General features: G+C 57.3%; 55 protein-coding genes, 1 tRNA gene and 6 pseudogenes (1 of these 62 cut by a window edge). 34 read left to right on the top strand and 28 right to left on the bottom strand.

All coding sequences use genetic code 11. The features are described 5' to 3' along the window. The 6 genes and pseudogenes from rph to trmB all read left to right on the top strand — a co-directional run. On the top strand, positions 1-135 hold a 135-nt coding region (rph, locus tag IPM59_00005), incomplete at its 5' end, for a ribonuclease PH (protein ID MBK9213982.1). A 37-nt stretch (positions 136-172) separates the two neighbouring features. Then, positions 173-406, top strand: a complete 234-nt coding sequence (locus IPM59_00010; GenBank protein MBK9213983.1) for a DUF2281 domain-containing protein — start codon at positions 173-175, stop codon at positions 404-406. A gap of 124 nt (positions 407-530) precedes the next feature. Further along, positions 531-809, top strand: a complete 279-nt coding sequence (locus IPM59_00015; GenBank protein MBK9213984.1) for a type II toxin-antitoxin system VapC family toxin — start codon at positions 531-533, stop codon at positions 807-809. 4 nt (positions 810-813) lie between these two features. Next, a pseudogene (gene fabG / locus IPM59_00020) lies at positions 814-1,565 on the top strand (3-oxoacyl-[acyl-carrier-protein] reductase). 13 nt (positions 1,566-1,578) lie between these two features. Further along, complete coding sequence (locus IPM59_00025; GenBank protein MBK9213985.1) at positions 1,579-2,319, top strand: rhomboid family intramembrane serine protease; 741 nt, start codon at positions 1,579-1,581, stop codon at positions 2,317-2,319. Positions 2,320-2,323: 4 nt separating this feature from the next. After that, positions 2,324-2,950: a tRNA (guanosine(46)-N7)-methyltransferase TrmB gene (gene trmB / locus IPM59_00030; protein ID MBK9213986.1), complete on the top strand. Its 627-nt coding sequence runs from the start codon at positions 2,324-2,326 to the stop codon at positions 2,948-2,950. Positions 2,951-2,981: 31 nt separating this feature from the next. On the opposite strand, the gene IPM59_00035 is transcribed toward trmB, so the two are convergent. The 6 genes from IPM59_00035 to IPM59_00060 all read right to left on the bottom strand — a co-directional run bounded on the left by IPM59_00035 (position 2,982) and on the right by IPM59_00060 (position 6,394). Beyond that, positions 2,982-3,206 carry a hypothetical protein gene (locus IPM59_00035; protein ID MBK9213987.1) on the bottom strand — a complete coding sequence of 75 codons (225 nt, stop codon included), beginning with the start codon at positions 3,204-3,206 and terminating at the stop codon, positions 2,982-2,984. Beyond that, positions 3,157-4,083, bottom strand: a complete 927-nt coding sequence (locus IPM59_00040) for a hypothetical protein (protein MBK9213988.1) — start codon at positions 4,081-4,083, stop codon at positions 3,157-3,159. Before IPM59_00040 ends, IPM59_00035 begins: the two co-directional genes overlap by 50 nt. Before the next feature lie 161 nt (positions 4,084-4,244). After that, positions 4,245-4,679 (bottom strand): peptide deformylase, encoded by a 435-nt coding sequence (locus IPM59_00045; GenBank protein MBK9213989.1) that lies wholly within the window; start codon positions 4,677-4,679, stop codon positions 4,245-4,247. Further along, a complete protein-coding gene (locus IPM59_00050) occupies positions 4,680-4,880 on the bottom strand; it encodes a hypothetical protein (GenBank protein ID MBK9213990.1) in 201 nt (66 codons plus the stop codon). Beyond that, positions 4,877-5,365: a hypothetical protein gene (locus IPM59_00055; GenBank protein MBK9213991.1), complete on the bottom strand. Its 489-nt coding sequence runs from the start codon at positions 5,363-5,365 to the stop codon at positions 4,877-4,879. The genes IPM59_00050 and IPM59_00055 overlap by 4 nt, the downstream gene beginning before the upstream one ends. A 75-nt stretch (positions 5,366-5,440) precedes the next feature. Beyond that, positions 5,441-6,394 carry a glycosyltransferase family 39 protein gene (locus IPM59_00060; protein MBK9213992.1) on the bottom strand — a complete coding sequence of 318 codons (954 nt, stop codon included), beginning with the start codon at positions 6,392-6,394 and terminating at the stop codon, positions 5,441-5,443. Between the two features lie 115 nt (positions 6,395-6,509). On the opposite strand from IPM59_00060, the gene IPM59_00065 reads away from it, so the two are divergent. From IPM59_00065 to IPM59_00075, 3 genes are read left to right on the top strand one after another with little or no spacing between them, the layout of a single operon-like run. Then, the gene (locus tag IPM59_00065) at positions 6,510-6,752 is read left to right on the top strand and encodes a hypothetical protein (GenBank protein ID MBK9213993.1); all 243 of its coding nucleotides are present in this window, start codon (positions 6,510-6,512) and stop codon (positions 6,750-6,752) included. After that, complete coding sequence (locus tag IPM59_00070; protein ID MBK9213994.1) at positions 6,715-7,227, top strand: hypothetical protein; 513 nt, start codon at positions 6,715-6,717, stop codon at positions 7,225-7,227. The genes IPM59_00065 and IPM59_00070 overlap by 38 nt, the downstream gene beginning before the upstream one ends. Positions 7,228-7,260: 33 nt before the next feature. Beyond that, complete coding sequence (locus IPM59_00075; protein ID MBK9213995.1) at positions 7,261-7,878, top strand: hypothetical protein; 618 nt, start codon at positions 7,261-7,263, stop codon at positions 7,876-7,878. On the opposite strand, the gene IPM59_00080 is transcribed toward IPM59_00075, so the two are convergent. The 10 genes and pseudogenes from IPM59_00080 to IPM59_00125 all read right to left on the bottom strand — a co-directional run bounded on the left by IPM59_00080 (position 7,869) and on the right by IPM59_00125 (position 15,211). After that, on the bottom strand, positions 7,869-8,105 hold the full coding sequence (locus IPM59_00080) for a hypothetical protein (GenBank protein ID MBK9213996.1): 237 nt from the start codon (positions 8,103-8,105) through the stop codon (positions 7,869-7,871). The genes IPM59_00075 and IPM59_00080 overlap by 10 nt on opposite strands. Next, the gene (locus tag IPM59_00085; protein MBK9213997.1) at positions 8,072-8,968 is read right to left on the bottom strand and encodes a hypothetical protein; all 897 of its coding nucleotides are present in this window, start codon (positions 8,966-8,968) and stop codon (positions 8,072-8,074) included. Before IPM59_00085 ends, IPM59_00080 begins: the two co-directional genes overlap by 34 nt. Next, positions 8,952-9,374 (bottom strand): hypothetical protein, encoded by a 423-nt coding sequence (locus IPM59_00090; GenBank protein ID MBK9213998.1) that lies wholly within the window; start codon positions 9,372-9,374, stop codon positions 8,952-8,954. The genes IPM59_00085 and IPM59_00090 overlap by 17 nt, the downstream gene beginning before the upstream one ends. An 18-nt stretch (positions 9,375-9,392) precedes the next feature. Next, positions 9,393-9,764 (bottom strand): hypothetical protein, encoded by a 372-nt coding sequence (locus IPM59_00095; GenBank protein ID MBK9213999.1) that lies wholly within the window; start codon positions 9,762-9,764, stop codon positions 9,393-9,395. Positions 9,765-10,314: 550 nt separating this feature from the next. Beyond that, entirely contained in the window at positions 10,315-11,115 is an 801-nt protein-coding gene (locus IPM59_00100; GenBank protein ID MBK9214000.1) for an FAD-dependent oxidoreductase, read from the bottom strand. A gap of 210 nt (positions 11,116-11,325) precedes the next feature. Continuing rightward, positions 11,326-11,601 carry an FAD-dependent oxidoreductase gene (locus tag IPM59_00105; protein ID MBK9214001.1) on the bottom strand — a complete coding sequence of 92 codons (276 nt, stop codon included), beginning with the start codon at positions 11,599-11,601 and terminating at the stop codon, positions 11,326-11,328. A gap of 154 nt (positions 11,602-11,755) precedes the next feature. Next, positions 11,756-13,099 (bottom strand): glycosyltransferase, encoded by a 1,344-nt coding sequence (locus IPM59_00110; protein ID MBK9214002.1) that lies wholly within the window; start codon positions 13,097-13,099, stop codon positions 11,756-11,758. After that, on the bottom strand, positions 13,077-13,460 hold the full coding sequence (locus IPM59_00115; GenBank protein MBK9214003.1) for a polysaccharide deacetylase family protein: 384 nt from the start codon (positions 13,458-13,460) through the stop codon (positions 13,077-13,079). The genes IPM59_00110 and IPM59_00115 overlap by 23 nt, the downstream gene beginning before the upstream one ends. 90 nt (positions 13,461-13,550) lie before the next feature. Further along, a pseudogene (wecB, locus tag IPM59_00120) lies at positions 13,551-14,651 on the bottom strand (UDP-N-acetylglucosamine 2-epimerase (non-hydrolyzing)). Between the two features lie 263 nt (positions 14,652-14,914). Next, complete coding sequence (locus tag IPM59_00125) at positions 14,915-15,211, bottom strand: ferredoxin family protein (GenBank protein MBK9214004.1); 297 nt, start codon at positions 15,209-15,211, stop codon at positions 14,915-14,917. A 219-nt stretch (positions 15,212-15,430) separates the two neighbouring features. Here IPM59_00125 and glpX point away from each other — a divergent pair. The 3 genes and pseudogenes from glpX to ppsA all read left to right on the top strand — a co-directional run bounded on the left by glpX (position 15,431) and on the right by ppsA (position 20,603). After that, positions 15,431-16,473, top strand: a pseudogene (glpX, locus tag IPM59_00130) (class II fructose-bisphosphatase). A gap of 18 nt (positions 16,474-16,491) precedes the next feature. Beyond that, positions 16,492-18,306, top strand: a complete 1,815-nt coding sequence (locus IPM59_00135; GenBank protein ID MBK9214005.1) for a radical SAM protein — start codon at positions 16,492-16,494, stop codon at positions 18,304-18,306. A 4-nt stretch (positions 18,307-18,310) separates the two neighbouring features. Beyond that, positions 18,311-20,603 (top strand): annotated as a pseudogene (gene ppsA, locus IPM59_00140) (phosphoenolpyruvate synthase). Between the two features lie 17 nt (positions 20,604-20,620). Here ppsA and IPM59_00145 read toward each other — a convergent pair. Continuing rightward, positions 20,621-20,770 carry a hypothetical protein gene (locus IPM59_00145; protein ID MBK9214006.1) on the bottom strand — a complete coding sequence of 50 codons (150 nt, stop codon included), beginning with the start codon at positions 20,768-20,770 and terminating at the stop codon, positions 20,621-20,623. Between the two features lie 77 nt (positions 20,771-20,847). On the opposite strand from IPM59_00145, the gene IPM59_00150 reads away from it, so the two are divergent. The 5 genes and pseudogenes from IPM59_00150 (at position 20,848) to rsmI (ending at position 24,896) form a co-directional block, all read left to right on the top strand. Then, complete coding sequence (locus IPM59_00150) at positions 20,848-21,387, top strand: DUF2085 domain-containing protein (protein MBK9214007.1); 540 nt, start codon at positions 20,848-20,850, stop codon at positions 21,385-21,387. A gap of 19 nt (positions 21,388-21,406) precedes the next feature. After that, positions 21,407-21,685: a hypothetical protein gene (locus tag IPM59_00155; protein MBK9214008.1), complete on the top strand. Its 279-nt coding sequence runs from the start codon at positions 21,407-21,409 to the stop codon at positions 21,683-21,685. 31 nt (positions 21,686-21,716) lie between these two features. Beyond that, positions 21,717-23,144: a S8 family serine peptidase gene (locus tag IPM59_00160; GenBank protein MBK9214009.1), complete on the top strand. Its 1,428-nt coding sequence runs from the start codon at positions 21,717-21,719 to the stop codon at positions 23,142-23,144. Positions 23,145-23,341: 197 nt separating this feature from the next. Continuing rightward, entirely contained in the window at positions 23,342-23,938 is a 597-nt protein-coding gene (locus IPM59_00165) for a hypothetical protein (protein MBK9214010.1), read from the top strand. 113 nt (positions 23,939-24,051) lie between these two features. Continuing rightward, a pseudogene (rsmI, locus tag IPM59_00170) lies at positions 24,052-24,896 on the top strand (16S rRNA (cytidine(1402)-2'-O)-methyltransferase). A gap of 51 nt (positions 24,897-24,947) precedes the next feature. On the opposite strand, the gene IPM59_00175 reads toward rsmI, so the two are convergent. Genes IPM59_00175 through IPM59_00195 form a run of 5 tightly spaced genes read right to left on the bottom strand, consistent with a single transcriptional unit; the run spans position 24,948 to position 28,926 of the window. Next, complete coding sequence (locus IPM59_00175; GenBank protein ID MBK9214011.1) at positions 24,948-26,579, bottom strand: M28 family peptidase; 1,632 nt, start codon at positions 26,577-26,579, stop codon at positions 24,948-24,950. Between the two features lie 50 nt (positions 26,580-26,629). Further along, entirely contained in the window at positions 26,630-27,433 is an 804-nt protein-coding gene (gene lpxI, locus IPM59_00180) for a UDP-2,3-diacylglucosamine diphosphatase LpxI (GenBank protein MBK9214012.1), read from the bottom strand. 26 nt (positions 27,434-27,459) lie between these two features. Then, positions 27,460-27,975 (bottom strand): GNAT family N-acetyltransferase, encoded by a 516-nt coding sequence (locus tag IPM59_00185; GenBank protein MBK9214013.1) that lies wholly within the window; start codon positions 27,973-27,975, stop codon positions 27,460-27,462. After that, the gene (locus IPM59_00190; protein ID MBK9214014.1) at positions 27,968-28,423 is read right to left on the bottom strand and encodes a bacterioferritin; all 456 of its coding nucleotides are present in this window, start codon (positions 28,421-28,423) and stop codon (positions 27,968-27,970) included. Before IPM59_00190 ends, IPM59_00185 begins: the two co-directional genes overlap by 8 nt. 29 nt (positions 28,424-28,452) lie before the next feature. Next, entirely contained in the window at positions 28,453-28,926 is a 474-nt protein-coding gene (locus IPM59_00195) for an NfeD family protein (GenBank protein MBK9214015.1), read from the bottom strand. 98 nt (positions 28,927-29,024) lie between these two features. On the opposite strand from IPM59_00195, the gene IPM59_00200 reads away from it, so the two are divergent. The 3 genes from IPM59_00200 to mdh all read left to right on the top strand — a co-directional run bounded on the left by IPM59_00200 (position 29,025) and on the right by mdh (position 31,329). Continuing rightward, positions 29,025-29,111 (top strand) — tRNA-Leu (locus IPM59_00200). Positions 29,112-29,155: 44 nt separating this feature from the next. Next, positions 29,156-29,743, top strand: coding sequence for a hypothetical protein (locus tag IPM59_00205; protein ID MBK9214016.1), 588 nt, complete (start codon positions 29,156-29,158; stop codon positions 29,741-29,743). Between the two features lie 650 nt (positions 29,744-30,393). Next, positions 30,394-31,329 carry a malate dehydrogenase gene (mdh, locus tag IPM59_00210; protein MBK9214017.1) on the top strand — a complete coding sequence of 312 codons (936 nt, stop codon included), beginning with the start codon at positions 30,394-30,396 and terminating at the stop codon, positions 31,327-31,329. Positions 31,330-31,465: 136 nt separating this feature from the next. On the opposite strand, the gene IPM59_00215 is transcribed toward mdh, so the two are convergent. Then, on the bottom strand, positions 31,466-31,849 hold the full coding sequence (locus tag IPM59_00215) for a hypothetical protein (protein ID MBK9214018.1): 384 nt from the start codon (positions 31,847-31,849) through the stop codon (positions 31,466-31,468). A gap of 175 nt (positions 31,850-32,024) precedes the next feature. Here IPM59_00215 and IPM59_00220 point away from each other — a divergent pair, with 175 nt between their 5' ends. Continuing rightward, a complete protein-coding gene (locus IPM59_00220; GenBank protein MBK9214019.1) occupies positions 32,025-32,285 on the top strand; it encodes a hypothetical protein in 261 nt (86 codons plus the stop codon). A 361-nt stretch (positions 32,286-32,646) separates the two neighbouring features. Here IPM59_00220 and IPM59_00225 read toward each other — a convergent pair whose 3' ends face one another. From IPM59_00225 to IPM59_00235, 3 genes are read right to left on the bottom strand one after another with little or no spacing between them, the layout of a single operon-like run. Continuing rightward, positions 32,647-32,952: a type II toxin-antitoxin system RelE/ParE family toxin gene (locus IPM59_00225; GenBank protein MBK9214020.1), complete on the bottom strand. Its 306-nt coding sequence runs from the start codon at positions 32,950-32,952 to the stop codon at positions 32,647-32,649. Continuing rightward, positions 32,949-33,188, bottom strand: a complete 240-nt coding sequence (locus tag IPM59_00230; protein MBK9214021.1) for an addiction module protein — start codon at positions 33,186-33,188, stop codon at positions 32,949-32,951. The genes IPM59_00225 and IPM59_00230 overlap by 4 nt, the downstream gene beginning before the upstream one ends. A gap of 59 nt (positions 33,189-33,247) precedes the next feature. Then, positions 33,248-36,322, bottom strand: a complete 3,075-nt coding sequence (locus IPM59_00235) for a VCBS repeat-containing protein (GenBank protein MBK9214022.1) — start codon at positions 36,320-36,322, stop codon at positions 33,248-33,250. 246 nt (positions 36,323-36,568) lie between these two features. Here IPM59_00235 and IPM59_00240 point away from each other — a divergent pair, with 246 nt between their 5' ends. The 7 genes from IPM59_00240 (at position 36,569) to IPM59_00270 (ending at position 45,927) form a co-directional block, all read left to right on the top strand. Then, positions 36,569-36,712, top strand: a complete 144-nt coding sequence (locus IPM59_00240; protein MBK9214023.1) for a hypothetical protein — start codon at positions 36,569-36,571, stop codon at positions 36,710-36,712. An 860-nt stretch (positions 36,713-37,572) separates the two neighbouring features. Continuing rightward, positions 37,573-40,143, top strand: a complete 2,571-nt coding sequence (locus IPM59_00245) for a S8 family serine peptidase (GenBank protein ID MBK9214024.1) — start codon at positions 37,573-37,575, stop codon at positions 40,141-40,143. A gap of 44 nt (positions 40,144-40,187) precedes the next feature. Further along, the gene (locus IPM59_00250; protein ID MBK9214025.1) at positions 40,188-41,093 is read left to right on the top strand and encodes a GNAT family N-acetyltransferase; all 906 of its coding nucleotides are present in this window, start codon (positions 40,188-40,190) and stop codon (positions 41,091-41,093) included. 134 nt (positions 41,094-41,227) lie between these two features. Next, complete coding sequence (locus tag IPM59_00255) at positions 41,228-43,726, top strand: EAL domain-containing protein (protein MBK9214026.1); 2,499 nt, start codon at positions 41,228-41,230, stop codon at positions 43,724-43,726. Positions 43,727-43,776: 50 nt separating this feature from the next. Then, positions 43,777-43,998 carry a hypothetical protein gene (locus tag IPM59_00260; GenBank protein MBK9214027.1) on the top strand — a complete coding sequence of 74 codons (222 nt, stop codon included), beginning with the start codon at positions 43,777-43,779 and terminating at the stop codon, positions 43,996-43,998. Positions 43,999-44,000: 2 nt separating this feature from the next. Further along, positions 44,001-44,558: a transglycosylase SLT domain-containing protein gene (locus IPM59_00265; protein ID MBK9214028.1), complete on the top strand. Its 558-nt coding sequence runs from the start codon at positions 44,001-44,003 to the stop codon at positions 44,556-44,558. A gap of 58 nt (positions 44,559-44,616) precedes the next feature. Further along, on the top strand, positions 44,617-45,927 hold the full coding sequence (locus IPM59_00270) for an amidohydrolase family protein (GenBank protein ID MBK9214029.1): 1,311 nt from the start codon (positions 44,617-44,619) through the stop codon (positions 45,925-45,927). Here the strand turns inward: IPM59_00270 and IPM59_00275 are convergent. Together IPM59_00275 and IPM59_00280 are read right to left on the bottom strand one after the other, a co-directional pair. Further along, entirely contained in the window at positions 45,899-46,780 is an 882-nt protein-coding gene (locus IPM59_00275) for an SCO family protein (GenBank protein MBK9214030.1), read from the bottom strand. The two genes, IPM59_00270 and IPM59_00275, sit on opposite strands and share 29 nt — an antisense overlap. A gap of 4 nt (positions 46,781-46,784) precedes the next feature. Beyond that, positions 46,785-49,130, bottom strand: a complete 2,346-nt coding sequence (locus IPM59_00280; GenBank protein MBK9214031.1) for a transglycosylase SLT domain-containing protein — start codon at positions 49,128-49,130, stop codon at positions 46,785-46,787. Positions 49,131-49,187: 57 nt separating this feature from the next. Here IPM59_00280 and folD point away from each other — a divergent pair. From folD to IPM59_00310, 6 genes and pseudogenes are all read left to right on the top strand, one after another. After that, positions 49,188-50,124, top strand: a pseudogene (folD, locus tag IPM59_00285) (bifunctional methylenetetrahydrofolate dehydrogenase/methenyltetrahydrofolate cyclohydrolase FolD). Beyond that, positions 50,121-50,426, top strand: coding sequence for a nucleoside triphosphate pyrophosphohydrolase family protein (locus tag IPM59_00290; GenBank protein ID MBK9214032.1), 306 nt, complete (start codon positions 50,121-50,123; stop codon positions 50,424-50,426). The pseudogene folD and the gene IPM59_00290 overlap by 4 nt, the downstream one beginning before the upstream one ends. Continuing rightward, entirely contained in the window at positions 50,427-51,050 is a 624-nt protein-coding gene (locus IPM59_00295; GenBank protein ID MBK9214033.1) for a dephospho-CoA kinase, read from the top strand. It begins immediately after the preceding gene. Then, positions 51,037-52,854, top strand: coding sequence for a peptide ABC transporter substrate-binding protein (locus tag IPM59_00300; GenBank protein MBK9214034.1), 1,818 nt, complete (start codon positions 51,037-51,039; stop codon positions 52,852-52,854). The genes IPM59_00295 and IPM59_00300 overlap by 14 nt, the downstream gene beginning before the upstream one ends. A gap of 126 nt (positions 52,855-52,980) precedes the next feature. Further along, positions 52,981-55,089 carry a diguanylate cyclase gene (locus IPM59_00305; GenBank protein ID MBK9214035.1) on the top strand — a complete coding sequence of 703 codons (2,109 nt, stop codon included), beginning with the start codon at positions 52,981-52,983 and terminating at the stop codon, positions 55,087-55,089. Continuing rightward, positions 55,086-57,142 carry the 5' portion of an ATP-binding protein gene (locus tag IPM59_00310; GenBank protein ID MBK9214036.1) on the top strand. It continues 217 nt past the right edge of the window, so 2,057 of the gene's 2,274 nt are visible here — the first part of the coding sequence; it begins with the start codon at positions 55,086-55,088; its stop codon lies beyond the right edge, outside the window. Before IPM59_00305 ends, IPM59_00310 begins: the two co-directional genes overlap by 4 nt.

Consider the following 57,142-nt stretch of genomic DNA (forward strand, 5'->3'; position numbering starts at 1 on the left):
GGTAAATTCATCGAGCTGCAAGGAACGGCCGAACGCGAGCCTTTCTCACGCGAGCAGATGGACGCGATGCTGGTGTTGGCCGAGAAGGGAATTCATGAGCTGTTCGCGATACAGCGCTATGCGCTGAACGCATAGGAATTATCTTTGGTGTAAAATCGACCTGAGGTTTTATATGCTGACAGCTATTGAACGTACGGGAACCACTAATGCTAACTCTCAGATCGTCTTGGATGAAGATCTTCCTGAAAATGCGCCCGCTCGCGTTCGTGTCATTGTTCTATACGATGAGAATGGTAAGAACGGACCTTCAACGCTACGCCGAAAGGCTGGAAGCGCCGAAGGTCAATTGACGATTCCGGCCGATTTCGACGAGCCACTGGAAGACCTTGAGGAATACCAACCGTGACGGGGGACGCCGACATCAATTGTGTCCTCACCGACACAAACGCCTTTCTATATTTTATTAACAACGATTTGGTGCTGACCGCTGCCGCTGCGCGTGAAGTTTTGAATCGGCCGCCCGTATTCAAATGAGTTCGGTGAGCATTTGGGAGATCGCGATCAAGGTCAGCATTGGAAAGCGCCCTTTACCCGATTCATTTGGCAACTTTGTTCCGTATCACGTCGAGCAAAACGATATTCAGATCGTATCGCCCCGTCTTGAGGATTACAAGCAGGTAGCAAGTTTACCCTTCCATCACAAAGACCCCTTTGATCGCTTGATAATCGCTCAAGCCCTGATCGCCAAACTACCGGTGGTGAGTGCGGATAAGAACTTTGATCTCTACGGGATCAAGCGCATATGGTGAAACTATGAGCGAAAATCAGTTTGACGGAAAGGCCGCGATCGTTACCGGCGGCACGCGCGGGATCGGAAAGGCGATCGTGCTGGAACTAGCGCGGCGTGGGGCGAACGTCGCGTTCAACTATTCAAAGAGCGCGGATGAGGCTGAGGTCTTGAGGGCTGAGGTCGAGAAGCTCGGTGTGAAGGCTATCGCGGCCAAGTGTGATGTCGCGAATACCGAGGCGGCGGCGGAATTTGTCGGGCAGGTGGAAGAAGAGTTTGGGACGGTCGATTATCTCGTCAATAACGCGGGAATCACGCGACACGTTGATCCTGCGAATGAAAGAGGAAGATTGGGACGCCGTTATCGATACAAATCTCAAGGGCGCGTGGAATTTCTAAAGCCGTCCTGAGGCCGATGATGCGGAATGAGGGCGGCGGATCGATATTGAATATCACTTCGATCTCCGGCGTCGTCGGTATGCTCGGGCAATCGAATTACTCCGCGTCAAAGGCCGGCATGATCGGCCTGACAAAATCGCTTGCCAAAGAGGTCGCCAGCCGAAAGATAACCGTCAACGCCCTCGCTCTCGGCCTCATCGAGACCGACATGGCAGCCGAGATGAACGAGGAATACCGCGAAAAATACCTGACGATGATCCCGCTCGGGCGGCTCGGTAATGTGGAGGAAGTGGCTGCGATCGCCTGCTTTCTTTTGTCGCCTTCGGCGTCGTATATCACTGGCCAGGTAATTCAGGCCGACGGCGGCTTGGCAATGTGACGCCCCGCACGCGATGGCATTCACATATCAGCAAGAGGAACAGCCTCGCCCGGACGAGCCGGCCGATGAGGAATTTGTGGAGGCGTACCAGCCGACGCCGATCTACACGACGGTGCTGATCGTCGCGATCCTGGGCGTGGCAGCTGTTCAGTTCATTGCGGGCCTTGAGCCGTCGATCATGGCGGCGGGCTTTGATAAGCCGGCGTTTCTGATCGGCCATGAATACTGGCGGATCCTCACCGGCGCTACGGTCCACGGCGGCGTAATGCACGTCGCGATGAACTGTTACGCGTTCTATAGCTTTGGCAAGATCGTCGAGATGCTCTCGAATCGCGCCCACCTCGCCATCGTCTTCCTTTTGTCGGCTATCGGCGGCGGTATCCTGAGCCTCATTTTTGTTCCCGACGGACTATCGGTCGGCGCTTCGGGCGGCATTGTCGGGCTGGTCAGCTATCTGCTAGTCTATGCATTTCGCCGCCGGAGGTTCATCTCGGCGGAATTTCGAAAGAGCCTGCTTATTAATATCGGTTTTATCGTCATTTTCGGCCTTGTCCTATTTCAGGTGATCGACAATTTTGGACACATTGGCGGCCTTATCACGGGTGCCGCATATGGCATTGTGCAGATACCGTCCGACGAATACACTGACCCTCGGGAGGCCGGAGCATTGGTTTCGATGGCCGGGATTGTGGCTATGGGCATTTACCTCGCCGGGTGCTTGATGAGCGTGCTGCTGATCCTGAGGGTTGTCTAGTCCAATGGGCCGAGTCCGAGTTCATCAACACGTCAATCCTCTCGCGCCGTATTTTCGACGTTGTCCGGAGCCGATCGAGCTTGCGTCGGTTTTTGGCGATCCGATGAGGCCGATCTTTCTTGACCTCGGATGTGCGCGGGGCCGTTTTTTGCTTCAAATGGCTCAGGCCGAGCCGAGCTGGAACTATTTGGGCATCGAGATCCGTGAAGCACTGGTCACGGAAGCCAACAGGCTTGCCGCTGAGGCCGGACTGACAAATCTCCATTACGTCTTTTGCAACGCGATGCTTTGGCTCGATAAGTTACTGCAAGAGATACCGGCCGGCCTGCTTCGGACCGTGGCGATCCAGTTTCCTGATCCATGGTTCAAAAAGAAACACGCAAAACGGCGGATGGTGAATGCCGAAATGACAGGAGCGATTGTCCGCCGTCTGGCCCCGGGCGGAACTGTTTTTGTCCAAACGGATATCGAGTTCCTGGCCGATGAGATCTTCGACCTGTTTCGGGCAAGCGGTTGTCTTGCGGAGACAGGGATAGACGTGAATCCCTTTCCGATACAGACAGAGCGTGAGCGAGCCGTGCTCGAAAAGGGGCTTGCGGTGTATCGCAGGTCATTTGAGAAGGGAAAGTGAGGGCCGGGGTGAGACCGGCCCCTTGAGGTAATTACCAGTTGATATCCACGTCGTAGTCGTCAGCTCCGCCATTCGGATCAAAGATCTGGACGATCGCCGTGAAATCATTCTCCCACGACGGCTGCTGGAGAATATTTACTGTTCCTCGACCATCACGCCGGCGAACGGTGACCGAGCCGGGCCGTCGGGCAAGGTAACCGTTGATATCAAACCTGACATTCGAGAGGCCCGTGCCGGCCGTGTCCTGCGACTGCACATCGTTGCCAGAGATGATGATGTTCACGCTCTGGTCCACCCGGCCGCGCCATCGGACGCTTCCTGAGCGGTAGGGCCTCGACGTTTTGGGCTGTGCCGGACCAACTGATCTCGACACCGTACGTATCAGAGCCGCCATTGCGGTCATATATTTGCACGATCGCCGTGTAGTCGTTGCCCCGATTCGGCTGCTGAATAACCGAGACCGTGCCTCGCCCGTCACGCCTGATCGCAGAGACCGTCGTCGCCCTGCGCGGCAGCACGCCGTTCATATTCTGAGAGTGCACGCTAGCTGGATTGCCGCTGATCGTCTGCGTTCTGAGCGTTGCTCCCTGAATGACCAGATTCACGCGATCATCTACGCGGCCACGCCATGATGCGGTCCCCGTCGATCCGCCCGGCGTCGGATAGCCCGGATTGTTATCGATCGGGACATCATATTGGCGAGGACGATTATTGAAGCCGTCGTCATAGCCTTTCTGATAGTAGAGACCGATGCTTGCATCGTATCGTCCGCTGACACCGCTCTCGCCGCCCCGCGAATAACGGCGGTCATTCTGTCCCTGTTCGTAGCCGGCGTCGTAGGCGTTGCGCTGGGCACCGGTCCATCTTACCCTCGGCCTTACGCTGTCGTAGCCGGCAGAATAGCCTCGGCGATAGAAGTCTTCGTATTGGTTTGCGCTTGAATACTTATTTCGATACCGGCGATAATCGTCGCTGCGATTGGCCCGGCCGTCGTCAACGCCGTCCTGATATCCTTCGTCATAGAATCCGCATCTGATCGGCGACGCCGTATTCCGGTCGCATTGGGCCGCGGCCGTAATACCGCCAAACGCCACAAGGCAGCCCATCACTGCCATAAAAAATATGTTCTTCATTTTGATTCCTCCATTTCTAATATGTCTAAACGACCGGACGCACCATTCGGTGGGCGATCCACCCGCTAAGATGAAGAGTATGTCGGTGGCCGATGCCATCGATTATTCCCATCGCTTCTCTTTCTTGAATCTCTTTATCACCATATCGCGCCGCAGCTTGGCTAGATGATCGATGAACAATCGCCCGTCACAATGGTCGGTCTCGTGCATAAAGGCCCGTGCTGCATAGCCCTCGGCTTCGCGTTCAAACCAATTGCCGCTCGCGTCTTGGGCCTTGAGAGTTGCCCGCAGCGGCCTGACGACAACGGCCGGCACTTTCCTGACCGACAGGCAGCCTTCCTGGCCGGACTGCTCTCCGTCCACTGCAATGATCTCTCCGGATTTGCGGCGATCAGTTTCACACCCTCGCAATCCATTACGAACAACCTCAGCCCCAAACCGATCTGCGGTGCCGCGAGGCCGACGCCTTCGGCGTCGTACATCGTGTCAAACATATCGCGGCACAACTCTGCCAACTCCGGGCCAAATTCGGTCACGGGCTCGCCGCGGCTGGCCAGAACGTCTGCCGGGTATTCAGTGATCGGTCGGATGGCCATCTATCTGGGAATAACGCCCCAACGTGAGTCCCGACGGAAGTCAGGTTTCGCAAAGAATCCTTTTTCCTCGCGGGCGAGGCAGCGCCAGCAAACGATGTACGGCCTATTCGAGGCTGAGAGAAATGTGTTGTAATACTCGACCTCGGTGTCGCATTCCGAGCATCGCGCAAGAGGTTTCTTCGTGGTTTTGGGATCGATCATGGCGTTCTTCTACGCAAGAGAAAGAGTTTCTCGAGATAAAATTCCTTTTCGATAACAATAGTGTAATTTGCCATTACGAAATTATCCAATGGGACGCAGGCCTGCGTCGTCTGACAGGCCTCGCCGGTCGCGAGCCATACATCAGCGGCGTCGTCCGGTATTTGCGAGATGACATGATCGATCTCTTTCACGGCGCTTGCCGCCGAGCCTATTGATGCTCCAGTGGCAAATTCGAAGAAATTCTCGGCCGGCAGTATCTGATTCTGGCCGCGATAGTGGTATGGCAGGGCCATTGCGGCAAATATCGGAAAGACCACTATCGGCTGGCCCGGACGTTCGTTTTCCTGGATGAAGCGCCGATTCGGGCCCAATCGCCCTGTTTGACACCGGCGGGATGCAGGATTCAACAGCGAGTATGAGAATGACGCCAGCACGAGGAGGCCCGCAGCGAGGGACACGAGCCTCGTAGTTCGCTCGGTGGTCATCTTGAATAAGTCGGTCAGGAGTGATGCGAAAAGAAGAGCACCGGGACAAACAGGAACGCGACCTCGCTCGGTGTCCTAAACGGCCCAAGGGCGAAGTGCATCGCTAGTAATATGGCCGCCGAGACGCCCGTGACGGAGCCAAGGGCGGCCGTTAGGCGAGAGATCGAATCCCAACAACGAACTGCGCCAAGAATGACCGCGCCGAAGCAGGCCACGACTATCCATGCACGTGCGGCCGAGACCGTCGTGATCGCAACCGACGAAAACAGCCCGGCGGGCAGAATGAATGTTAACAGCCCTTGCCAGAGGACCTGTACGCCGTCGATCAGAGAGCCGGCCGATCGGGAATTGCCGCCGCCGACCTTCGTCTTCACGATGAATATCAGAGGAATGCACGCAATGGCCGCGACTGCCGTGAACTAGCAGGTACCGCTTCGCCTGCTCCCATTTGCCGGCAATGAAAAAGGCGGCAAGGAAGCCGGCAAACAGGTAAAGCAGATGGTAGCTAGTGTAGGCCGCCACGACCGCCGTGAATGCAAGCCATAGCCAGCGTGCGTTTCGCCGGCCATTACTTTCCAGGAATATGTCGAGGAAGAGCCTGACCGAGATCACCGACAGCAGCACCACAAGCGAATAGGAGCGTATCTCAGTGCTCGCCCAGACGAGCACCGGATGAAGGGCAAAGAAGGCCGTCGCGAGAAGCGTTGCTTCGCGTGTGAACACGCGCCGGGCCGTGCCGGCAAACACGCGGATCGCCACTATGCTGCAAATGATTGAAAATAGGCGTGCAAAGAATATCGATCCGTCGATCGACCTCCACAGGCTCATGACCCAGAAGTATAGCGGCGGCTGACGCTCGTCTATTGCCGCGTGACGGATGGCTGAGAGCAATCCATGCTGTGTTGAAAAGAGTGTTGACGCCTCCTCTGCCCAGATATTGAGCGAAAAAGCGAGTGGAAGAGCAATCAGCAAATGGAGCAGTATGAGAAGAAATGCACCCGTGCCTGCTCTAGCGGTTCTGTCCGGCATTTTAGGTCAATGATAATCCAATCAGGGACGAGCGGTCAGGTGCGATAAGATGAATTCGCCCGGCTTTTTGCAAACCGCGAGACGTGTTTCACTATATACTGCAACGAAGCCTCTAATGATAAGCCTCTCCTCGAAACTGTTTACATGGCGGCAGGTCGCCGGTATCGGCGCCATTTTTTTGGCAATCACTGTCGCCATTCAGCGGTCGCTGCGTTATGTTTGCACCGATCTGATCGCCTTTGATTGCTCGTACTACTGGCCGATCAGCATCATGAACATCCGCATGCCGACGATGCGCGATGTCGTCGTAGCCGCGGCGGTTGCGGCTGTCTTTTTTCATAGTCCTGCGACTACTTGAGGCCCGTCGCTACGAACTGCGGATCGTTATCGCATCCGCCGTCCTGTTGATCGCGGGGCTGAGTTTTATTCACGGTGTTGCGGTCGGGTTCTATGCACCCATTGCGGGTGATGCGCAGACGGGCGTCCTGGTGCCGTATTCGCTCGAAGGACAGGAATACTATCACGACGCGATCAAGCTCACCGGAGTGATGGACTTTCTCGCACGCTTTAATGACCTGCAGCCGACGCTCCATCGGCATAGCCACACACATCCGCCGGGAGCGGTGCTCACTTTTTACGCGTTAGACAGTATCCTCGGCGATCCCGCTCTTATCGCGATCACAATAATGCTGATCGCCCTTCCCGTGAGCCTGTATTTTGTCCACCGCTTGATGGCCGCCGCGGTCGATGACGATACGGCCCGCTATGTCGCGGCGCTTTTTGCATTTCTTCCTGTCATACAGATCTATTATCTTGCGACGCTGACGCCCTGATCGCGTCGATATTGATCGCGGCGCTGTATTTCTTTGCTTTGCCGATCGCGCGGCTCGATAGCTGCAGCAACGGCGTTGGTATCGACCTCGTTCTTTATGACGTTTGTCAGCCTGTTCATTCTTCCGGTATTGGTTGGTTTTGAACTGCTCGTAAAACGCAGCCTGAAGCGTTCAGCCGTTCTGGTCTGCGGCGTTATTGCATTCCACGTTTTGTTGTCTTGGTTCACCGGCTATGACGCAGTGCGGGCATTTAGGACGGCGTCGGCCTTTGAGAATCCGCGTGGGTTCATGCTCCTTGTCGAGCCTGTGAACTATCTCTTCACTCGGATCGAGGACATAGCCGAGATAGTCTTTTTCCTCGGGCCGCTTCTTCTGATCCTATTCTTTCGAGGTCTTACAAACTTGCGCGAACGGCCTCACCTCATCCTCACACTTCTAGGATGCGGGACGTTTGGGGCAATGCTCGCGTCGGGGGCGTTTCGGACGGGCGAGACGGCCCGGGCGTGCATGTTCCTATATCCTTTTTTGCTGTTCCCGGTCGCTTATTATCTTCAGGACTCGGATGCAGGTGCGCAGGAGCGCAGGCAGCTCGCAACGCTCATTTTTGCTCAGGCCCTCGGCATGCAGTTATTTGGGAACTATCACTGGTGAGCTTGCGGCAGCTGATAGACCTTGTAGGTGTCGGTCCGAAATGCGACCGGGAAGGAATAGTCCGTAGTGCTAACGAGATACGCCGTCGCATACTTTTGCTGCAATTCCTCGATCTGCGCGGCCGATAGATTGGCAAATGCCGTTTCGATCTCCTTGCTCGAACTCGCCCGGTCGGTGATCGGTGCGTTTGCGATCAGGTCAGCGATCCGTGCCCGCCATTCTGACAAGCGGTCATACCTTGGGTACATGTACGAGACGGGCTGCGAGCGTTGTGAAAGATACCAGAATTCCGGCCCAGCGGAGCCGCGAGAATGACCGTATCGGGCGGCGTGTTGGCTGCGATCCACTTCAATGAGACATCGAGGTCGGTGGGTTTGGCGATCCAACTCGCCTTTAACTCGCGTAGTCGTCCGATTCCCTCATCAAACGGCTCGAGAAGGCCGAGAATGACGAGGACACAAGCGAGGGCGACGGCTTTCTTCGCCAGGCCATTCAGCTTCCGAACAAAATAGACCGCCGAGAAGATAAAGAATAGCGGCGTCAGTATCGGGAACAGCCGCATCGGCATGAGACTCAGCAATGGGTAGAATTCGAATGCCCTCAATAGGATCCCAAGGAAAAAGAAGCCTGCAATTGCGATCTGAAAACTGCGCAGGAAACGCAATTCGAACCTTTCAGAACCTCGCAGCGCAATAATGTTGAAGATCAGCATTAGCCCCAAAACGGCCATTCCTAGCGTCGAGAAATAGAACGGGTCGAAATGAAAGGGCATGTGCTTGAGGACGATGAACTGCCAATCTGCGTAGCTCGCAGGCTGCGCTTCCAGTCGGTCACCGATCAGTGGGATGATGCCGGGCAATGCGAAGAGCAGCGTGAGGCCGGCCACCTTGGCTGCGTCGCGCAATGCCACACGTTCGGCAAGCAGAGCGATGCCGACCGCCGGAATGACCCAGAGGCCGACTGCGGGATGGAAACTGAATGAGAGTCCAAGCAGTATCGATCCGCGCGTCAGCTTTCTACCTGCAATATCGTTCAGGGCGAACAGCAGGCATGCGTAAGCGACCGTCTTAGCTTCAAAGCTGCCGATCATCCACTCCGCATTGACGACGGCCTGGCCTATGGCCAACCAAAACGAGACCGCAAAGGCGATCGACCAATATGGGACCTTCCCAGTTCTGACCGAGCCGGATCAGTCCTGTGAGGCAGAGTATCCAGACGAGAGATCCGTCCGGCCCAGCCCATGACTTCGAGCGGGACGAGCTTTGCGGGATACTGAAAATGAAGTTAAAGAGCCAATGTTCGTCCGCGGCGTGGGCAAATGACCAGTCGTTCGCCGGCGCGTAGGGCGCCAGCCGCATTAGATAAATGAACTCGTTGCCAAATGGAACGGGCCGCGCGTGAAACGAGGCGGTTACAAGAAAGAGAAAGCCGAGGCAGAGGAGGAAACCGGTCGTCGAGTACCGGTCGGCGCGAAGGAGGTTTGAAAGGCGTTCCATTTCAAACACAACCGAACCTTACAGCACAACCTCGGTCTGCGGAACCGCGGCGAGAGCGTTCTTGCGAAAGCAGTCGGCGTGCTCGCGCATATTGACAATTTCGAACTTCGCTGCGTAAGACGCGATCACGCTATCCATGAGTTCGAGTTTTCGGTTCGTTGGCACGTTCATTCCGGGAAAGAACTTGAGTTCCGGAACGTCATCGCCGCTCAGAAAATCGAGCGGGTGCAGCAGCATCGATGGCTGAACGTCGGTCAGATTGCATGCGGCAAGAGCCGATCTCCAATATGCTTTCGCTAGCGGACCGGAGAACGCGGAAAGGTAGTGTAGATACGTCGCGTGGACGGGCGTTTTAACTACGGGAAATGTGGTGACCGGTATCTCGACCATGTTTCGTCCTGCTGCCCCGACAAGGTGCGGCTTCAGCGTCTGAAAGCCGTCTGAGAACTTGCCAAACAGTTTCTTGAGCTTTTCGCGTTCGTCGGCGCTTCATCGACGGAGACCTCAGAAAGTAAATGGGCACGAGCGACCGGAGCAAAATAGGTCGGCAGAGTCGAGCAGTCATACTCATATCCGCGAGTTCCGAGAACGTCAATGACAGTTGGAGACAGGCTAAAGCCTGGCCCGCGAAATCCCACCGGCCGCATCGCAAACACTCTCCAAGGCCGCCTCTAAGACCGCGTTCTTTCAGGAACGCGAGAATTCGCGGCACCGCAATATCGAGATATGATGGGAACGATTCCCAGCCCGCATCACCGTGCGTCTTCATATAAGACCACTGATTATCGAGGTCGAGTGATAGGCTCGCGATCTGCTTCATTGGTTCAGGTTAGTGTCGTCGCGGAAAAAACGCTCGGCGAGTTGCACTGTCTCATTGATATTCAGCGTTCCATTGACGATATGCGACGAATTCACGATGTGCACGCCGTCCACCGATGACTCATTTCAGCCAACCGTGTCGAATAATCAACGACCGGGATCGGGAAGACCTGACGAACACGAGAGATCTTGAAGGCAACGACGTCCGAACGGTCAAAGTGCGGATACATCTGCCCAAGCGCGTCGAGGAAATACTCCTCGATCTCGTCGTCGGTCCTGTCAAACAACTCGTGGTCAGGCGCGATATACCTCGGCAGGTAGACGAGCGCGTTACGGTTGAATTCTTCTTTATCGACGATCGCGACATCTCGATAATGCCCGTGAACGGCGTGTCGTCGGTAATATTGGTAACATAATAGTCCGATAGCGAACGCTTCAGCATTACCGAAGCGCAGACGATGCCCTGATATCGGATGCTGCGAAGTTTGCGCCTTTCCACAGGGTCGAGGCCCTCGAGCACCTTTTCGGCGGTGTTTGACGGGCAGGTCATGATGACGCGGTCATATTCCGTGACCGAACGATCATCGGGAAAGCGCACGACCGCGCCGATGTTCATCTGCGGTTCCGCGATAAACGCCCCTGAGAATCCGGGAGCGACAGCCGCTGCGGCCTGGAAATTTGCATATTTTGTCGGCTGCCGGACGATATTGGGCTTTACGTCGCCATTACGCCGGGCGGCTTTTGTTGAAATGCGAACCTTGCCGCTTGCGAGCCGTTCTATCGATTCGACGCGCGAGTTAAGCCGTATCTCGACACCCTTATCGAGCAGGACTTCGCCAAAGCGCTCGAGCACGCGGGCATAGCCGCCGCGAACGTAACCGAACATTTCGCGCTTCATGCCCGAGTTGCGGGCTGAGTACATTCGCTGGATCGATGCCCAGATGAATGATGCGGCTGTTTCCTTGTAAGCGTCGCCGAGCTTGGCTTTGAGGAGCGGCTTCCAGATCTTTTCGAACGTCTTACGGCCCGACCAGCGTGTCAGCCACTTCTCGACCGATAGTCTCTCAAGCCGTCGCCAATTCTTTACTTTCGACGCATAAAAGATCGTTGCCCCCGAGGCGCAGCCTGTCGATCAGGCCGATAGCGGGAAATGTGAGAAACCTTCCGTGTTCGACATTGACAGCAGTTCGCCGTCGGTATAGAAACCCGTTTTCGTCTCGATCCATCGCAGTTCATCGCCGAGCCCGATCTCTTCGATAAGGTTTCGCGTGTGCCGGTCAGACGCAAGGATTACATGATAATGCTTGTCCCAGACGATGCCGCCGATCTCCCAGACCGAGGCGAGGCCGCCGATCTCGGGCGCGGATTCAAAGAGAGTTACGTCCGCCCCCGCGTCTGCGTAACGCATTGCCAGCGTCATGCCGAGAAAACCCGAGCCGACGATTGCGATCCTTTTTGCATTTTTGAGTAAGCCGGATCTGATGGAGGCCGTCGCGGTGTGGACCGCATATCAAAACGATATGCCGGCTTACCCCGTTCGATCGGCACATCTGCCGGAGTTTTTATTTGCGGAGCTTGTCCGAGGCCGGGCTTAGCTCTGCTGGGGTTAAAGAAGGTTCAATCGGAGCGGATTTCCCAAAGATGCGGAGCATTGCAAGCCGAGAAAGCAGCTTGACGGTGCCGACGATCGTTTTGAGCGTGTTCATTTTCGAGGCACCAAAGAGCCGAACGGCCAGAACGGTGGGAAATTCAACGATCTTGCCGCCTTCCAGATCGAGCAGCCCGAGCATCTCGGGAACGCCGTGAAAGCCCGGGGCCGTTGGATTTACGTTGACCATCGCACTGCGGCGATATACGCGGAAACAGGCTGTGTAGGAGGCGATCTTGGTGCGCAGTACGCGGCGGTAGAGAACGGATGCACCCTTTGAGAGCAGAAGCCGCCAGCCGGGCACGTTCTGTACGCCGCCGTCCTTGTGATACGGCGAGGCCGTCACCATATCGACGTCATCCGTCATCAGCGGAATCATCCGGGCGAGTTCGTGCGGGTCAAATGTGCAATCGCAGTCGATCGCGCAGACGAACTCGGTCTTGGCCGCGCGGATGCCGGTCATGATGCCGCCGGCGACGCCCTTATTGGTCTCGTGCTGAACGATCGTGACATTCTCCCGCTCTCCAAAGAGCGAATGCATTACGTTGACCGTGTCGTCCTGGCTGTTGTCATCGACAAAGATCAGCTCCGACCTAAATCCGATCTTATTCAGCCGCTTTTCGACAGACGTGAGCGTTTTTGCAAGGTAGGGCAAGGATTCCTGCTCGTTGTAGCACGGAATGACGATCGAAACGGGCCTCAGTTCGCGCGGTGCGCACACCTCAGCTTCGACGGCTGTTGTCAGCGAGGCCGTGGGCACTGTCGTCGAACGAATGTCTTCCTTGACGCCAAGATAGTCAGCTACGCCGCTGCAATCATAAAGGGCGAGATTTTCTGCGACTATCCATTCCATCTTGTCGAGCTTGCGATAATGGCGGATGCGGTTGAGTCTTGTCGCTGCCGATATCCGAGGCTGTTCAGGGTCGAGCTCCCATACATGGAAATAAAAGACAAACGGGTCATCCTGACTGTTGTGCCAGTTCCTGACCGCTTTGCGCATAAGCGTGTAAGGCAGTTGCCTGAGGTAGTTGCCGCCTGAGATCGGCAACATCCCGACACCAAGGTCGGCGGCTGAATAGGGAAACTCCCATATCGTGCCATCGCCTGTGTCGATCTGATGGGCGAAGCGCTTCGCTTTTTCGGTCTTGGATGTGGGCAGGAATGACGCGTCGTAAATAAATCCTTCGCTGGCCAGCGTGTCGAGCACCCAGCCGCTCTTATCGAATGCGAGTTTCTCAGCGGCGCGGTAGCCGATCACTTTCTGGCCGGTTGCGTCCTCGATGACCGCGTTCGGTTCGTCGGAGGTCCTCGCGAAACTCGTTTGGCGTCAGATTTCGCGGGCTTCGATGATAGTATCCGCGGCTGGCGACCTCGTGGCCGCGGTCGCGATCTCGCACAAGTGCGGGGTTATGTTCTGCGATCCAGCCGAGCACAAAGAACGTTGCCCGTGTATCGTACCGGTCGAGCAAGTCGAGCGTTTTGAGCGTGTTCTGCTCGTATCGCGGTTCAAAAATGGACCAGTTTCGCTGCTGGATGAGGGTTCTCAAACGCTCCAACGTGGAAATAGTCCTCGACCAGGACGGTGAGCAGGTGTCGTCGGGGTTTGTCTCGATCGTCATAGTCGGATCGTGACGAGAGGTTGAATAACCCTCTTTGCGCGGCCTTAACTTGGCGGGCCAGGGTAAGAAAAGGTATAATTGGGAAAAATCCTAAAAAAGTGTTTGCTGCGAGTAACGGACCGCCGGTCTTGGTGGCAAGTTTTCCTCGATGATCTTTACGATCCGCTGGGCCGAACGCCCGTCGCCAAACGGGTTGGCGACCTCCTTGACCGATCTGATCCAGCTGTCCACTGCGTGATTCTCGTCGAGCATCTGCTTTAGCGTTCCGGGGCTGGTGCCTGCCAGCTTTGCGACACCCGCCCGTATCGCCTCGGGCCTTTCGGTATTCTCGCGAAGCACGAGGAGCGGCTTGCCGAGGCTCGGAGCTTCCTCCTGAACTCCGCCTGAATCGGAAACGATCAGCCAGGAGGCCTTCATTATTGCCAGAAAGTCCGAATAGTCGAGCGGCTCCAGCAGATGGATGCGTTCGCGGCGGCCGAGTATCTCCTTGGCGACGCCTTTCACATTGGGATTTGGGGTGGACGGGAAAGAACCGGCAGACGTCCTTGTGGCTATCGACAAAGTCGCGAATGACCTTGAGATTCGCGGTCATGGTCTCGCCAAAGCTCTCGCGGCGATGCGTCGTGAGCAGCAGGCGTTTGAGGCCCTTGGTTTGATCGATCAGGCCTGCGATCTCCGGCGAGACCTTGAGATACTTGAGCATATGCTTGAGCGCATCAACAACAGGATTACCCGTTACGTAAATCTTTTCCGTCGTCACGCCCTCGTCGAGCAGATTTCGCCGGTTCTTTTCGGTTGCGGCAAAGTGGAACGCCGCGATCTGTGATACGACGCGCCGGTTCATTTCTCAGGAAACGGGCTCATCAGGTTACCCGACCGTTACCTGGCCTCGACATGGCCTACCGGTATGCGCCGGTAGAATCCCGCAAGTGCGCCCGCAAGCGTCGTGGTTGTATCGCCCTGCACGAGGATCAGATCCGGCTGTTCCGCAGCGATGATCTTGTCGAGCTTTGCCATGACGCGCGAACAGACCTCGGTCGGCGTCTGATTGCGCTTCATCACGCCGAGGTCGAAGTCAACATCGATCGCGAGGCTCTCGAGGAATGGCTGCAGCAGCCCCTTATGCTGGCTCGAGCAGACCACGATCGTCTGGAAGAATTTCCATCGCAATGCGTGTATGACGGGCGCCAGCTTTATCGCCTCAGGCCTCGTCCCAAACAGGACGAGCACTTTCATCCGCCAGTCGACGTTCGTTTGCGGTCTGCTGCCGGTGGTGTTAGTTGTCGTATCGAACATAGACATTCGACCCTGAGAACTGCCAGGTTGATGCGATAACTATACATCTAAACACTCTCGTGTTCCGTTTTGCAATGTTTTTCTGCGGCAGGTTGACAAAGTAGCTAATAGCTTACGGCTAATAGCTACTTTCATAAGCGTGGTTGCGGCTTCCTTCCTTATTCGGGCGGGCCCTCGCATTTTGGGCCCATCAGTGCCGGGACCTTGGTTGAGATGATCGGATAATTTTCAGCCTCGGCATTTTTATCGAGCCATTCCGCGTATTCGGGTGGATAGGACATGTCCGAAAAGATCGCCTCTACGGGGCACTCCGGCAGGCAGGCATCGCAATCGATGCAGTTATCGGGATTGATCAACAGCCGGTCCGGAGTTTCGTGAAAGGCCTCGACCGGGCAGACGGCGGCGCAGTCAGTGTATTTGCAGTCAATGCAGGGTGTGGTGACTATGTAGGTCATTAGGGCTTCCTCTCGAGGAGTTACAATAAATTAAAACCGTAATATTCACGGCCTGCGATGTCAAATCACCTTGCAGAAGCCCAGCGTGAGCAAGGGTGACACGCTCACGTCAGGTATTTCACCCTCACTGCGGGTCGGGCTTCCGCAACCTGTTAACAAGTGGTAAACTACCCTCAGTTTGCTCAAAAAATCAAAAATTTTCTATTGTCACGGAGTCCGATGAAAACCATCAAAGCTGAACGAGACCTTTCACTTGATTTTCTGCGTGTAACTGAGGCCGCGGCCATCGAATCCGCCAAGACGATGGGCCAGGGCGACCGGAAGTATTCCGACCATGTGGCCGTCGAGGCCATGCGCGAGGTAATGGATACCGTCCCGATGCGCGGCCGCATCGTCATTGGCGAGGGCGAACGCGACGAGGCCCCGATGCTCTACATCGGTGAAGAGGTCGGCGGCGGCATCTTTTCTGAGGAGTCAAGAGCCGATTTCCCCGAGGTTGACATAGCGGTCGATCCGCTCGAGGGCACAAATCTGTGCGCGCTCGGTGCAAACAATGCGATAGCTGTCCTCGCGGCCGCCGAGCGCGGGGGCCTGCTCTATGCGCCGGACATCTACATGGACAAGATCGTCGTGGGCCCCTCGTGCCGCGGCGCCGTCGATATCGAGGCTCCCGTTGAGGACAACCTCAAGAACATCGCCCGACGCCTCGGCCGCGATATCGACGATCTGACGGTGATCGTGCTCGACCGTTGCGCCACAAACAGCTCATCGATGAGGTGCGGGGTTCGGGGGCACGAATACGGCTTATATCCGACGGCGACCTCTCCGCAGGCATCTCGGCGGCCGTTGCGGGCACGAATATCCACGCCCTGATGGGCATCGGAGGCGCACCCGAAGGCGTCATCACAGCCGCTGCGATGAAATGCCTGAACGGCGAGATCCAGGCCAAGCTCGTATTCGATCCCGACCGGCTCGGCGTTGACCGATCAAAGGTTCCGCCGGTCGAGCAGGTCATGTCCCGGCTTCGGGAAATGGGCATTACGGACGCTAACAAGGTGTATGACACCGATGATCTGGCTCCCGGCAAGAAGGTCATCTTCGCGGCAACGGGCGTGACTGACGGCGCCCTGCTGCGCGGTGTCCGCTTCTTTGGGTCGGGCAAACGGACACATTCTGTCGTGATGACGACAGACAGCAAGAGCATTCGATTCGTGGATACGGTCCATGTCGAGGGCGGGCCTGATGCGGTGATTCGATTCTAGCAAGGATTTGAGGGCAAGATGGGTGAGCACGTTGCCGACGATGACGTTGCCTATGGCGGAGCAGTTGGCTCCAACCGCGCCCCTAGCGTCGGCGGAAAGCTGATCGTCCTGACGGCACCACTTACCGAAGCGATCGATCACGCCGGGTATTTCATCCAGATGGCAATGGCCTCTCTGCCGATCTGGATGGAAGGCATCATTAACCGCAAGTATCCTAAATGGCGTGAGGTCGAGCATTACGCCGACGGATCTGCCAGGTACATGCCTGCCGGTGTCCGACTTGTTGAGAGGTCGCTCGAACGTGTCTATTCAAAGGATGATATCGTCGCATGCTATCCGGATGATCTCGATAGATTCGTCGGGCCTAAGACCCGCGTCATTGCCGTTTCAACGCACAATCCGCTCGGTGTAACGTTCGCGGCCGGCGTTTATACCTCGATCTTTGGCTCGTCAAAGATGCCGATAAATTCATATTATTCGCGGCAGCTATTCGCAAAGATCAAGGCAAGCCCATATCGGGATAATTTCAAGGTGATCGTTGGCGGGTCAGGCGGATGGCAGATCATTCAAACGGACCTTTACGATGAGCTCGGCATAGATTGCATCGTCGAGGGCCGCAGTGAATCGCAGGACACGCTTGACCTGTTTGCCAAAGCGATCGATGGCGAAGAACTGCCGAAAGAGGTAACGGTCGTGCATCCGCAGGATCGCGATGCGATCCTCTTTCCCGACACGCGGACCACATTTGGCGTCGTCGAGATGACCACGGGCTGCGGCCGCAGGTGTAAATTTTGCTTACCTGACCTGAATCCGCAGATCGACCTTCCTAAGGACAAGATCATGGACGCTGTCCGAGCTAACGTTCGCGAGGGCAACAAACAGATCAGCCTGGCGACGGAGGATATGTTCATCTGGGGCCAAGTGCATACGGAGACACCGTTCTATTTTCCAAACCGCGAAGCTCTGCTCGACCTCTACGGTGAGGTCGTCAACACGCCGGGCGTTGAGCAGCACGTCCTTAGCCATGCTACGGTCGCTCCGTCCGTGGTCGATCCGGTTCTGATCAGGGAGCTTTCACGACTGTTGCTGCCCAAGAGCCCGATCCATTTCCCGTATCTCAGCTCACATCCGGAGAAGAAGGCCCTCGCTCCGCTTATCGGCCTCGAGACCGGTTCGGTCCGGATGGCAAAGAAAGTGATGACGTCGAAGGCTGTGCCGTTTGCAATTGACGATTGGCCAAGCGTTGTGCTTGAGGGCCTGCGAGTGCTTAATGAGAACAACTGGTTCCCCGCGATGACCCTGATCGTCGGCAATCCGGAGGAGACGGACGAGGACAACATGGCTACGCTCGACCTTATCTATGAAATGGAACGCCGCGGGCTTTTTGCGTTTTTAATACCGTCGATCTTCACGCCGCTGCATGACACGCGTATGGAGATGGAACGCGGCGTCACACAGACGCGCCAACTCACCCCGTTGCAGTGGCAGCTCATGATGAAGTGCTGGAAGATGAACCTGCGGCCGGGACAGTATAGTTGGTGGGGGCCGACGGCGTGGCGGATCGGTTCGATCGGTATGTGGCTCTACAAGCTGCGGCGTCTCAACGGTCCGAATTTTACATATCCGTTGATGATGTTCTCCGGCATGATGAGCGAAAAACGCTTGGCAAATGCCGGTAAGATCTACATAGGCAAACCGATGCAGACCAAAAGCCGGCGGGAGCTGATCGCAACGCTCAAGCCGAAACAAATGCGGTTCGTCCGCGAGGATACCGGCGACCTTCCGGAAGAATATTATACCGCAAAAGCTGAATTTGCCGCGGCCGCGGCCTGACAATATGGCAGAAGCAAAACCATACGTTCTGGACCTCTCAGAGGTGAGCGCCGATGATGTCGCGCTCGTTGGAGGCAAGTGCGCGAGCCTCGGTGAATTGTTTCGTGAGCTGACGACGCAGGGTGTGCGGGCCGTTGACGGCTTTTCGACGACGAGCCATGCTTACAATCTGCTGCTCGAGACCAATGATCTGCGAAAGCGTCTAAAGGCCCTGCTCAAGGGTCTCGATATCAACGATCTCGATGAGCTTGCGCGTGTCGGAGCGGAAGCCCGGCGGCTGATGCTCGAGACGCCCTTTCCAAAGGATGTCGAGGCGGCAATAATCGAGTCGTACCACCGCCTGGGCAAGCGTTCCGGTAAGAAGAACTGTGAGGTTGCGGTGCGCTCGTCCGCCACGGCCGAAGACCTGCCGGACGCATCCTTTGCAGGCCAGCAGGACACGATCCTCAACGTCCGTGGCGAGGCCCGCCTTATCGAGGCGTGCCACCAGTGCTATGCCAGCCTGTGGACAGATCGTGCTATCTCGTATCGCACCGCAAAGGGCTTTGACCATTTTGATGTGGCGTTGTCGATCGGTATCCAGCCGATGGTGCGTAGCTGGGCTTCCGCCCGATCGTCACGCGAAAGCTGGGCGTGAAAGAGGTCAAGATGGTCTTTAACGACGACGGCGTGGGCACTGCGGTGCGCGACGTTGTCGAGAGCCAGCGAAAGCGTTTCTGCCTCGCGGGCTTTGAGGTGCTGCAGCTTGCCCAGTGGGCTTGCGCCATCGAGGACCATTATTCAAAGCGTGCCGGCCATTCGCAGCCGATGGATATCGAATGGGCGAAGGACGGCATCACCGGTGAGCTCTTTATTCTCCAGGCTCGTCCTGAGACCGTCCATGCTCAGCGAAAAGATAATTTTATTGAAAAATACAAGCTGACCGGCACACACGGTGCACCTCTCGCATCCGGCGTAGCGGTCGGCGAGAAGATCGGCCACGGCACGGCGCACGTCCTGCTCGATCCGTCTAAGCTCAACACGTTTCAGGAAGGTGAGATCCTCGTGACCTCGATGACCGATCCGGCGTGGGAACCCATAATGAAGCGAGCGTCAGCCATCGTCACCGACCGCGGCGGCCGGACGTGTCACAGCGCGATCATCAGCCGCGAACTCGGCATTCCGTGTATCGTCGGCACCGGCAACGCGACTGAGCAGATCAAGAATGGGGCTCCGGTAACCGTCTCGTGTGCCGAGGGCGAGCGGGGCAACATCTATTACGGCAAGATCGACTTTAAGGTCGAAAAGCAGAGGATCGACGACACGGTGCTCCACGGACGCAGATAATGATGAATGTAGGCGATCCCGACAACGCCTTCGCCGTTTCGCGGCTGCCAAACGACGGCGTCGGCCTCGCGAGGCTCGAATTCATCATCAACAACCACATAGGCATTCATCCGATGGCGTTAGTGAATTATCCCAATCTTCGCGACCGCAGGACCATCGATCTGATCGCTGAACGCATCCTCGAAGAGGATCCGAAAGAGTTCTTTGTCCGGAGCCTGGCCGAAGGCGTCGGCCGGATCGCGGCAGCGTTCTATCCGAAACCGGTGATCGTCCGCATGTCGGATTTCAAATCGAACGAGTATGCAATGCTCATTGGCGGCGGCGAGTTTGAGCCCGAGGAAGAAAATCCGATGATCGGATTCCGCGGCGCGTCGCGATATTACGACGACCGCTATCGTGCAGGCTTTAAGCTTGAATGCCAGGCGCTGCTCCGGGCCCGCGAGGATATGGGCCTGACCAATATCAAGCCGATGATCCCATTCTGCCGAACGGTCGAGGAGGGCGAAAAGGTGATCGCACTGATGGCCGAGTATGGCCTCGTCCAGGGCGAGAACGAGCTTGAGATATATGCGATGTGCGAACTGCCGTCGAACGTCGTTTTTGCCGATGAATTTCTCAAGGTCTTTGACGGCTACTCGATAGGCTCTAATGACCTCACTCAGCTTGCCCTCGGACTCGACCGCGACAGCGAGATGGTCGCACACCTGTTTGACGAACGGAACGGCGCCGTCGAGAAGATGGTCGCGATGGCGATTGACGCGGCCGTGCAAAACGGCAAGAAGATCGGCATCTGCGGCCAGGCACCGTCCGATTATCCTGAGTTCGCTGACTTCCTCGTTCAACGAGGCATCAACTCGATCTCACTAAACCCGGATACGGTCATCCAGACAACCCAGCACATACTTGAGACCGAACGTTCCATGGGCATCGAAGGCGAGGCCGCCAGCCCGAAGCTCCGCGCTGTAAAGTAGTCCCGCGGCTTGCCGCCCTATTTGCGGAGCAGCTTGCTGCTCCGTTCGTCCGCCGTGGTCTGCGCGGCTTGCCGCCACCGAACGCGTGGCAGCGGCAAGCCGCGATTGAGTTTACAGATGTTCGGAGGAGCAAGCTCCTCCGCAAATAGAGCGGCGGAGCCGCGCATCTCCTGCAGGTCATCTACAAGTCCAGGCCTTCTGCCCGAGTGAGACGGGCGGCCTAGATAATGTTAAGTTAGTAGGCGTGCAGCGCCCTGTCGAGTACATCCCGGTCGAGATCTCGTCCCGATTTCGCCGACAGGCGTGGCGGGCGTGGGCCGTCGGTCTCTCAGTGGTCGTGGTCTGGGTGCTCTTGATCGTCTTGGCACCGGTCGCAAAAGCGAATGCCGTCGACGCCGTCGCCTCGCCGCTTTACACATTCTTTCGTTTTCTCTGTCACCAAATCCCTGAGCGTTCCGTTCATATCGCAGGCGAACAGTTCGCGGTCTGCTCGCGCTGCTTCGGCGTCTATTTTGGCATTCTGCTCGGCTTTGTCATTTATCCGCTGTGGCGCCGCATTGACGAGATCGAACCGCTACCAAAGGTTTGGCTCTTCCTCGCTCTCATTCCCATCGGCATCGACTGGTCGCTCACTTTCTTTGGAATTTGGGAGAATACGCAAGCGTCGCGTTTTTTTACAGGTCTGATCCTAGGCGTCGCGTGTGCTACGTTCATCGTCCCGGCGATCGTCGAAATAACCAGAAACCTCTCCCGGCGGCGAACTTTCGTTGACTCAAGTTCGTAAACAAACGCAAGATCAAGCTATGAATTTTACCCGCGAATCTGCCGTCGAACGTGCAAAAAATGACCTCGCCGCGCGTTTAGGTATTGGGGCCACCGAGGTGACACTGGCCGGCGTTACCGATAAAGACTTTCCCGACGCATCGCTCGGTGCCCCTGCGGCGGATGAGATGGCGGCACAGATGATATCGAGCGGTTGGCAGATCGGCCTCGAAGCAGCCGGGCGGAAGTTTGAGTATCGGGGCGATAAATATCAGCTTCGGCTGCACAACTTTGAGGGCGCAAATTACGTCGTAGAATAAGAGTTTACGCTGAACTTTCGGGAGCAGTATCATGAATCGCAATAATATTTGGATACACGTCACGCTGGCGGTGGTTTTGGTTGTATTCGCAGCCGTGCTTGGCCAGATCGAACGTTGGCGTGCGACCCTGGCGGTGCCGACGCCGCCACAGACCAAGGCTCTACCGGCGAGGAAAACCGGTGTCCCGGAGGTGCTGGTGCGTTTCAAGCCGGGCGTTACGCTTGATCGCATTCGCGCTGTCGCATCAGCAAATAATGACCGGCTCAATGACGAGATCGAATCCGTTGCCGGATTGACAGTTATCGACGACCTGGATAACGCAGATGCTGCGGAGGTTGCCCGGCAGTATGCCGCCATGGATGATCTGGTAGCCTACGCCGAGCCAAATATCAGGATCAAGCTCGACGATCCGATCGTTAAGGAAAGCCCGCGTGACCTCGTTCATCGTGAGACAGGCAAAAACAGCCCGAACGATCCGATGTTCATCGAGCAGTGGGCGTTGAATAACACCGGTGCCGACGGCGGCACGCGCCGCGCCGACATTGACGCGTTAGAAGCCTGGCAGACCACGACCGGCAGCGAAGAGGTTGTCGTAGCAGTGCTCGACACGGGCGTCGATTACACGCACGAGGACCTGCGGGAAAATATGTGGATGCGGCCGTCAAATATGCCCGCTTATGTCGATGACGAACTGGGGCAATTCAACGATCTGCATGGCTACAATGGCACAGACCAGGCCTCGGACCCGATGGATGACAACGGCCACGGCACTCATTGCGCAGGCATCATCGGTGCCGAGGGCGACAATGGGCTCGGCGTCACGGGCATTAATTGGAAGGTCAAGATCATGCCGCTCAAGTTCCTCGGCCGCGGCGGTTTTGGCTCGACCGACGATGCGATAGCGGCGATCAATTACGCTATCGACCGCAAGAAAGCGGGCGTGAACGTCCGCGTCATCAGCGCGAGCTGGGGTTCGCGCTCGAGGTCAAAGGCTCTCGAAGATACGATCCGCGCGGCAGGCGATGCCGGCATCCTGTTCGTTGCCGCGGCCGGAAACGATGGCTCGGACAATGACAAGCGTGGCCATTTCCCGTCCAACTACGACCTGCCGAATGTCCTCAGCGTGGCGGCGCTCGACCGCAACGACGCACTCGCGTCATTCTCAAATTTTGGCGGCAAGACCGTTCATGTGGCCGCTCCGGGCAAGGACATTCTCTCGACCTGGCTCAACAACGGCTATCGTGAAGCGTCCGGCACCTCGATGGCGACGCCGTATGTCTCAGGCGTCGCAGCCCTGATCATCGCCAATGAGCCGCGTATCTCGGTAAAGGCCCTTCGAGAGCGCCTCCTCGAGAGCGGTGATAAGCTAAATGGCCTTTCGGGCCGCACGGTCTCAGGCGGCCGCATATGTGCCGCGAACGCCCTGGCCGGGAGCACCAAAAACCATCTGCCGCATTAACTCACCATTTGGTCTAGGCCAGACCGACTTTGTGACGAACTATCGGCCCGTCGGCTGGTCAATAGGATTGTAACCTGCTCTAAATACACGCTTTAGCTCTGAGTGCGAGATCGAGTAGCACTTTGGCACGCCCTTTGCCATACGACAGGTGAGCAATGGCCAGATCATTGCCTAGTTTTACTAAAAGGGAGAAAACAATGAACAAAGTTAAGAGAATTATCGGGTTAATGGCATTTACCTTGATGATCCTGAGCTTGCCGGCCATCGCTTCGGCACAGTGGCGTAATGACGACGACGATTACAACCGCAATGGCCGCTATGGCAACGGACAATACGGCGGCTGGGGCAATGGCGGTTATGGTAACGGCCAGTACGGCGGCTATGGCAATTTGAGCTCCACGATCAGAGACCTCAAGAGAAAGTCCAGCCAATTTGAACGCCAGATGGACCGTTCGCTCGACCGCAGCCGTTATGACGGAACCGATCGCGAGGACCGCATCATGGATACCGTTCGCGATTTTGACAACGCCGTCGATCAACTGAATTCGGGCAGAAATCGCCAGAATAATGGCGAGATCCGCCGCGTACTCGACCTCGGCCGGCAGGTCGATCGACAGATGGCCCGGCTCAGGCTGAACGGTAACCTGAGCCAGCTTTGGAACTCGATCCAGTATGACCTGAATACGCTCGGGAACGCGTACGGCTACAACAACAATCGTGGCCGCCGCAACGGTGGATGGGGCAACGGCCGTAACAACGGGAACAATAACCTGCCGAACTGGTGGCCGTTCTGATCTGATAGACCTCCCAATTTTCGTTTTGGCCCGTGTCGCGAGATACGGGCCTTTTTGTTTGCCTGGCCGCTGTCCGGATTGCGAGTTGTCGTAAATAAAACTAACCTAGTCCCGTGCCCGGAACGCTTTACCTCGTCGCGACGCCTATCGGCAATCTGCAGGATATTACCCTGCGAGCTCTCGACGTCCGCGCACCGTAGATCTGATCGCATGCGAAGATACGCGGCGCACGGGCAATCTACTGAACCACCTGCGTATCTCGAACCGCATGGTCAGTTACCACGAACACAATGAGCACGAGCGTGCCGAGGAGCTTGCCGACCGTTTGCTCGCGGGTGCCTCGATAGCCGTCGTTTCGGACGCAGGCACGCCCGGCATAAACGACCCTGGTTTTCGCATCGTCGGGCGTGCGATCGAGATCGGGGCCTCAGTTATTGCCGTACCGGGCCCGGCGGCGTTCGTTAGTGCGGCTGTGGTTTCGGGGCTTGCCACGGATTCGCTGTTCTTCGGCGGGTTCCTGCCGTCAAAACGGTCTGAACGCCGCAAACGTCTCGAGGCTGTCAGCGAATTGCCGGCGACGCTGATCTTCTACGAAGCTCCTCATCGATTGGCCAGATCGCTCGTAGATTGTGCCGATGTCCTCGGCGACCGCCGGGCCGTCATCGCCCGTGAACTTACAAAAATGCATGAAGAGGTCGTCCGCGGATCGCTGTCTCAGCTCGCGACGCGTTATGCCGACAGCAAGGTCAAGGGCGAGATCGTCCTGTTGATCGATCGGCAGAAGGCGGAGCGTGTCGTGCAGGGTGAACCTAAGTCGCTCGCAAAACGGATCAGAGCCTTGGAGAAAGAGGGGCTTGATCCAAAGACGGCACTCAAGAAGGTCGCGAAAGAGTTTGGTCTGAGCAAGTCCGAAGCCTATCGTCAGATGCTGGTCAAGCCCGGGAAGCGCGAAAAATAAAAAGCCGGCAGCGTAACCGCCGCCGGCCTCTTGTCGGTCAGTTGACGCCGCTTAACGTTCGGTCAATTCCGGCGGAAGCGTTTTGTCCACCGCAGGACGCTGCTTGAGATCGGCGAGCTCCCATAATGTGAGCAGAATGGTCCGCGTGACCTTTTCCATTTTCTGGTAATCGATCTTGTCAGCGTGATCGCCGACGCCGTGATAGTCCTCGTGAACGCCGTCAAACCAAAATGTCACAGGAATTCCGTTCAGCGCATAGTTAAAATGGTCCGAGCGGAAAAAGAACCGTTCGGGATCCTTCGGGTCGTCGTAGCGCGTGTTGTAGCCGAGCCCCAGATACGACTTGTTCGTTTGGTCAACGACCGTGCCCAGGGCCGAACTCATCATGTCTTTGCCGATCACGTAGATCTCGCTTTCACCTGAGAGGTCCTTGTTCTTCGGATTAGTGTCGCCGGGCTTCTTGCTGCGGCCGATCATATCAACATTCAGCTGAGCGACGACCTGTTTAATATCGACTGTCGGAAACTTATTAAAGTATTCGCTGCCCCACAAGCCTTTTTCCTCGCCGCAATGCCAAACAAACAAAATTGACCGTCTCGGCCTGAGCCGAGTCTTAGCAAGGGCCTCGGCAATGCTCAGCACGGCCGTCGTTCCGGAGCCGTCATCATCAGCACCGTTAAAGATCTTATCGTCGCCGGGCACGTTGGGATTGATCCCGACGTGGTCGTAATGCGCGCCGATCGCCACCATCTCGTCCTTTAACTTAGGGTCGCGGCCCTCCCAGACGGCGGCGACATTCTGCGTCCATTTCGTTTCGACCTTCCCGGCCGTTGTCATCGATGCGGTCTTGTTCAGCGCGAACGAGGTCGCCGAGTCCTTTCCGGCAGTCTCTCCGGAAAAGATCGTGTCGGCGACCGACGCTGAAACGAGCATCGACGGCAGACCAGCTTTATTGGTTGGCGTATCGCGAAGTTTCTCCGGAAATGTAGAGCCGCGGCCGATAAAGTTGCGAAGCTGGGGCCAAAATCCCTGTATCTGGGGTGATGCGATAAGGATCATACCGACAGCGCCATGCGCCTCGGCATACGTGATCGGATCGGCCCAATCCGTGCCTTTGACGCCATTTAGGTCGTCGTCGGTCACGCCCTTTGGCGGGTTCGTGGGACGATCCGGCCGTGACCGTCCTTCGCCGTAAATGACGACGATCTTGCCTTTGACATCAACGCCTTCGTAGGCGTCGATGCCCTTGGCCTTGACCATCCAGCCATGCCGCACATAGACGAGCGGGGCGTCAACGGTCGTATTTCCACTCGTTCGGTAAAAATCCTGAAAATACTTCAGCGGCTGGCCGCCGATCGATAGCGTGTTAGCGGCCGGATCGACCACCTCGCTTCGCAGAGCGATCTTCTGAAAAAAAGTACCGTTATCGCCCGCGGGCTTAAAGCCCCATCGGCTCAGGTTCATCGCGATGAATTTCGCTGTCAGGTCGAGGCCCCGCGACGGCGTGTCGCGGCCCTCCATCTCGTCTGACGCGACGAAATGCAGATATTCGCTGATCTGCTTGGCGGTCACGCCCTCGGCGATCTTGCGTTCGGCTGATGTTACGCGGACAACCGGTGCCTGGGCTAAGGATTGAAAGACAAATGCCGCTAACAGCAGCAAGGCGGATAAGGTTCTTCTCATTTTTCTCCTGTCTGGCAAGTGAGTGATACGCCGCCGGAGAACGCATTGTTTCACACAGGAGTGCCGAGGATGGCGATCTTTCTCGAATCCGCGAGGGCCAGCATCGCTTCGCGATCAAAAATCAGCGTCTTGCCCGCCGTTATCGATAGGCATGTTGCTCCGGCCTCGATCATGGCCTCGACGGTGGGAACTCCGACGACGGGCACGTCAAAACGCATGTCCTGATCGGGCTTTGCGACCTTGACTACCGTCAGCTTGCCTTTGGCCAGATCGCCCGCACGCCGAATGGCGGCATCGGTGCCCTCCATTGCCTCAATGGCAACGCACGCTCGCGAACGCACGACGATCGTCTGGCCGAGATCGAGACCCGCTATTCCGGCCGCGATGTGAAGGCCGTAATCGATATTCTCGCGTTCGCTCTTGTCAGGCGACCGGCGGGTAAGCGAGCCTTCGGGCGCGAGTTGGTCACGAATAAAAAATGTCGAATCGATCAATTCGATACCTTCTTTGGCGAGTTCTGCGGCGACGCCGCCGATCAGGGCGTCAGTGTTGCGGCGCGGCAGATTCCAGAGCATCTTGACCATTCGCACGTCGGGCATGGCGCCTGAGAATATCTGCACATGCTTGACCTGGCCGGCCATTATTACCTTTTCGACGCCATGCTTCTTAAAGAACGACAGCATCTTGCCCAACTGCCCAATGCCGACCCAGGTCACGACGTCGGCCTCGGCCTCGATCCGAGGGTCAGTTTCTTCCCTGATCGCTGCGACGGCGAGCGAGGCGCCGGCGCGGCGGGCGCCCTCGGCAACCAGAAATGGGAACTGTCCGTTCCCGGCGATCATGCCGTATCTCATCGGCGGCTATTTTAGCAGGAATCGTGTCAGGACAGCGGCATGTGAAACAGTTTTAGCTGCTCGTCATCGCTCGCGATGATCTCCCGGAAGCAGAAGCCGAGCTTCTCCAGCAGCCGGACCGAGGCATCATTATCGAGTGACGTGATCGCGAAGACCTCGGTGAATCCAAGCCCCTCACGCCCGTATCGCAGCAACGCCTGCGAAGATTCAAAACCGTAACCTTGCCGCTCGTATTCGGGCAGGAATGCAAAACCGATGTCCGGCCCCGGCAGCGTGTCGCGTCGGACAAAGCCGCAATTGCCGATCGGCGTTCCGTCTTTGAGGCACACGGCATACATCGAATAACCATGCTGGCGATAATTGGCAAGGAATCGCTCCTCGATATACGGCTTGGCCTCCTCGACGGTACGGACGCCTCGGTCGGCGATGTAGCGGTGAAATTTTGGCGTGTTGATGAGTGCCAGCACAAAGGCGGCGTCATCCGTGGTCATCTCACGAATGATCAGCCGCTCTGTTTCTGTTATGACGCGGCCCTTACTCATCAAAGGGCGCGATCTCGCCCGGCTTTCTCAGCATCTTGTTGACCTCGTCGAGATGGATCTCCTCGAGCAGGATCATCTCGCGGGCATATTCCTCGAGGGCGACAGACACGCCTTCGGTGATCGACAGCAGTTCGTAATAGGCATTCAGCGTTGTGCGCTCGTGGTCGAGGCTTTCGCGCAGGATGTCGCCGATGTCGTGCTTCTCGGTCTCGAGCAGTGGGCCGATCTTGAGGCTCGGATGGCCGCCAAGCATCGTGACGAATTCACCTGCCTTGTGCGCATGGCCCATTGATTCGTCCGCATTTCCCTTTAGCCACGAGACGATCGGGATTCGGTTATAGCCAAAGACCATCAGGCTGTAATGCGTATAGCGAACTACGCCGGCCAGTTCGAGTTCGAGGATCTTGTTCAATGTGTCGATCGCGTTCTGTCTTTCAGTGTTGTTCATGATAGATACTTTAGCGCAGGCACGGCGGTTTATCCTCGCCACGACGGCAGGTCTTTGGTCACTCGTCGGACATAAACGGACGAACCCTTTACCTCGACGACCTCGACCTTTTCACCCTCTTTGAGCGGGTCTTCGTCATCGGTCGGAAATGCGGTCCAGACCGAGCCATAGACCTTGACCGCGCCCTCATTCAGCGCTCCTTTGCTGGCGGTTGTGACCGTTCCGACCTTTCCGGGCAGGGCGTCGAAGCCGGTTTTCATGCGGTCGCGTTCGCTGTGAGAGAAGTAACGGGCAAATATGGTGCGCGACATCACCGTCAGGCCGATAGAGACGCCGGCAAAAACAAGAAATTGGAGCAGAAATCCTCCGCCCATTAAGCCTGTCAGGGCGGCCGCCGCGGCGCCGACACCAAACCAGAACAGCACAAAGCCCATCGTGAACATCTCTGCGATGATCAATCCCACGCCCAGCACCAGCCACAGGATCCAAAGGTATTGGTCCATATTTGTTCTCAATATACGTTTTCAGTACACAATGCACAATGCAGAATGCCAAATGACGACTGTGCATTGTGCATTGTGCATTCTATAATTGCATTCGTGCTGGGGTGGCGGAACTGGTAGACGCACAGGACTTAAAATCCTGCGGCCTCAGGGCCATGCGGGTTCGATTCCCGCCCTCAGCACCATGTGCGGCACGGCGTTTGCGGTAATGCGTTTCGGGAGAAGTGCTATGAAAAGGAACGCCATAATTTCCGCCGTCATCGCCGCGATCTGTTTCCTCTCGACGCCGCCTGCGAATCTTGCGCAGGATCGCCGCGTGCTCTCTGACGCCCAGCGAATCACGGGCGACCGCTTTACCGTCACGATCACCACGCCAAAAGGCGCAAAGGTCTATGCGGTCTCACGGCCGTCAAAAGCCGTCCTAAAGGCTATCGACACCGGCCTCGAAGACCTTTTTGCCGTTGCGAGGAAGAATGGTTATCACAAGCAGTTAGACTATTCCGATTACTCCATCTACATCGCCCGTGCCGACCGCAAGCGTGACAGCCAGGGCCAGTATTCGCCTGACATCGCCGTCGGCGCGGCGCAATACGCGGGGAGCGTTTACGATCAGGGAGGATACATCTATGCCGCCGGCATGGTGATCTCGACGGACAAGAATGCCTTCGTCATAGCCGAACATACCAAGCAGCTCGACCGCATCTCAAACGTCGTCCGCTACGAGGGCGAGCATCTCGTGCTCTATCACAACGACCGGCGGCGGTTCAATGCCACGCTCGACCACAGCCGCGGCGGCGGCCATCCGATCCTGCAATAGTGCCCGATATCGTGCAACTGTTGACCAAACGGGCAGAAAAGTTTGGTGCCGAATGCAACGCGTCGGAAAGAAAAGCCCTCAAAAGAGATGGTTTCGGCCGCTTGTGTGGCACACGCAAGGCGTGGCACGAGCATTGCTGACGCTAAGTGGACAGGCCCGATTGTTCGGGCCCGATAAAGGCATAAAGTTTGGCCGTTGGCGAGAACCGATCGGCCATTCAAGAGAAAGCCCGACGTGAAGGGGAGAGCGCGTCGGGCTTTTTCTCTACGTTGATGTTTTCGTGCGAATTCTATTTCTCGGCGGTCACGGCGTGGAAGCGTCTTGCAAGCCGAGATGGCAAGGCAAACAGCCATCGGAGATGGCGTAAGCATGTAGCCCAGGGCAAGTGACCTGGGAAGGTGTGGATACAGATTCGCGAGCTATCGTAGATAGCGGCAGAGAGATGCCGATGCCTGTCACCCGTTACACGGGCTTTGTGCCTGTTTGGTCACCTTCCCAGTCCTAGCGGACTGGGCTACACGCTGATGCCATCTCCGATGGCAACAAACTGATCTGCCTCCCTAACGGTCCTGCTTTTTGCCGTTCGCCTTGAACTGTGACAAAATACCCTTTTATTTAATACGACTATCTCAACACAGGAAGGTTTAATAATGGCTGCAGGAAGGAATAAGGTTACGGTCGTCGGTGCGGGAAATGTCGGCGCGACGGCTGCTCATTGGATCGCGAGCAAAGAGTTGGCGGATGTCGTGCTGGTCGATATTGTCGAGGGCACGCCGCAGGGCAAATCGCTCGATCTGGCACAGGCGGCGCCGATCGACGGTTTTGACGTCCGGCTCGTCGGTGCGAACTCTTACGAGGAAACAAAAGATTCTGACGTCGTCATCATCACGGCCGGATTGCCCCGCAAGCCGGGCATGAGCCGCGACGATCTGCTCAAGACCAACAGCGACATCGTCGGCGCCGTGACGGATGAGGTGGCGAAATACTCGCCAAATGCATTCATCATCGTCGTCTCGAATCCGCTCGACGCGATGACGCAGGTCGCGTTTCGCCGCTCGGGCTTCCCTAAGAACCGCGTGATGGGTATGGCCGGCGTTCTGGACGCCGCCCGCATGCGCTGCTTCCTAGCCGAAGCACTGAACGTCTCGGTCGAGAATGTCACGGCGTTCGTGCTTGGCGGACACGGCGACACGATGGTGCCGCTGCCGCGTTATTCGACCTGCGCCGGCATCCCGATCACCGAGCTATTGCCGAAAGAGACGATCGACGCGATCGTTGAACGCACCGCCAATGGCGGCGCTGAGATCGTCGGTCTGCTCAAGACCGGTTCGGCCTTTTATGCTCCGTCGCTCGGTGCCGTCGAGATGGCCGAGGCGATCCTCAAGGACAAGAAAAAGATCCTGCCCTGTGCCGTCTTTCTCGAGGGCGAATACGGCGTCAGCAATCTTTTCGTCGGCGTCCCCGTAAAACTCGGCAAGAACGGCGTCGAGCAGATCATCGAGATCTCGCTCTCAAACGACGAACGCACCGCGCTCCACAAATCAGCCGCCGCCGTCCAGGAACTGGTCGATATCCTTAATATTTAGCCACACGCCAGAAGCGGGTGATCGGTTGCGGCTTGCCGCTCTATTTGCGGAGGAGCTTGCTCCTCCGATCCGCTGTATTCACGTGCGGCTTGCCGCCGCCGAAACATTAGGCGGCGGCAAGCCGCCGAAGCTACCCTTATCTGACGCGGCTCACGCGCGAGGTTCGCCTTAGGTCGAGCATCAGCAGTCCCTGGTTGTCGATCTTTATGCCCTGAAATGCGACCGTGCCCTCGACGCGGATGCCGTAGTTACGGCAAAATGTGCTGGCCTGTATCATTCGCGAGGCGGCCGCATTTCGCGGCTTGAGCGGGAATGCGTTCGGGGCAGCCGCGCGCACGGGCCTGATCCCGATGCGCGAATTTACCTTGTCAAAGAGCAGCACCACCGCCTCAGGCCCCCCGATCGCGTCGAGCACGTTCTTATTAACAAATATCTGCCCCTTGCGATTCAACGAAACGTGCAGCCCCGCGCCCGCCTTCTGTCCCGGCCCGCCCTCAAATTCTTCCCAATGATCGATCATGATGGTTTCTCCTTATGTGTAGATTATATGTTAATGTCGCAATGATGCAACACACGGGCATCATAGCAAGCAGGAATCGGCAGCGTCAAGTGCTTCGTTCCGCCGTTCATTGCCGCTTCTTGGGCCGCGTAGCGGCCACGTGATTGTAGCCGTGGGTTTCAACCCACGGATAGCAATGAGAGCGATATTTGTCGCGTCAGCGACAATTGAAAAATGCGTGCCGAATGTTCAACCGTCGCTCCGCGACGCAGGCATTCCGATCAAACTACCGTGGGCTGAAGCCAACGGCTACAGTCAACCGTCGCTACGCGACACAGGAATGATCGGACAGTGGCTATTTGGTAAGAATATCGATCTCATCGATCTCACCCATCAGCCGGGCGGTCTCGGTCAGGGCGACGATGATCTTTTGGTAGTGCCCGATGTCCTCGAATGACAGCGTCCGGCCCCGGCGGTCCTTGTCCCTGAAGGGGAAACAGATAATAGCCCGGGGTGCAACCCCGGGGAACGTCCGCCGCCGACCTCCGCTCCCTGAAGGGGAGCAACATCCGAGGGGCCTTGTTCGACCCCTTCAGGGTCGGCGTCTGTTTGGGGACGGTTCCCAGGGTTGCGGCCTTCGGCCTGACCCTGGGCTATTATCTGTGTCCCCTTCAGGGACTCTTCCGCCAACTCACTCAACAGCAGGTCCAGCTTAGATACGTGCCGAAAACAAAATGGCAGGTCAGGAAGGGGCCTCGGCCCCGCTGACCTGAGTGGCCGCTCAAGCCCGGCGGGGCCAAGGCCTCGCAACCGCACAACTATCCTTGCAATCCTTCAATGCGATCCCGCCAATAGAGCGGCTCCCGCTTGTGATGGGCTATCGCGAGGATCACCAGCTCGGAGGCAGACGGAAAATAAACGACATTGTAGGGGAATTTTGTTGTAACGGCCTTACGCACACGCTTATCGATCAAGACTCCCGCAAATGGGTTTCGCCTGAGGTACTCCACGGCCTCCTTGATCTGCTCTATAAAGATGCCGCCCAAACCCGGCGACTGTTCTTCATAGAATTCGGCAGCGTCTGCGAATTCCTCCTCTGCAATCGAGAGAAATCGGACGATCATTCCCCGATCCGGGACCTTACCCTGTCGATAACTTCGTCCAGAGGCGAAGATACGATCTCACCGTTTTGATAGGCATCAAGCCGGTCCTCCGCCTCTGTTGCCCATAATGACTCGATGGCGGGCTCGTCGGCGTCGCTCTCGTCCAGACCTTTCAGCAGGCTGTGCGCCAACTGCGCTCTCTCGTGGACAGCAAGTCCGCGAGCCGCATGTTCGATACTCTCAAGCGTTCCGTTCATGCCGACATATTACACCCTTTTTGGGTACAAGCGATAGCACCGAATCCCGCTCTCAACGGTCATCGTCCGGGCGTCGGCGTATCGCCGTTCAGGCCCCATTGGACGTTTGTATAGCTGCTGTTTGAGCTGTTTTGCCTGTGCCACATTCCGTCGACGGAGCGGAAAACGGCGGCATCCGCTTTGCCGTCACCGTCGTAGTCGGCGGGTGTCGGGATGCCGGTCGCATTGACAAGGACGATCGAGCGATATGTCCCGTTCGAGCTGTTACGGAAATGCCACGTGCTTGTCGAAGGCCGGTAAACGGCAATGTCGGCCCGTCCGTCGCCGTCGTAGTCTGCCGGGACCGCCGTATCGCCGTCGGTGCCGAAACTCTCGCCTCTCGCGGTACCGTCCGAACTCCGGGCGTAGTACCACTCGCCCTGCGACGGACGCCAGATGCCGATGTCGGCTTTACCGTCACCGTCAAAATCGCCAACCGCCGGAACGTCGCCGCTCTGGCCAAACCGCATTGCGACGGTCGCCCCGTCGGAACTGTTCTGTCGATACCACACTCCCTGCGATGCGCGAAATACGCAAATGTCCGCCTTGCCGTCGCCGTCATAGTCGGCCGGTACAGGAACATCCTCGTCGTTGCCGAACGAGCGATGCATTGGTATGCCCGTTGAACTGTTAATTACGCTCCATCCGCCGTCCGACGGCCTGAAGACCGCGATATCTGTCTTACCGTCGCCGTCGTAATCGGCAGGTGCGATCTTGTCGGTTGTCACACCGAAGCGCACCGCGCTAAATCCTGCTGTCGAGTTCTGTAAATACCACATCCCGGTTGACGGACGATAGACAGACACATCCGACCTGCCGTCCCCGTCATAATCGAACGGCGTCGTCCTCGGCGTCGATACGAGCGCATTGAATCTCGCCAGATGACGCACGCTAACCTGCTGACTGCCGCTCGCCGCTGACGTGAACTCACCGCCGATCAGCAGCCGGCCGCTGCGGTCGAGTTCAGTCGCAAACACTTCCTTGTTCGTCCTTCCGGGTCCTTCCGCCAATGTCCCGTCTGCGTTCAGTAAGGCAATGTTCTGCCTCGGCTGCCCGTTATACGTCGAAAACGATCCGGCGATCAGGATCTGGCCATTTGCGAGCACCTCGATCGAATTGATCCTGCCATTCGCACCACTACCAGTATGGAACGAATTATCGATCCCACCGCTTGGATCGAGTTTTACAACATCGCTCGAGGGATGGACCCAACGAACCATAAGGGTTTCGCCGCCCGACAACGGGGCGAGTCGGGCTACGGCGAAAATATTATTCGCCTGATACATGGTGAACGCAGGGTCGCGAGTTCCGTCAGGATTGAGGCGCGCAAGATACCCTCCGGCGACGTTGCCGTTGATGTTTCCGATCGAGAATCTGCCCGAAACAAGTATTCTTCCTCCATCGACGAGCGCGATGTCGTGCGCAGAGGTCTGGTTGGCAGTGGGAAAAAGGTTCGGATCGAACGACGTATCCTTCGTTCCGTCCGGATTTAATAACGTCGGAATAGCGAGCGGACCGGGACCGCCAGTCGTCGCCCCAACCAGAAGCTTCCCGTCGGCACGGACGACAATCTTATTTGTGCTCAAGTAACCGCCCGACTGGGGAAATTGTGTCCGTATGGCGTGGGAAAGGTTGAACGACGCATCAATTTCCCCGTTCGGTCCGATCCTGACGACGTCAGACCGCTGCGTGCCGTTGACCCAATAGTCAAAGTCTCCACTGACGAGAATCCGTCCATCTGTCTGCGGAAGGATGTTATATACAGAGCCCAGACGCTCAAAGTAATTCCCGGTCGGGGTAGTTTTCAGGCTGAATGTGGGATCCAGAATTCCGTCAGAGTTTAGTCGGGCCATTCGGGCGATCAATACCCCGTTAACCTTGTCAAACTCTCCACCGATCAGCAATCGGCCGTCATTTTGCACATGAACGGTGCGGACCTTTCCATCGACAGTCCATTGGGGCCCCGCGCCGTTGGGATTGAACGATGGATCGAGGGTCCCACTCGGAAGGAGCCTCAAAAAAAGGTTCCCTGTCCCAATACTCTGGCCTACCATCATTCGGCCATCTGGTTGGATCATCGTCTGTCCAACACTCCACGCGTAAAAGTAAGAAGGCGATGCCGGATCCGCCGACCCATTTGGAAGCAGGTAATGCACTCTACTCCCGCTGGGGCCAGTGTGAGCGTGATAGGCCGCTGCTATCCGCCCATCCGGGAGGGCCCGCATATCGTCTTGAGACCCGGAGAAAACAGGGGTTTGAAAACTGTCGTCCATGCCGCCGTCGGCGTGGACCCTAAAGATCTTGTTATCGACGCTGAAGACTATTTTATTGTCTGCCTGTGTCAGAGCCCTCTGCATGCCGTTACGTGGATAAACCGTCCATGCAAACGACGTGTCGCGAGACCCGTCCTCGTTTATACGCAGGAGGAGTGTAACGTGCGCTGCCCCATCATACATTCCATAGATGATCTTGTTTCCCTGAAGAGCGATTCCACCTTCTGTCGGGTGTGGAACAGGTGTGAATGTAGGATCGAGGACCCAATCCGGTGTAAGCCGGACAATTGCACGCTGCACCGTTGTACCGTTGACCGAAATACGAAGGTTGCCGTAGACCACGATCCGCCCGCTCGCGTCGAACCGTATGTCATCTACGTTGCCTGTGAACCCCGGGTTGAAGGACGGATCAAAATTACCGTCTGCTGTAAGCCTGATCAATTGGTCTTCCGAAAATGTCATTCCGTTCGACAGCGTCCCGTTACCTTGCAACAGGATTGTGCCGTCAGGCATTGCCCTCACTTCAGGATTTCCCTGGGTGAGAATGTTGTTGTTAAAAGACTCGTCCAACGTCCCGTCGGCATTCAGCCGGATCAAAAGACCAACAGAGCACTCGTTGTAAGTATTGAATGATCCTCCAACGATCACCTTCCCGTCCGGCAGATAAACCAGTCGTTGGATCGCGATCGTTCCGAAACTGGTCGTCTGTATCTGTGGTGTAAATGTCGTGTCGATGCCTGAGCCCATCGCCGCGCCGTAGGCGATGAGAAGTGAGAGGAGAATTAATGTTGCTCTGCGACAGTTATTGAGTTGGCTTTTCATGATGTTGTCGGTGTGCCGTTCTTAATTGACGGCGGGCTTGGTGGACGGAAAGTGAGAGTGAGACTAGTGCCTCTGAATGAACATTTTACTTTGTTTGGCCGTTTGAAAACAACAGTTTTTGTGGTGGCCAAGATTGTTGCGCGGTCCGGCCACATCGAGGTCAGGAAGGGGCCTCGGCCCCGCTGACCTGAGTGGCCACTCAAGCCGGCGGGGCCAAGGCCCCTTCCTGACTGCGCATTACCGGTCATGGATCAGACTCTGAAATACCTGCCGGCCCGGCGTTGGTGTCTCGCCGTTGGGCCGCCAGGTATCGTCGATCTCACCCATCAGCCGACCGGTCTCGGTGAGGGCGACGATGACCTTTTGGTAGTGCCCGATGTCCTCGAATGACAGCGTCCGGCCCCGGCGGTCCTTGTCCCTGAAGGGGACACAGATAATAGCCCGGGGTACAACCCCGGGGAACGTCCGCCCCCGACCTCCGTTCCCTGAAGGGGAGCAACATCCGAGGGGCCTTGTTCGACCCCTTCAGGGTCGGCGTCTGTTTGGGGACGGTTCCCAGGGTTGCGGCCTGGGACCTAACCCTGGGCTATTACCTGTGTCCCCTTCAGGGACTCTTCCGCCAACTCACTTCACAGCAGGTCCAGCTTAAGATACGCGCCGAAAACAGATTGCGGCGGGGAAGGGGCCTCGGCCCCGCTGACCTGAGTGGCCACTCAAGTCGGCGGGGCCAAGGCCCCTTCCTGACTGCACGATACCAACGCGGAATCCGGTTCCCGCGGGCAGCGTAGGTATTGAGTGGACGGCGGCGTTGCAGGGGGCAAGAGTTCTCGCATTCACAGCGGTGCGGCTGTGGTTTTGGGAGATAGCCGGGAATGTATTGGCTGTGGTGCTCTTGGGCGCAGATTGGGACGGAAAAAAGGGGCGAAACGGTCGATACAATTCGCGATTTTGTCGATACAAATTGCACTTTTGGAGCATTTTTGTCGATACACATTCCACTTTTGGAGCACTTTTGGCGATACAGGATCGCGGATCCCGCGTATGCAGCGGCCGGCCCGGCGCTGATTCGGTCACGTTGACCGCGATTTCAGTCAGGCTGACCGATTGACCGATACGGCGGCACGCCCGCGAATCTTCTAACTCTCATTATATCAACAGTTAGCACTTTGGCACGGGTCTTGATAATAAGAGGCCGGCGGCACCTGTGTGCCGTTGATTCTCTGCCCCGGAATTAGGAGCGACAGAAAACGATGAAGACCCCAACCTTTGATCTCACAGCGACGCGTCGGTTCGCAGCAATTGCTATCCTCGCGTCATTCGTGCTCTCGAATGTATTTGCCGTCGAGACGCTTCGCGGTGGTGCTGAAAAGCCTGCAGCGATGTCGGCCGCTACGGCAAACTACACCACCGACCTGACGCAGCTTGGCCGTGACGGAAGATTGCGTGAGGACTCGAGCTTTGAGAGCGAGACGGTCCGGCTTATCAAGATGCTGAACGCCGGCGGACTTCGCCAGCCGGTGATCGTCAGCGAGGACCGTGCCGTGCAGGAGACCGTTGTCGAGCAGGCCGCGCTGCGCATTGCAGCCGGGCGAGTGCCCGCCCAGCTTGCCGGCCGCACGATCCTAAAGGTCGAGGCCGACACGCTGTTCTCAAATGCCGGTTCGGCCGAGAACGCCGTCAAGATCATTGATGCGATCGTCGCCGACGCCGCGGCTTCAAAGGGCCGCATCATCCTTTTTGTCAATGACCTCACAAGCTTTGTCGGCGACGCCGCCGTCAAATCAAAATTCTTTGCTTCCGTCGCTGAAGGAAACCTCACCGTGATCGGCGGCAGCTCGGCCGCCGCTTACGGTGAGCGGATCGAGGCAAATGCAGCGGTCGCAGGATACTTTGAAGGCATTCTGATCGCCGGAAAGGAAGCGGCAGGCGCCGTCGCAGCCAATTCCATGAGGAATGCGGATGGCTATCGCGGCGACAACGTCTCGCCCGACCTGCGCGACATGTTGGCCGCCGACCCGAGCGGCAAGACCCGCGTTGATACGATCATACAGGCCAAGGACGCTGACAGCGCTGCCTTTCGCTCGCTACTCGCCGGCGGACAGGCACGCATTACCGGCCGTATCGGCTCGACCGATACGCTCGTTGTCAATCTTCCGCTGTCTGCTCTGAACGCTCTCTCGACAAGCGGCACGATCAATTACATTTCGCCCGATCGAGCGACCACCATCACCGGCCACGTCGAAGACACGACCGGAACAGCCGCGATGCGCTCGCAGGCCGCTGCTCCGGGCCGGGCCGCTTATACGCTCAACGGCGACGGCATCGGCATCGCGGTCGTAGATTCCGGCATACAGGCCGGGCACAACGGATTCAAGAACGACCTGAACGCGTCGCGCGTCGTCGCGAACGTCAACTTTACTAACAGCAATCTGAACGATACGGCTGACGTTTACGGCCACGGAACGCACGTCGCGGGCCTCGCTTCAGGCAGCGCGAGCCGCAACAGCGGCGCCTATCGCGGCGTTGCCCCAAATGCGAAACTCATCAGCGTCAAGGTGCTCAATAATCAGGGGATCGGGAATACCTCGTGGCTTCTCAATGGCCTGCAGTGGATAATCGACAACCGCTCGACCTACAACATCAAGGTCGTTAACCTCAGCCTCGGCACGACCGCCGTCGATACTTACACCAACGATCCCGTTTGCCTCAAGGTCAAGCAGCTCGCCGAGGCCGGCGTCGTCGTGATCGCCGCCGCCGGAAATCTTGGCAAGAATTCGCTGGGCCAGAAAATGTATGGCCAGATCCACAGCCCCGGAAACAGCCCCTACGCGATCACCGTCGGCGCAAGCAATTCGCTCGGGACCGCCGGCCGCGGTGACGATGTGATGGCCACCTACAGTTCGCGCGGGCCGACACGCAGCTTCTATCGCACGTCGATCGGCACGCCCGTGTATGACAATCTGATCAAGCCCGACATTGTTGCCCCCGGCAATCGCCTCGTCTCGTATAAGTCGAGCAACAACACAATGTCGCAGTCGAACCCGGCACTCAATCTCGATGCCACGAACGACAACGACTCAATGATGTACATGAGCGGCACGTCAATGTCAGCTCCCGTCGTCGCCGGCGCAGCCGCGTTGCTGCTCCAGGTCAATCCAAATCTCACGCCCAACATGGTCCGCATGCTGATGCAGTATTCGGCCCAGCCGATCGCCGGTGCGAAGACATTCGAGCAAGGCGCCGGCCAGCTCAATCTCGACGGAGCCGTCCGCCTCGCAAAGCTGCTCAAGACCGATGTTGACTTCCAGGCGATGTCAAAGGGCACGAGCATGGTGCCCTCCGGCACGACGCTGCCCGCAGCAAACTCAACCATCGGCGGCGGCACATTCCCGTGGGCACAGTTCGTCGTTGGCAAGTTCACGACGATCTCGGGCCCTTCGCTCGTAACTGACTTTCAGAGTGTCTACAAGCGCGAAAACCTTATCGGCACCGGCGTAAACTTTGGCAACGGAGCATTTACGCTGAACACCGCGTCGTATTTCACCGGCGGCCTCTCGATCGACCGGAACGTGACGATAAGCAACGGTTTAGCCCTAAATGCCGGCACAACCTACCTGTCGTATGGCGTGCTTGTCGGCGACGGCGTTCTGGTCGGTGATGGCGTTCTCGTCGGTGACGGGGTTTTAGTAGCTGACGGCGTATTGGTCGGCGACGGTGTCCTCGTCGGTGACGGGGTGCTTGTCGGCGATGGCGTGCTGGTCGGCGATGGTGTGCTCGTTGGTGACAGTGTGCTCCTCGGTGATGATACGCCGTCAATGTAGTAGGAATTTCTTCAGGACTACCCAATACCAGAATGGAGAAGGTAATGGATCGCCAGACCACCCTACATCTGCACCCTCCGACCGAAGCCGGGATCAGTCCGTTCGCTGCCGGCCCCGACCGCGGCAAGCTGATCGAATTGGTCGACGCGGACAAAGCAGAGATGCTTGAGTTCCTCAGGGTCAGACCCGTTCACACGGTCGTGATGACCAGCTTCATCAACGACAACGGGGTCGAAAGCGAGTTGAACCGAGGCAGATTCTACGGATATCGCAATTCGACCGGAGAGCTTGAGGGCATTGCTCTGATCGGCCATTCCACGCTTGTCGAAGCTCGCACGGGTGCATCCCTTATGGCCCTTGCGGATCAGGCCCGAACGTCTGAAACGCCGATCCATCTGGTGATGTCGAGCGGCACAGACGCCTCGGCGTTCTGGCAGCATATGACAGGCGGCCTTACGAAGCCTCGGCTGACCTGCGTGGAGAGCCTGTTCGAGGCCGCTCTTCCGTTCGCAGTCCGCAAGCCGGACATGCGTCTGCGGAATGCCGACATGAGCAACCTCATCGCGGTTGCTGAGGCCCAGGCGGAAGTTGCGTTCATCGAATGCGGCGTCGACCCGATGATCAAGGACCGCGACGGTTTCCTGAAGCGAGTGGCACGCAGGATAGAGCAGAATCGCGTGTTTGTCGTCACCGCCGGCGACCAGCTTATATTCAAGGCAGATATCATTGCGGAGACCGACGACGTTATATATCTTGAGGGCATCTACGTCCATCCCGATCACCGAGGCAATGGCGTAGGCTCACAATACCTCGCCTTATTGACCGAGCACCTTCTTGATCGCGTAGATAATATCTGCCTGTTGAGCAATATCGAATTCAGATCTGCTCACCGGACGTTTGAAAAAGCAGGCTATCGGCACACGGACAACTGCGTATCGCTCTTTGTTTAGTAGAATTTAACGCTAGACAAAAATGTTTGTATTCGTCATAATATAGACGGGTAGCAAGTCTGCCCCGCCACGGACGATTCCCGCATTTTCTTTTCCGTATAACGCCTCCCGTACCGATCTCTCACTCTTACGCCATGAGCGAGCAAAAATCATCGAGCCGTTACATGATGGCCGTGATCGCTGTCGGACTAGTCTGTCTTACAGCGGCTCTGGTACGCCTTCCGCTCGAACGGCTGGATGTATATCTTCTGATCCTGAGTACCCTTACGATCCTTGTCGGGTCGCGGGTCACGATCCAGATTCCTCGATTTAGGTCCTTCATCGCGGTGTCGGACGTCTTTATTTTTCTGACACTGCTCTTATATGGCGGCGAGTTTGCGATCCTGCTTTCGGCGGTCGAGGCGTTCGCTTCGTCGTGGCGTTTCTGCAATCGAAAGATCACGGTTTTCTTTAACGCATCAGTAGTTGCCATATCCACGAACGTGGTTGTTGGTCTATTGCAGGTCACCGGCCTCAATGCACCAAACTACCTGCACGGAGAAACGGATAGTTTCACCGGCTTTGTGATCGCGTTGTCGTTGATCGCTATGACGCAGTTTGCCGTCAATACGGCGCTGGCGGCGGTTTATGATGCATTACAGAAGGCCGTGCCCCTGTGGGAAACATGGAAATCGAAATACATCTGGACCTTCTATTCGTATTTCGTCGGCGCGATCGGGGCGGGCGGTCTGATCCAGCTGTCCGACGCGGTCGGGATAGGCGCGATCTTTGCTGTTTTTCCAATCATTTTCTTCGTGTTTCTGTCCTACAGGATGTACATGAAGAATGTCGAAATATCGATCGCACAAGCGGAACAGGCCGAGAGTAATGCCAAAATACATGAGGCTCAGGCCGAGGCATTGCGCGAATCAGAGGCACGGTTTCGCAGCGCCTTCGATCATGCTCCCATAGGTATCGCATTGGTCTCACCGACCGGCCGCTGGCTGAAGGCAAATCACGCGCTGACCGAGATACTTGGCTACGAGGAAGGTGACCTGCTGGACACTGACTTTCAGTCGATCACGGTCCCGGAGGACCTCGGCATGTCGTTGGTCAAGATACATGAGCTTCTAGCCGGAAAACATGCAAACTGCCAGATGGAGCAACGCTACATTCACAAGACTGGCCGGACTGTATGGACCCAATGGAGCGCCTCTCCAGCCAGCGAAGATCTTTCCAAACAGCCCAATCTCATCTTTCAGATCCAGGACATTACGGACAAAAAACAGGCCGAGCAGAGGCTGCAGTACGATGCTACTCATGATGCTCTGACAGGACTTCCCAACCGTCAGCTCTTTATGAACAGGCTGGGTGAGGCCCTCGATCGATCGAGGCAGACAGATGCGTACCGCGTGAGTGTGCTGTTCATTGACCTTGACCGTTTCAAGTATGTGAATGACAGTCTCGGGCATCTCGTCGGTGATCAGTTGCTGCAAGAAATATCTGCCCGACTGCGCGATTGCATGAGGCCGTCTGACATGGTTGCTCGGCTCGGCGGAGATGAGTTCACGGTATTGGTCGAAGGCGGTTATGATCAGGCGGAAGTAACGCGGATCGCTGAGAGGATACAGCACAAATTTAGTATTCCGTTCAATCTGGACGGCCATGAGATATATAGTTCGGCCAGCATCGGGATCCTTAACGCATCTGACAAGCATATGAATGCCGAGGACGTTATGCGCGATGCTGACACGGCGATGTATCAGGCAAAACGCGCAGGCAAGGCGCGTCACGAGGTCTTCGATGACAATATGCACAGCGCGGCCAAGGAGATACTGCGGCTCGAGACCGATCTTCGGCGCGCTGTCGAACGCGAAGAGATATCCGTCGAGTATCAACCGATATACGACCTAAGGTCCGGTGACATCATACGCTTTGAAGCCCTTGCAAGATGGCACCACTCGGAGCTCGGGCCCATCTCGCCGAATAAGTTCATTCCGCTGGCCGAAGAGATCGGCCTGATCGATCCGCTCTGCGAGCAGGTGCTGCGACGCTCATGCCGCGATATCGGAGCCTTGTGCGTCGATGGTCGGGCATATTCGGTCAGCATGAACCTTTCGTGCCGGCAGTTTACGCAGCCCTCACTTGGCGATCGGATAAAGAAGATATTGGAAGAGACTAACTTCCGGCCGGACAAGCTTTGCCTTGAGATTACCGAATCAGTGTTCTTCGAGCACCAGGATCGAGCAGCCGAGATGATCGGACAGATGCGTCGGACAGGGATCGAGATCGACATTGATGATTTTGGCACGGGTTATTCGAACCTCGGTTACTTAACGAAGCTTCCCGTTTCTGCCCTAAAGATCGACCGATCTTTCGTTTCGATGATCGACGACAAAGGCATGAACGACGAGATCGTCGGTGCGATCATTACACTGGCCCGCAACCTGGGACTAAATGTGATAGCCGAAGGGATCGAAACGCCCGGCCAACTCCAGCGATTGACCGAACTCGGCTGCGAAGCAGGGCAGGGATTCTTGTTGGCGAGGCCGATGTGCAGCGACGCCTTGGCAACATTCCTGCAATCTGACCTTCGACCCATAACACCGGTCGAACCGTTCAGCGAGATCTCGACGATCCCATCCATTCAATAGAGACGGTTGACGAAGCCCCTGTCACAGGTGAACAATTGTTCACAGTGAGTATGTATCGCCGTCCAAAATTTCTCGAAGCCCTTCTTGATATCCGCCGTGAAATGGCGAACGAGGCCGAGCACGACGTGCATATTCTCGCTGAGATCGTCCGTTCGGATCGTCGATCCGAGAAGCCGGCCGGCACGGTTCTAAGCAAGGAAGAGGAAAGCCGGCACCTCTCAGCAGGCAAGGCTGAACCGGTAGCGGCCGACACCCTGACGCCATCGGTCTAGGTATGGTCAGATATATTATCTCGTGCCTGATCCTTCTTGCCGTGATAGCGGCCTCGGCAGCTTACTTTTTTCCGCCTTACTGGGTTCACCGCTACGACGATCTCATTTCGCGTCACGCCCGTGTCTATCGGCTGGATGAGCGCCTTGTCTGGAGCATCATCTACGAGGAAACCTATTTTCGATCATGGAAGCGTGGAGCCGCCGATGAGATCGGGTTGATGCAAGTCACCCCGACGGTCGCCCGCGAGTGGGCGCGAGGGACGGGCTTTCGTGAATATGAGCGACAGGCGACCGAGAACGTTGCCGAATTCATTGGCGACCCCGAGCGAAATATCCAGGCCGGGTGCTGGTATCTCGAACGGCTTCGTGAACCGTATCGCGGCCGTCCTGCCGAAACGGCTATGACGCTGGCCGCATATAACGCCGGCCCGAGCCGTGTCGAGGAATGGACCCGCGATACCGACGCGGCAACCGTTTCAGAAACAGATTTTGTGTCCCGCATCGGTATCGCATCGACGCAGAATTACGTGGTCTCGATACTCGCACGCTATCGCGAGTAGCGATCCGTGGGCCGCAGGCCTCCGTCACAACTTGCCTTGACTCGTATTACAATAACGTGTGCAGATCATTGCAGCCGATCACGTCATACCCATTTCCGAGCCGCCTATACGGGACGGGGCCGTGGCTTTCGACGCTGATGTTATCACCGCGGTAGGGCGGCGAGATGATATTGCCCGTCAATTTCCGTCAGCCGAGATCGAGGACTTTGGCGAAGCCGCGATCCTGCCGGGATTTATCAACTGCCATTCGCATCTTGAGATCACATCGATGCGCGGCGCACTCGATGAGGTCGAGCACGATTTCAAGGCCTGGCTTCTGAGGCTGACGGCCCTGCGCGAAGCGATGAGCGATGGCGATATCGAGGCGTCCGCGCTTGCCGGCGCTATCGAGGGAGTTCGCGCGGGCGTTACCTGTTTCGGTGACATCGGCCGTATGGGACCAGCGGGACTGAATGCACTGAAGCGGGCCGGGCTGCGCGGGATAGTCTATCAGGAAACCGAGTTCTCGCCGGACAACGCGACAGCGGCGGACGATCTCGCCAATCTTATTGCCAAATACGAAGCTCTTGCCGTAGATGCAACGGACTTGGTCACTGTTGGGCTGTCACCGCACTCGCCCTATACGGTCGGTTCTGCTTTGTTTGAGATGATCGCTCAGTTCTCGATCATCGAGCGTGTGCCGCTATCGATCCATGTGGCGGAATCGGCCCATGAGGACGAATTGCTGCGAAAGGGGACCGGTTTCTTTGCCGGCGTGTATGAGAAGTTTGGCCTTGAGTGGCAGAGCCCGCTGTGTTCGCCCGTCGAGTATCTCGAACGCCTCGGCGTGTTGGCCGCCAAGCCCTTGTTGGTCCATTGTGTGTATGCGTCCGGTCCTGATATCGAACGCATAGCCGCCAACAGGGCACGTATTGCGCACTGCCCAAGATCAAACGCGAAATTCGGTCACGGCTGGGCGCCATTCGAGGCGTTCCTCGACGCCGGCATCGCGGTAGGTATCGGCAGTGACTCGGTTGCGAGCAACAACGTCTGCGACATCCTGGGCGAATCACGCTTTGCGGCCCTCGCGGCTCGAAATCGCCCGGGCTCGGCCAGAATGATCTCCGCCCGAGAAGCCCTCGAGGCCGCAACGCTGGGTGGCGCCCGCGCCCTCGATCTCGATGCCAAGATCGGCACGCTTGAACCCGGGAAACAGGCCGACTTCGCGGTAGTATCGCTGGAACATTCCGCTCAAAGGCCCGTCAACGATATCCATGCGGCACTCGTGTTTTCCTCAAATGCACGAGATGTCATCAGGACCGTGGTGGCAGGCCGCAGCGTCGATCCGGACTCGTTATCGGTTACTTTACAGCAGTCTGAAGCTCACTGAGGAGTTCGGAGGCCGACCACTCGTTGCCGGCGAATATCTTGACGACCTTGCCATCGGGGCTGATGATCGCGGTGCGGAGGCTGTGGTTTATCTGCGTCTTGTCGTTAGCATCTGTCTCGTAGCGAAGGCCAAAGAAGTCGGCGATCTTTCGCACTTCCTCATCCTTGCCGACCGCGAGTTGCCAGATGCCAAGGCTGGTCGAACCCTTGCCCAAATAGCCTAGCCCGTAGGACCTCAGCTTCGCCGGTGTATCATTCTCCGGATCAAATGAGATCGAGAGAAGGGCGTATTTCTGTGGATCGGGCTCTTTGTTCAGAACATTCGCCACATCGCTGAAGTTCGTCGACATTCTGATGCAGTAATCAGGCAGCGGGCAACGGGCATAAATGAATGTGATCGCAAGTGCCTTGCCCTTAAAATCCTTTATCGAGATACGTTTGCCGTCCTGATTTGTGAGCACGAAGTCCGGGACCGGATTACCAATTTGGGCAAACTTGTCATTTATCGGCGGCTGGGCCTGGTCGGGGCCGGCGTGGGCGATGATCCCGATCTTCTCCAGCCAATATGGTTCTTTTGCGGTGTTATCCACAACGAGTTCGGCACGGACCTCAGCTCCGGGTCTTAGCTCATCCCATACCCAGTCTTCGTGTATCGGAAACTCCATTTCCATCGCCGGCATATAGCCCTCGATCGCTTCGTGATCGATCTTTGCCTTTTTTGCAGACCTGTCGACAGACACAACTTTGCCCTTCAGCGGATAACGCTTCTGAGAACCGCCGGACGAATTAGACTCAGGAGCTTTGCCGCATGCGGTCAACAATACAGCGGCAAGGGCGAAGGTGATATAACGCATAAAATTATCTGTCCTGAGCTGCCGGATCGCCGACTGGCTGGAGTTTGTCGTCATAGAGCATTTGATACATGCGATAGTTTGCCATCACGCGGTAAACATAGTCCTTTGTCTGCGTGAACATTATCTCTGAGACGTAACGCGACGGATCATCTGAGCGCGAGCGTGCGAGCCATCTTTTTGTATTATCGCTGCCTGCATTGTATGCTGCAACGACCGCTTCCGGCTGGCCCGGAAAAAGCCTGAAGAGGTCAGCGATGTGCTGCGAGCCAAACAGGATCGCGATCTGCGGGCTGTAAAGGTCGCCTTGCTCAAAGCCCTGCACATCAACCTCACGCTCCACCTCGGTGGCCGTTGTCGAGAGGAACTGCATTAGCCCGCGCGCGCCGGCGCCGGACAAAGCATGCGGAGCGAAGCGCGACTCCTGTCGCATTATCGACAAGACCAAGCGCGGGTCAACGCCATTCTTCTCAACTGCAGCAAGCAGATCCTTGCGATAGACGGCCGGATACTGCATCCGCAACTGGTCGCGGGGGATCAAGACCAGCGGCGTATCAGGTGGAACCTTGGCCCAAAGCGGTTCGAGGCTAAGAAGGGCCTTGTCCGCCCGATCGCCCCGCACGAAGACCTCCGCGCTGGCTGGGTCGCCTGATTTGGCCGCCAGCCTGACGGCCGCGTCCGAATAGGCCCCGACACGTACCAGCGCCTCGACAGTCTTGTCCGCGAAGGCCTCCTTGGGCTTGACCGGCGTCGTAAACGGAGATCTCGCCGGTAACTTGAACGACGTCCTCAGCGCAACAAGCGCCTTCTCGCGTGTCTCATTGTCGGCTGCCATTCGATACAGGGCCGCAGCCTTTTTTCGTCGGGCCTCAATGTCCTTCTCCTGAAGACCGGCGACAAGCATTTTGATCTTTTCGCCCGCGGCGGCCCTTGACGCCTCAGCGGAATACATCGCACCGAGCCGCTGCGTGGCGCGCCAGCCGTGGTATTCGTCACGGCCGTCCGGTATCGAGAGGTAGGCGTCGATAGCCTCTCCGTAACGGCTGAGTTTCTCGAGAATAACGCCACGCAGGAAAGTGATCTCTTCCGCGTTCGTCCCGCCGGGGAGCGATGTCCCGCCAAGATCACGCATCACAGCAAGGCTGTCGAGCGTCGCGAGGGCGTCTTGCCATTCCTCTCGACTGACATGGATTCGGGCCTTGGAGAACACGGCGACAGCCTCGGCAGCATTGCCGCGAAACGCCGTTGCCGTGCGTTCGCACCAATTGAGCGCTGACGTATCGTTGGCATCGTCCCTGAGCAGGTCGACCGGGTTCAGGTAGGCGCGGTCGAGCGATGCGTCTGACGGATACTTATCGATAAAACTCTGGTAACGGGCCAGCGACTCCTTGACCTTGCCGATCCGGGAATACGCCCCGGCAAGCCTCAGGAGGGCATCCTTGGCCTCAGGGCTGTTACCGTTTCGCTCCAGCAAACGCTCATACCATTTGACGGCCTCGCCATAGTCACCGGCCTGGCCGTAGCCCCGGCCGATATTGAGATATGCCTCCGCGGCGGATGCGGGATCGATGCCTGCCAATGCTTCAAAATGACGTCTGGCGGGCGTCAGGTCGCGGTGAAACTGGTATATGTTTGCGCGGCGGCGGTGTTCTTCGGGTGTAAGCTGCGTCGCGGTGCCGGCGGTCGCCTGGTCGAGGGCCCTGACGGCGTCATACGAGCTATCATCGGGCGTTTGCGGTGGGGGATCGTCGTCGATCAGACCGGTGAACAGCCGAACGGCATCGTCTGCTCTGCCAAGGCCAACATAGGCCTTGGCCAACAGCAGCGTTCGCTTGCGATTCACGCTCCCATATGTGCCGTCGGCCATGGACGTCGCTGCACCTGAAGTAAGGAGCCTGGAGGCTGACGCCGGATCGCTTCGTTCCAAAGAGTTCTCCGCGAGCCGATCTAACGACGCGCGGGCCAACTCCGTGTCGGGCCCTATGGTCCTGAGTTGTTCAAGATAGATACGTTCGAGAAGGAGATTGCCGCTCGAACGCGCGATCCGCGAAGATCGAGCCAAGGCAAACCCGTCCAGGCCCTTGCCAAGCCCGGCCTCACGATGGAACCATGCGATGGCACGGGCCGGCTGGCCGGCAAGGTCCGAGAGATGTGCTAAACGATAACCGCTATTGCCTGAATCAAATCGGGCAGTGTCCTCACGAAAGGCGTCGCGCAGATGCGTTATCATATCCTCGCCATTCGGCGCGCTTATCGACTGTTCGTTGGGCCGTTGCAGCTCTTCCCTCGGCTGCGGGGCCGCGTTCAGCGCGAGCAGGGCGGCGAGAAGCAGCGAGGCCAGGAAGCGATACATCAATCGGATTTTAACAAACTCGTCCGTGTTACGGTAAAATCGGCTCAGAAGACATATATGCCTGCCAGAATTCTCAGTGGAAAGACGATCGCCGAAGCCATTAAGTCTGAGGTGGCGGCGGCGGCCGCCGACCTCCGCGAGGTGCACAATGTTACACCATGCCTCGCGGTGGTCCGCGTTGGTGACGATCCGGCTTCGGCCGTCTATGTTGGCAGCAAGGTCCGCACGACTGAGGAGCTCGGCATGGCCTCGGAGCATCGGCATTTCGCGACGGATACGACATCGGAAGAGATATTAGCCGTCGTTGATGAACTGAATTCGAGGAACGATGTTGACGGCATCCTGGTGCAGCTTCCGCTGCCGAAGCATATTGACGAACGTGTGATCCTTGAGAGGATCGATCCGCTGAAGGACGTTGACGGATTTCACCCTATCAATTCGGGCCGGCTGATGCAGGGCCGCGAATCGCTAGTGCCCTGCACTCCGGCCGGGGTTATCGAGATACTGAAGCGGTCGGAAATCGAGATCGCCGGCAAGCACGCGGTCGTCGTCGGCCGCAGCAATATCGTCGGCAAGCCGATGGCGATGCTTCTGCTGCAGGAGAATGCCACCGTCACGATCTGCCATTCGCGAACACGCGATCTGCCCGCTGTCACGCAGCAGGCTGATATCCTCGTCGCCTGCCATCGGGCGTGCCGGGTTCATTCGCGGCGAGCATATCGGCGAGGGAGCAGCCGTGATCGACGTTGGCATCAACAGCGTGTCGGACATTACGGAAGCGCGGACATTGTTTTCAGACGATGAGATCGAGAAACGGCTTGCGGCCATCGAAAAGCGCGGATCGACGCTCGTCGGCGATGTAAATCCGCGCGAAGCGGCCGAAAAGGCCGGAAGCCTGACGCCTGTTCCCGGCGGCGTCGGCCTGTTGACCGTGGCTATGTTGATGAAGAACACCATCACGGCCGCGAAATTGAGGCGAGGGATCCAGCTATGAACTTTGCAGAATATCAGTCTGAGGCCAGCCAGACGGCCCATTATCCCCAACGCATGTCGAATCTCGAATACCCGACGCTTGGCCTTGCAGGCGAGGCCGGCGAGGTCGCGAATGTCGTCAAAAAGATACAGCGCGATCACGCCGGGATCATCAATGACGAGATCCGAGGGCGGCTCAAGGACGAACTCGGCGATGTCCTATGGTACATCTCGGCATGTGCCGATGAACTCGGCCTGACGCTCGAGGAGATCGCCCAATTCAATGTCAACAAACTCGCAAAGCGTCATAACAGGGCGGCTTAGGTGCTCAAGCTCGGTCTCACAGGCTCGATCGCGGTCGGCAAATCGTTTGTCGTCACGGTCATGCGCGAGCTCGGGTGCCATACGCTTGATGCCGACCAGACAGCTCGCGAGGTTGTCGCAAAAGGGACGGACGGGCTTGCCGAGATCGTCTCGCTGTTTGGCAAAGAAGTCTTGACCGATTCGGGCGAGCTTGATCGCAAACGCGTCGGCTCGATTGTGTTTGCCGATGAGGAAAAGCGCGAGTTGCTCAATTCGATCGTGCACCCGCGCGTTCTCGCCGTTCAGGACAAATGGTTGAGCCGCGTAACGCGCGACGATCCCGATGGCATTGCGGTCGTTGATGCGGCCCTCATGATCGAATCGGGCGGCTATCGGCGATTCGACCGAATAATTGTTGTGTGGTGTTTGCCTGAGATACAATTACAACGACTGGTGATGCGCGATGGGCTAAGCGAGGCGGACGCCAAGCGACGGATCGCCGCCCAGATGCCACAGGAAGAAAAGAAGCTCTTTGCCGACTATCTGATCGACACGTCAAAGGGCTTTGACGAGACCCGCCGACAGACGGTGGCCCTGGTGCGGCGGCTGCGCGACGCTAAAGAGGGAGAGAATGTTCGCCCCTGAGAATATCCGACCCATTCTGACACGGTTCGCTGTCCTTGTTGCCGCCTGCCTGCTCGCGGCCTCCTGTTCCGAGATACAACGACCGAAACCCGAACAGTATTATGGTGCGGCTGCTCCGGCGCCTGCAAAGCAGGAGTTTCGCTGGAGTAATGGCAAGGTTCCGCGCAGTCTCGATCCGGCCCGAGCGGCAGCGGCACCGGAAACAGATCTCGTCCGTGCGGTTTACGAGGGGCTGACAGAACTTGACGGACGAACACTCGATGCCAGGCCGGCACTTGCTGAGAAATGGACGGCAAGTGACGAGAACCGCGTTTGGACCTTTGAACTTCGCAAGAATGCTCGCTGGACGAATGGAAAACGCGTGACGGCCGGCGACATCGCAGCGTCGTGGCAGAGAGTGCTCAAGCTGGGCGAGAAGGCACCTCAGAGAGAGCTTTTCCAGAACATTGTCGGCACCAATATCGGCACTGGTGAGGTATTGAGGACGACCGATTTTGATGCGGCCCAGACGCCTGTGCCCTTACCGCCAGTCAGTTCTCAGCCGCGCACGACGACGGCGGTAAAGCCGGAGCCGACTCCAACGCCGGGCAAGCCCGCAGCCGTCGTTAAGCCCGTCTTGTTCGGTGCAGAGGCTGTCGACGATACAACCCTCAAGGTTACTCTCAAGCTGCCGGACAAGGACTTGCCCAAGCTCGTGGCGAGTACCGCATTTCGGCCCGTCTACGGCAGCGGTGAGCATTTTGAGACCGAGGCGATCAATAACGGTATCGTCACTAACGGTCCGTTTCGGGTAGCTCTCGTGAATAAGGATGGCGTTACGCTTGAGAGATCGGACACGTACTGGAATAAAGAGGCTGTCCACCTTGATGGTGTTCGATTTGTGGCAAAAGAAACGGCGGAATCTGCTCTGGATGCCTATCGGCATGGTGAGCTCGATGCGGTGACCAATGCTGAGCTCGAGCCCCTTGCCCTGAAGCTGCTGGCGCCATACGAGGATTTTCGCCAGGTGCGGCACAGCGCGATCAACCTTTACGAGGTTAACCTCAAGAATGCGCCGTTTTCCGATCGGCGAGTGCGCGAGGCCCTCGCTATCGCAATAGACCGCGGAAAACTCATCGACAGCGAACTCGAGGGTGCCACCGAACCGGCCAACACACTGCTGCCGCTTGGCCCTGATGAGAGGAATGCGCTGATATTCGACGCGGAAAGGGCGCGCAGCCTGCTGGAAACCGCAGGCTTCCCCAACGGTGTGGAATTCCCGGCGATCCGACTTGTCGTTAACCGAAATGATATGCAGCAGCGTGTTGCCCGCACCATTGCCCAGATGTGGAAACAGCACCTGAACATAGAGACCCAGATAGCCGTAACGGAGACGGCGGCGATGACAGCCGCACGCACCGAGGGCCGATATGACCTGATCAGACGTGGCGTCGTGCTCCCGACGGCGGACGAACTTGCCGGCCTGACATCCATTTTAGGTTCGGTGGAACGCCGAAAGGATCCGGCGCCGGTCACAGGGCCGGAGCAGGCGGGGCCTGCCTCTGATGCGTCATCGATAAGCGGGCCGGCCGCTGCTGACAACGAGATCGTTGCGGATATTCCTCGATCTGATGGCCCTGTTAAATTGATCACCGCGACCGAGGCTATGTATGATCTGACAGTGATCCCGTTGTATTTTCCAGTCTCTTACGCGCTCGTCAAGCCCTATGTACACGGCTTTGAACTGAACGGCCTGGATGCATTTTCGCTCGCTGACGTCAGCATTGACAGCGATTGGAAACCGGATGCCCGAAATGGGCATTGACCTCGACGAAATATTGAAAATCGCCCACAATTGACCGTTTAACTCACTAAACTCAGGATAACTGCGGCGGCGCCCTTCGGGCTGCGATCGGCCGATTTGTTTGATCTGGGCCTTAAAATTGCTGCCTTGAGCGAGATCACCAACGAGAACGAACTCGAACGTCTTGCCGTGGATAACGGCGTGGCTATTGTCGTCGTGGACGCGAGCGGACGCCAGATCATCTCGGCCAATGACAATTCGATCTGCCGAGTTCTCAATCCCGATGGCAAGCTGATCGGCAAGTGTCGCGACTTTTGCGGAACGGCGCTTGAGGAGACGCTAGCCGTGGGCGGACCGGTCACCTACACCTGTCATGCCGGCCTTGAATGCGCCGCGATCCCGCCCGCGGATCCGGAACGGCCTCTTGTGACGATCGCCGGACGCGCGTTTGTCGAAAGTGACAGATATCGTCGCGCAACGATGCGAGCAGTCGACGGCGACTGGAGCGAATATTCGCCGGCGGACCTGTTCGAGAACATCCTGCTGGCCTCGTCACAAGAGGAGATCAAGGAAACGGCCCGTCAAGCGGCCCAATTGGTTGAGCGTCGGATACCGAACGAACAGCCCCGATCCGTGGAAGCATCACAACGCATCGAGAGCATCGTCGAGCGTTTCAATCGCGAGGTCGGGCTGCGCCCCGGGCAAACTCCGCCGAGCTCCGTGACGGCTCCCGAACCGGAGAAAAAACGGCAGAAACATCCCGCCTCGGCGGTGATTGAGGCCGGCGAGTGGCGTTCGTTCTTTGGCTCGCTCCTAAAATTGGATTATTCGGGTGGCATCGATGCTGTGCTGAGTTTCCTTGCTCGGCGATATGGCTTTTCGTCGATGCTCTGGCTTGACAACCGTGACGGCCGACTTGAAACGATATCTGCTTACGGCGAGATGCTCGACCGGCGCGTGCGGCTTGGCATCGGTTCCGATGATGCGCGACTACTTGCAGCGATACGCGACGAAAGACCGCTCGAACTCGGTGAGAGGCCAAAGCAGGGCGGCCCGGCGGCCCGCTTGATGAACCTATTTCCGATCTCCGTCGGTGACGAGATCCTGGCCGCGGCCGCGGTGCTCGATCCGATCGCAGATGAGAGCATCAAGAAGCAGATCGGGAGGATATTCCGCACGCTCGCTCCGCACCTGGAGATCCTTCGATTGCGGAGCGACGTAGCATTTCGCGAGCGGCTCACCGCAGGCGAACGCCGTTTCTCAGCGAGCCTGCGCCGTCTTGATGCGCAGAACGTATGGCACGAACTGACGAGGAGCGCAGCCGAGATGCTCGGCGCAGAGCGTGCATCTCTCCTCATCTTTGATCCAAAGGCTGATGGACTCAAACTCAGGTCGATCATCGGTGCGCGAGAGCAGCCGGACCCGAACGAAGAGGCCGGGGCCCGCGTTGCGACGGTTGTATTCTCGCTCGGCGAGCCCGTGGTCGTGACGGACGTTGAGCGGACCTCGCTCGGCCCAGTTCCTGAACGAGGTTATAGAACGTCGTCGTTCCTGAGCTATCCGATCGCCGTCGGCGGCCGGCTGCTCGGGGTAATGAATTTTACCGACAGGGCCACCGGCCAGCCTTTCGATGAGGAATCCGTCGAGTTGTTTCACGCGATCGCGCCGCAGATCGGCGTTGCTGTCGATAGGGCCCTGCTGCAGGAGATGGCAGGCGAGTTTGAACAGCTTTCGGTAACCGACCCTCTTACAGACATGCTCAACAGACGCTACATCGAGGAACGCCTTACTGAAGAGGTCAAGCGTTCGAACCGTCACGGTTTTCCGATGAGCTTTATGATGCTCGACGTCGATGATTTCAAGGGCTATAACGACTCGTTCGGCCATCCGGCCGGCGATGATGCCCTTAAGCTCGTCGCTCAGGTAATTCGCGATACGGTTAGGGCCGCCGATGTTGCCGCTCGTTTTGGTGGAGAAGAATTCTCGATCCTGTTGCCGCAGACGAACGACGAGGAGGCCGCTGCCATTGCGGAACGCATTCGTTACAATGTCGAACACACCGAGTTTCCGCATCGTCGCGTCACATTGAGCATAGGGATCGCAAGCTGCTCAGCGGAGCTTTGCTCGTCGGTCGATCTGGTGTCGGCAGCCGACAAGGCCCTCTATCAGGCGAAGGAAGCGGGGCGCAATCAAGTGAAGATATTTCGGACATCAAACGGCCTGCAGAACGGCGTGAGGGAGAAGACACACGGATGAGACCAGAAAGGCCGATCCCGATCCTTGCTGGGTGCCCGACGGATATGTTCGTCGGCCGCAGTGACGAACTCGAGCATATCGATGGACACATCTCGCGAACCGCCGGCGATGCGTGTCTGCCATTGTTGGCCGCGCCGGGTGCCGGCGTGTCTGAACTGCTCCGTCAGGCCTACGACCGTGCCTTTTTTGACGGATCGGGGCCGATCCCGTTCTATTTTGAGATTACCGATAGCGATCGAACGGTGCGGGCGATGGCCACCCGATTTCTTCAGGAATTCCTGCGCCAGACCGTAGCCTTTCGGCGGCGCGACCCGGCGATAATCACGGCCTCGCCTGACATGTGTGAGGTTACTGAACTTGCGGTCCCGGCTGACGGCTACTGGATCGACCGACTTGCAGAGACGTGTGAGGGTGGCCTTACGGATGACCGGTCCTTTATCCGCAATTGCCTAAGTGCACCTATCAGGGCAGCGCGACACGGGGCGATCAGCTTCGTAATGATCGACCGTATTCATCGGTTAGCGAGTATGGACGGCGGCGAAGCGGTCATCAGCGAACTGAGGGATATCTATTCGCGAGCCCGCATCCGATCGGTCCTGGCGGGACACAGGCGTTTTGTCTTTGAACGCTTCCCGTTCCCATCGCTGCAGGCAGAGCCGCTGGCGTATGATCACGCGGCCGCACTGGTCGAGAAGCTAGCTCAGAAAAATGGGATCAAGCTGACTGACGCGTCTCGCGATCTCATCGCAGTTGAACTGGATGGCGTGCCGGGGCACATTCATCGCCTGTTTGCGACTGCGGCCGAACGCGGGGCCGACCTCGATACGTTTGAGAGCGTCCAGCAGATCTACGTCGATGAGATATTCGGCGGGCGAATTGCCACCGGTTATGGACACTTGTTCGACAGGATAATTCCGGATAACGTCGTACAGGCAAGGGTGATCCGTGTGCTTGATGAGGCCGCACTCCAGCCTGAAGCACGTGTTTCGCTCGCATACTTCCAAAAGCACGCAGGCATCGAAAAGGCCGGTTTGGACGCCCTGCATCAGCATGAGATCGTCGATGTCGAGGGCCTGAGCGTCAGATTCGAAACGACCAACGCGGTCCTCGCAGACTATGTTCGCGCTCGGGCCCGGCTCGAAGGCGGTGAGTCACGCGCACTCGTCGTCGGAGAAGCGTTGACAACTGCGATAAAGCAGGCACCGGCTAAGATGGCGAGAGTGTATCGGCGTGACGCAGCTATTGGTGTTGCCGACCTGCTCGATAGCTTTAACAGCCAGATGGTGACGCTCGCTTTGTTTGACTATGGACGATACAAGGCCGAGTTCAAAGGTGCGGGCGATGACAAGATCGTCAAGGCGCTTCGTGAAGATAATGACAAGGTTGCCCTGCCGCGCATAGTTTATGTAACTACCGTCGAGGCGGTCTATCCGATGTTCGCTGCCATAGCCGAACCTGAGCGGGCCGCGGTCGGTATCGGACTAGAGAACGATGGCCGGGAGATCGCCGTCCTCGCCGCCGAGATCGATTCAAAGCTCGAAGCAAAACTTGATGTCGCCGAATATTGGTGTGACCGCCTCGAAGCGGCAGCCATCCACAGCAATTTTGCGAATTTCAAGATATGGCTCATCGCGCCGGAGGGCTTTGACGCAGCGGCGATCGAAATGCTGAGGCGGCGAGGTTTTTACGGCTCCAGCCGAAAGCAAGCGGCCCTGCTCGCGGAATTTTTGAATACTGAGGTCGCGGCCAAACCGGTTACCGTCCCTGATCTCGAGCCGATGCCGATGCCGGAGCCGCCTCCGACAATATCGCCGACGCCCGAACCTCTCGTCGAAGACCGAACTATTCCTTCGGGGGCATCCGAAATATCCGGCGTCGAGCGCCGTGAGATGACCATCTCGATGGATGGCGATACGGAGATGGTGGCTGCTCGTGCTGTGGAAGACCTCGCACGACAGCACGGCGTACCCCAGAAAGCGATCAATCAGGTAAAGACTGCCCTGGTCGAGGCTTGCATCAATGCATCCGAGCACAGCCTAAGCCCTGACCGAAA

Source organism: Chloracidobacterium sp. (assembly GCA_016715795.1).
Lineage (GTDB): Bacteria > Acidobacteriota > Blastocatellia > Pyrinomonadales > Pyrinomonadaceae > OLB17.

Coding starts and splice junctions, on each gene's coding strand:
- IPM59_00010 (MBK9213983.1), top strand. CDS start 173: ATGCTGACAGCTATTGAACGTACGGGAACCACTAATGCTAACTCTCAG.
- IPM59_00015 (MBK9213984.1), top strand. CDS start 531: ATGAGTTCGGTGAGCATTTGGGAGATCGCGATCAAGGTCAGCATTGGA.
- IPM59_00025 (MBK9213985.1), top strand. CDS start 1,579: ATGGCATTCACATATCAGCAAGAGGAACAGCCTCGCCCGGACGAGCCG.
- trmB (MBK9213986.1), top strand. CDS start 2,324: ATGGGCCGAGTCCGAGTTCATCAACACGTCAATCCTCTCGCGCCGTAT.
- IPM59_00040 (MBK9213988.1), bottom strand. CDS start 4,083: ATGAAGAACATATTTTTTATGGCAGTGATGGGCTGCCTTGTGGCGTTT.
- IPM59_00045 (MBK9213989.1), bottom strand. CDS start 4,679: ATGGCCATCCGACCGATCACTGAATACCCGGCAGACGTTCTGGCCAGC.
- IPM59_00050 (MBK9213990.1), bottom strand. CDS start 4,880: ATGATCGATCCCAAAACCACGAAGAAACCTCTTGCGCGATGCTCGGAA.
- IPM59_00055 (MBK9213991.1), bottom strand. CDS start 5,365: ATGACCACCGAGCGAACTACGAGGCTCGTGTCCCTCGCTGCGGGCCTC.
- IPM59_00060 (MBK9213992.1), bottom strand. CDS start 6,394: ATGCCGGACAGAACCGCTAGAGCAGGCACGGGTGCATTTCTTCTCATA.
- IPM59_00065 (MBK9213993.1), top strand. CDS start 6,510: ATGATAAGCCTCTCCTCGAAACTGTTTACATGGCGGCAGGTCGCCGGT.
- IPM59_00085 (MBK9213997.1), bottom strand. CDS start 8,968: ATGATCGGCAGCTTTGAAGCTAAGACGGTCGCTTACGCATGCCTGCTG.
- IPM59_00090 (MBK9213998.1), bottom strand. CDS start 9,374: ATGGAACGCCTTTCAAACCTCCTTCGCGCCGACCGGTACTCGACGACC.
- IPM59_00095 (MBK9213999.1), bottom strand. CDS start 9,764: ATGGTCGAGATACCGGTCACCACATTTCCCGTAGTTAAAACGCCCGTC.
- IPM59_00100 (MBK9214000.1), bottom strand. CDS start 11,115: ATGTACTCAGCCCGCAACTCGGGCATGAAGCGCGAAATGTTCGGTTAC.
- IPM59_00105 (MBK9214001.1), bottom strand. CDS start 11,601: ATGCGTTACGCAGACGCGGGGGCGGACGTAACTCTCTTTGAATCCGCG.
- IPM59_00115 (MBK9214003.1), bottom strand. CDS start 13,460: ATGACGATCGAGACAAACCCCGACGACACCTGCTCACCGTCCTGGTCG.
- IPM59_00125 (MBK9214004.1), bottom strand. CDS start 15,211: ATGACCTACATAGTCACCACACCCTGCATTGACTGCAAATACACTGAC.
- IPM59_00135 (MBK9214005.1), top strand. CDS start 16,492: ATGGGTGAGCACGTTGCCGACGATGACGTTGCCTATGGCGGAGCAGTT.
- IPM59_00145 (MBK9214006.1), bottom strand. CDS start 20,770: ATGCGCGGCTCCGCCGCTCTATTTGCGGAGGAGCTTGCTCCTCCGAAC.
- IPM59_00155 (MBK9214008.1), top strand. CDS start 21,407: ATGAATTTTACCCGCGAATCTGCCGTCGAACGTGCAAAAAATGACCTC.
- IPM59_00160 (MBK9214009.1), top strand. CDS start 21,717: ATGAATCGCAATAATATTTGGATACACGTCACGCTGGCGGTGGTTTTG.
- IPM59_00165 (MBK9214010.1), top strand. CDS start 23,342: ATGAACAAAGTTAAGAGAATTATCGGGTTAATGGCATTTACCTTGATG.
- IPM59_00175 (MBK9214011.1), bottom strand. CDS start 26,579: ATGAGAAGAACCTTATCCGCCTTGCTGCTGTTAGCGGCATTTGTCTTT.
- lpxI (MBK9214012.1), bottom strand. CDS start 27,433: ATGAGATACGGCATGATCGCCGGGAACGGACAGTTCCCATTTCTGGTT.
- IPM59_00185 (MBK9214013.1), bottom strand. CDS start 27,975: ATGAGTAAGGGCCGCGTCATAACAGAAACAGAGCGGCTGATCATTCGT.
- IPM59_00190 (MBK9214014.1), bottom strand. CDS start 28,423: ATGAACAACACTGAAAGACAGAACGCGATCGACACATTGAACAAGATC.
- IPM59_00195 (MBK9214015.1), bottom strand. CDS start 28,926: ATGGACCAATACCTTTGGATCCTGTGGCTGGTGCTGGGCGTGGGATTG.
- IPM59_00205 (MBK9214016.1), top strand. CDS start 29,156: ATGAAAAGGAACGCCATAATTTCCGCCGTCATCGCCGCGATCTGTTTC.
- mdh (MBK9214017.1), top strand. CDS start 30,394: ATGGCTGCAGGAAGGAATAAGGTTACGGTCGTCGGTGCGGGAAATGTC.
- IPM59_00215 (MBK9214018.1), bottom strand. CDS start 31,849: ATGATCGATCATTGGGAAGAATTTGAGGGCGGGCCGGGACAGAAGGCG.
- IPM59_00220 (MBK9214019.1), top strand. CDS start 32,025: ATGAGAGCGATATTTGTCGCGTCAGCGACAATTGAAAAATGCGTGCCG.
- IPM59_00225 (MBK9214020.1), bottom strand. CDS start 32,952: ATGATCGTCCGATTTCTCTCGATTGCAGAGGAGGAATTCGCAGACGCT.
- IPM59_00230 (MBK9214021.1), bottom strand. CDS start 33,188: ATGAACGGAACGCTTGAGAGTATCGAACATGCGGCTCGCGGACTTGCT.
- IPM59_00235 (MBK9214022.1), bottom strand. CDS start 36,322: ATGAAAAGCCAACTCAATAACTGTCGCAGAGCAACATTAATTCTCCTC.
- IPM59_00240 (MBK9214023.1), top strand. CDS start 36,569: ATGGATCAGACTCTGAAATACCTGCCGGCCCGGCGTTGGTGTCTCGCC.
- IPM59_00245 (MBK9214024.1), top strand. CDS start 37,573: ATGAAGACCCCAACCTTTGATCTCACAGCGACGCGTCGGTTCGCAGCA.
- IPM59_00250 (MBK9214025.1), top strand. CDS start 40,188: ATGGATCGCCAGACCACCCTACATCTGCACCCTCCGACCGAAGCCGGG.
- IPM59_00255 (MBK9214026.1), top strand. CDS start 41,228: ATGAGCGAGCAAAAATCATCGAGCCGTTACATGATGGCCGTGATCGCT.
- IPM59_00260 (MBK9214027.1), top strand. CDS start 43,777: ATGTATCGCCGTCCAAAATTTCTCGAAGCCCTTCTTGATATCCGCCGT.
- IPM59_00265 (MBK9214028.1), top strand. CDS start 44,001: ATGGTCAGATATATTATCTCGTGCCTGATCCTTCTTGCCGTGATAGCG.
- IPM59_00275 (MBK9214030.1), bottom strand. CDS start 46,780: ATGCGTTATATCACCTTCGCCCTTGCCGCTGTATTGTTGACCGCATGC.
- IPM59_00280 (MBK9214031.1), bottom strand. CDS start 49,130: ATGTATCGCTTCCTGGCCTCGCTGCTTCTCGCCGCCCTGCTCGCGCTG.
- IPM59_00290 (MBK9214032.1), top strand. CDS start 50,121: ATGAACTTTGCAGAATATCAGTCTGAGGCCAGCCAGACGGCCCATTAT.
- IPM59_00300 (MBK9214034.1), top strand. CDS start 51,037: ATGTTCGCCCCTGAGAATATCCGACCCATTCTGACACGGTTCGCTGTC.